The sequence below is a fragment of the Streptomyces sp. Y2F8-2 genome, assembly GCF_014905555.1.
GTDB classification, from domain to species: Bacteria; Actinomycetota; Actinomycetes; order Streptomycetales; family Streptomycetaceae; genus Streptomyces; species Streptomyces cynarae.
In genome coordinates, this window is the sequence record NZ_BNGS01000005.1 from 224,615 (window position 1) to 281,463 (window position 56,849).

Genomic DNA, 56,849 nt, shown 5'->3' on the forward strand with positions numbered 1-56,849 from the left:
GGCTTCCCGTACTCGCTGTTCCTGCTCTGCGCGAGCGGCCGACTGCTCGGCACCCGGGTCGCGCTGGTCGGCGTCGGCGCCGCCGAGATCGGCAACCGGCCCACCCGGGCCCTGGTGCGCTGGTCGGCGCGGCTGGCCGCGTACCGGTCGTACCGCGACGCCCAGTCCCGTGACGCGATGCGGGCGATGGGCGTGGACACCGCGCGCGACGAGGTCTACCCGGACCTCGCGTTCTCCCTGCCGACGCCGGAGCCGAGCGCGCCCTCGGGCTCGCCGGGCCCGGTCTGCGTCGGCGTCATGGACTTCCACGGCGGCAACGACGACCGTGCCCGGGCCGAGGAGATCCACCGGCGCTACCTCGACGGGACGATCCGGTTCGTCCGCGCGCTGGTCGAGGAGGGCAGGCCGGTCCGGCTGCTCACCGGCGACCAGTGCGATGCCGCGGTGGTCGACGCGATCCTCGACGCGGTGGACTCGCCGCTGGTCACCGCCGCCGAGCCGGCCTCCCTGGCCGACCTGATGAAGGAGATGACGGTTGCCGACACCGTGGTGGCGGTCCGGTACCACAACCTGATCTGCGCGCTGAAGACCGGCACGCCGGTGCTCGCACTCAGCTATGCGGCGAAGAGCGACGCGCTCATGGACCGGATGGGCCTTGGCGCGTACTGCCACCCGGCGCGCGAGGTCGACGCCGACCGGCTGCTCGAGCAGTTCCGGGCGCTGGAGAAGCGATCGGCCGAGCTGCGGCGGACGCTCGCCGAGCGGAACCTGGCCGCCGCCCGGCAACTCCAGGACCAGTTCACCGCGTTGACCGCCGCCCTGTTTCCGGCGCCCGGCCACGCTCACCCCCACACCCTGCGGAAGGCTTCATGAAAGCGACCGAAGTGCCGGAGATCGCCGGCGCGTACCTGTTCGAGCCGACCCCGTACGCCGACGAGCGCGGCTTCTTCTGCCGCACCTTCGACGCCGACGTGGTCCGCTCGGTGGGCCTCGACCCGCACGCCTTCGTCCAGGACAGCGTCTCCCGCTCGGTCCGGGGCGTGCTGCGCGGCCTGCACCTGCGCTCCGGCGCCGGCGAGGCCAAGCTGGTGCGGTGCTCGTACGGGAAGATCTTCGACGTCGTCGTGGACCTGCGCCCGGAGTCGGCGACGTACCTGGGCCGGGCCTTCTTCGAGCTGTCCGGCGAGACGCAGACGACCGTGTACATCCCGGCGGGGTGCGCGCACGGCTTCCAGGCGCTGACCGAAACCGCCGACACCTCGTACCGTATCGACCGCCCGCACGATCCGGCCGAGGACGTGACGATCGCCTTCGACGACCCGGAGCTCGCCATCCCCTGGCCACTGCCGGTCACATCGATGTCCCAGCGGGACCGGGAGGCGCCGAGCCTCGCCGAGGTCCTGAAGCACAAGGAAGGGTGAAGTCGGCTTGGACACCGAACAGTTCCGACTGCCCCGGTCGCGGGCGGCGAACGAGCGGCTGCACGCCCTCATCCCCGGAGGCGCGCACACCTACGCCAAAGGCGACGACCAGTACCCCGAGAACCTGGCCCCGGTCATCAGCCACGGACACGGTGCCCACGTGTGGGACATCGACGGCAACCGCTACGTCGAGTACGGCTCCGGCCTGCGGTCGGTCAGCCTCGGCCACGCCCACCCGCGCGTGCTCGAGGCGGTACGGAGGGAACTCGACCGCGGCAGCAACTTCGTCCGGCCGTCCATCGTGGAGGTGGAGGCCGCGGAACGCTTCCTGGCCACGGTGCCGACCGCGGAGATGGTGAAGTTCGCGAAGAACGGCTCCGATGCCACCACCGCCGCGGTGCGTCTCGCCCGCGCCGTCACCGGGCGTCCGCGGGTGGCCATCTGCGCCGACCATCCGTTCTTCTCCGTCGACGACTGGTTCATCGGCACCACGCCGATGTCCGCCGGCATTCCGGCGGCGACCACCGAACTGACCGTGGCGTTCCCGTACGGGGACCTTGCCGCCACGGAGGAGTTGCTCACCCGGTACGAGGGCGAGGTCGCCTGCCTGATCCTCGAACCCGCCTCCCACTCCGAGCCTTCCCCAAGCTCTCAACTTCGCTCGAGCAGGGGAGACCCCACTCCCGGATACCTCGCCGGCCTGCGCGAGCTGGCCGACCGGCACGGCTGCGTGCTGATCTTCGACGAGATGATCACCGGCTTCCGCTGGTCCGAGGCGGGCGCTCAGGGTCTGTACGGCGTCGTCCCCGACCTCTCCACGTTCGGCAAGGCGCTCGGCAACGGGTTCGCCGTCTCCGCGCTGGCCGGGCGCCGCGATCTGATGGAGCGGGGCGGGCTGCGTCACTCCGGCGACCGGGTGTTCCTGCTGTCCACCACGCACGGTGCGGAAACGCACTCCCTGGCAGCCGCGATGGCGGTGCAGGCCACCTACGTCGAGGAGGGCATCACGGCGCGGCTGCACGCCCTGGGCGAGCGGTTGGCCGCCGGTGTCCGCGACGCCGCGGCCGGCATGGGCGTCGGCGAGCACATCGTCGTCCGGGGCCGGGCCAGCAACCTGGTCTTCGCCACCCTCGACGAGAACCGGCAGCCGTCGCAGCAGTACCGCACCCTGTTCCTGCGCCGGCTCCTCGCGGGCGGGGTGCTGGCCCCGTCGTTCGTGGTGAGCAGCGCGCTCAGCGAGGCCGACATCGATCACACCGTCGACGTGGTGGCCCAGGCATGTGCGGTGTACCGGAAGGCACTGGACGCCGGTGACCCCACCCCCTGGCTGGCCGGGCGACCGGTGAAGCCGGTGTTCCGCCGCCTGGCGTGACGTCAGCGACGCTCCAGCCGACCGGCGTCGGCCGTGCGAACGGCCCGCCGGTCGGCCGCACGGTCGACCAGCCATGCGGTCGCCGGTACCACCGCCAGTGCGGTGCACCAGCCGCCGAGGACGTCGGTCGGATAGTGCGCGCCCAGCGCGACCTGCGCCCACCCCATCGCGGCGCCGGCGACCAGCGCCGCAGCGAGCACGAGTGACATGCCGGCCGCCTTGCCGAGGCCGAGCCGGCCGGTCGTGGGCAGCGCCGCCGTGAGCGCGAGCGCGGTGAAGAAGGCGGTGTGCCCGCTCGGGTAGGACAGATTGTCGGCGCCGTGGATGGTCCGTCCCACCACGTGCTTGAGCAGTGTCGCCGTCCCCACGCTCATGCCGACGCCGACAACGGCGAGCACCGCGGCACGAGGACGCCGAAGCAGCAGGCACCCCGCCACAGCGGCCACGATCACCATCGCCGATCCGGCAGGCTCCCCCAAGAAGTCCAGGGTCAGAGCGACATACCGCCACGGGGGCCGCACACTGTCCGCGGTCGGCCGGACGATCCACCGGTCCACCCTGCCGGGCTCGCTGTGGCCGGCGTACAGGACGCCGAGCACGCAGACCACCAGCGCGGCGAGGACCGCGATCGGCCCGAGCCACGTGCGCAGCGACCGGGGCAGCACCGCCGGCGCCGACCGGCCGGTCACACGCCCACCGCGTCCGGTCGACCTGCGGCGGTTTGCTCCGGGCCCTCTTGAAGACCGCCCGGCCCGCTTTCGGTGACCTTCCTCGCACCGAGGGCCAACCGGCCGCCCACCTGGTGGCCCGCGCCGCGTCCCCCTCCGTGGCGGCGGTCGAGCCGAACACCCCGCTCATGACCGAGACGGGGGAAACCCCGCACACCGTCGCAGACCATCCGGCAGATGCGATACACCTCCCCCTTCGATCGGCGCCGTTGACGCCATGTCACCCGCCGCTGCCGCGATGCCGCGCCCGGAATCAGTCGCTGCCTGCCACCCTGCCCAACACTGCGGTCACGGCAAACCGCCGTCGGACGGTCCGCGTGTCAACACTCTGGCACAGCGTCCGCCGTCCTGGCTTCGAGACGCCTCAACGCGGGGCTGCAGACGCCACCGGCCCGCCGGACCATCCGCTCCCCCACACGTCGGCGCACTGCAAGGCCCTGCGGGCCCGTCCCCGACTCCAGCTCCGGGTGGAGTTGCCGAGGGCCGTCCACAGCTGCACCTTCGAGCCGTTGGCCTCCGCGGCGTCCCGGTCGTTCAGGGCGAGGTCGGGGACGTTCCCGTGAGGTTCGCGTCCTGCAGATCGTCATCCGGCCTTGGCCGCGCGGCCGGCCGCGTCAGGTGCCGAGTGCGGCGCGGAGGGTGCCGGCCATCAGATCGATGGCCTGCTTCCCGGCCGCCACCGGGCCGGTGTGGGTGAAGTAGTGGTCGACGCCCTCGAAGACACGGTGGGTGACCGGTACGCCGGCGGCCTCCAGGGCCTTGGCGTAGGCGTCGCCCTCGTCGCCGCAGGCGGTCGTTCTCCGCGGTGATGACCAGATGATCTGGAGCCGAGGGGCGAAGGTGCCGCGATCCCGGGCCGTACGGCAGACCGCGACGGTCAGGGTGGCCCCGGCGCTGTGTCCGCCCACGGCGAGTCGCGAGCCGTCCCAGTGGTGGGCGGGGCCGTTCGCAGCGACCCATGCGGTGACGTCGTACGCCTGGGTGACGGGTACGGGGAACTGCCGCTGCGGGGCGACGGGCTCGCCCCTCGTCGCGCAACGGGCAGGCAGTCCGCCGCAGCCCGCCGCATGCGGATGGCACGCGGGAGCTGCGGCGGCCTGCCTGTCGCGTCCGGGCCGTGCGGAGCCCCAAGTCCCGAACCGCAGACGCCCGGTCCGGGCCGTGGCGGACGAGCCGGTCAGCAGCCGCCGCAGTTGTAGTAGAGGACGTCCCAGTGGCTGCCCTCGTCGGTGTAGACGTTCCCGGAACCGGACGTCCACATCGGGTAACCGTCGCCGCGCAGGCCGGAGTAGCTGAAGTAGGTCTTGATGTAGTTGCCGATGCAGGTGTACTTGCTGTAGTCGAGCTTGTAGCCGTTCCAGTGCGAGTACGTGCCGCTGGCGTGGCCGGTCTCGGTGCCGCCGGTGATGTTGAGCGCGCAGCCGCTGGCCTTCTTCAGGGTGACGGCGCCCTGAGCGGTGGCGAGGTTGAGCTGCTCGAACGACGTGCAGGTGGAGTTGTTGCGGTTCGTGCAGTTGCCGGAGGAGGACCAGGTGATACCGGCGCTGCGGAACATGCTCTCCGCCTGGGCCTGGGTCAGCTTGGTGACGGCGTACGCGTTGTCCGACGAGGCCAGGCCCACTCCGGGCGCGAAGAGCACCGTGAGGACGAGGGCCAGGATGCCGGCCACGACCCGGGCGCGCGGTCGCGGCCGAAGGCGGAACTGGGCGGCGGGACTGCTCATTCGGATTCCTCCTGCTGATGCCGACGAGGGTGTGCAGGTGGCGCAGAAGGGAGTGTGGCGGAGGCTACACGCGTCCACCAGTAGGCGTACGTGTACGCGTCAACAGGTGGGAGGTGTCCGGGGCCCCGGACCGCTGTCGCCGCCTCCCGTCGGGCGCGGTCCGTCATGGGCAGGACCGGGGTCCCCACGCCGGCCGAGGGATCAGGGCCGGTGCCGACGGCCCGGCCACGAGCCGCTTGGGAAGAGCCGAGCGGCCCGGTCTGCACGGACGGTCGAGGCCGTCCACTGCCGGGCCCCACGGGGGGGCTGACCGGGGACCTTCACCAAGGGCGGTCATTGTGACGGCCGAACCGAAGGTGCACCGAGCCGGCGGAGGGCACAGAGTGTCGGACAAGGGGTGGCTCGTCGCCGGCCGGTACCGGCTCACCGAGCGGATCGGGCGTGGCGGCATGGGCACCGTGTGGCGCGCCGAGGACGAGGTCCTGGGCCGCCAGGTCGCGCTCAAGCAGCTGCACGAGCCGCCCCACCTGTCGCCCGACGAGGTCGCGACCCTGTACGAGCGCACCCGCCGCGAGGCCCGCAGCGCGGCCCGGGTCGTTCATCCCAACGTGGTCGTCGTCCATGACGTCGCGGAGGAGGACGGGCGGCCCTGCATCGTCATGGAGTACGTTCCCGCGCTCACGCTCGGTGAGCTGCTCAGGGACGGCCGTACGGTCCCGGCCGAGGCGGCCGCCCGCATCGGCCTCGGCATGATCGCCGCCCTCAGGGCCGCGCACGCGGCCGGTGTGCTGCACCGTGACGTCAAGCCGGGCAATGTCCTGCTCGGTACCGAGGGTCGGGTGGTCCTCACCGACTTCGGGATCGCGACGACGGTCGGCACGTCGACGCTGACGAGGACCGGCGAGATGGTCGGGTCCATCGACTTCATGGCCCCGGAGCGGATCCGCGGGAAGAAGCCGGGCCCGGCGTCCGACCTGTGGTCGCTGGGCGCGACGCTGTACCAGGCGGTGGAGGGACGGCCGCCGTTCCGCCGGGACACCGCGGTGGAGACGGCGTACGCCATCGCCGCGGACCCCTTGGCGCCCATGAAGCACGCCGGGGCCCTGGAACCGCTGATCCAGGCCCTGCTGTACAAGGAGCCCGGCGAACGGCCGTCGGCGGAACAGACGGAGAGAGCGCTGCGCACCGCCTTGTCCGGGGCGCCGACCGAGGTGCTCGCGGCGGCGCCCAAGCAGAGGCACACGGGGAGCACGGCTGCCGTCGCCGCCTCATCCGGCGGCCACGAGCACGACGCGGACCCGGAGGCGGGGATGGCCTCCACCGGGGCGGCGGCGTCCACCCGGGCCGGCAGCCGTGAGCGGTCCGGGGGCCGGAGAGGCAAAGTTCTCGTGTCCGTGGCGGTGGCCGTCGCGGCGGTGGGTGCGGCCACGCTCTACGCGACCTCGCAGCAGTCGCAGCACGCTGCGCACGCGCCCGACGCCCGGAAGACCCGCCGCGCCACCACGGCAACCGATGCCCCGTCGCCCGTGCCTGCCGGCTACCACCAGGTCAGGGACGAACGGCTCGGCGTCTCCCTCCCCATTCCGGACGGCTGGAGGGCCGGTCCGCGCACCGGTGACGAGGTCACCTACACCGACCCGACGGGTCTGGCCGGCATCACGATCGGCACGGTGGACCCCGCGGGGGCCAACCCCGAAGCGCACTTCCTGGACATCGAGACGAACACGAAGGCCAACTGCCCGACGTACCGGAGGCTGCGTATGCAGCAGACGACGTTTTGCGGGGAACCTGCGGCCGTGTGGGAGTTCACCTTCAAAGGCCGCGTCCGCGCTTTCCGCGCCGTCGATCTGGGTTACGGCCGGGAGTACGACATCTACCTCTCGGCTCCGGACGCGAAGTGGGACGCCTATCGGCCCGTCTTCGACCACGCTCGAGACGGATTCACCGCGACCGGTTCCTGAATCCGCGGCCGGCCGGTGAGTGCGGGACGGCTCAGGGCGTCGCCGTGACCGATGCGGAAGGCGCGAACAACGCCAGCTGATCCATGATCCACGGATCGAGCACGGCCAGCTGGTCGGCGATCCACGGATCAAGGGGACGACCCTCCGTCCGGCGCTCGCCGACATGCCGGTGGCCTTCGCTGCGGTCCCCGGATCCGCCGTGGACGGCGACGGCCTGCGGATCCGCCTTCACATCCTGGACGGCAACCGTGCTGACGGTGGAGTGGCCGTCCGCCTGCGGGGTGGCCGCGGCAGCCGGTCCGCCGACGGCGAGGAGAGCGCTTCCGACGAATATCGCGGAAACACCTCCGGTCCCGATACGCCGCATGAGCTTTCCCATGGTCTTCTCTCCTTGCACAGTCCGCTGGTCTGCGACTGCGAACGATGAAATGCCGGGTTTCGGCGTCACCCAAGCTACGCACCCTGACGTAGTTGAACAATAAACGAGTCGGTGAAACGCGTCACCGGAATCACGGGGAATAGAAAGCGGGCCGGCCTTGCGGTCGCCGGCTTCGCGGCGCGAAAAGTGCCGGTCGGTACCGCACAGGCGGGTGAATCCGCGGGCTCGGGATACCCGACGGCTATGGCTCGGCTGCCGAGGTTGCGACACAGGGATCATGTCGATCGCGGCGAAGAGCGGTTCGGGCCGGGGCCCGAGGTGGAGCGGCGGGCGCCGGACACGCCGACGAAGCTGCCCAGGCGGTGGTGGGGCGCGGTGCTGAAGGGCTCGCTGCGGGAGTTCAAGAAGGACGAGCTGACCGACCGGGCGGCGGCCTTGACCTGTTACGGGGTGCTCTCTGCGGCTCATCACCGTCATCGCCACCTTCGGCGGCCTGCTCTTCGGTTACGACACCGGTGTCATCAACGGCGCCCTGCCCTACATGAGCGAGGACCTCGGTCTGACCCCGTTCACCGAGGGCATGGTCACCAGCTCGCTCCTGCTCGGTGCCGCACTCGGCGCGGTCGCCGGCGGCCGCCTGTCTGACGCCCGCGGCAGGCGCCGTACGATCCTCGCCCTCGCGGTGCTGTTCTTCGTCGGTGCGCTCGGGGCCACCCTCGCCCCGACCACGGCGGTCATGGTCGTGGCCCGCTTCGTGCTCGGCCTGGCGGTCGGCGGCGCTTCGGTGACCGTGCCGGTCTACCTCGCGGAGATCTCCCCCGCCGAGCGGCGCGGCGCACTGGTCACCCGCAACGAACTGATGATCGTCAGCGGGCAGTTGCTGGCCTTCACCTCGAACGCGATCAGCGCGAACGTCGGGAGCGAGTCCGGCGGCATCTGGCGCCGGATGCTGGTCATCGCCACGATCCCGGCCGTCGTGCTCTGGTTCGGCATGCTGGTCATGCCGGAGAGCCCCCGCTGGCTGGCCTCCAGGACCCGCTTCAACGATGCCCTGGAAGTCCTCAAGCAGGTGCGCTCCCAGCAGCGGGCCGAGGCCGAACTCGCCGAGGTCTCCGCGCTCGCCGTGAAGGAGGAGCAGGAGAAGCTCGGCGGCTGGCAGGACATGAGGTCCACCCCCTGGGTGCGCAAGCTGATGTTCGTCGGCTTCGGCATCGCGATCGTGCAGCAGATCACCGGCGTCAACACGATCATGTACTACGGCACCCAGATCCTCACCGACGCGGGATTCGCCGCCGACAGCGCCCTGACGGCGAACATCGCCAACGGCGTGATCTCGGTCCTCGCCACCTTCGTCGGCATCTGGCTGCTCGGCCGCGTCAACCGCCGCCCGATGCTGATGACCGGTCAGGTCGGCACCGCCGCCGCACTGTTGCTGATCGGTGTCTTCTCCCTGGTGCTGCCCTCCGGCGACGGCCGCGCCTACGCCGTCCTCGCCATGACCGTCACGTTCCTCGCCTTCCAGCAGGGCGCCATCTCGCCGGTGACCTGGCTGATGCTGTCGGAGATCTTCCCGATGCGCATGCGCGGGTTCGGCATGGGCGTGGCAGCGGTGGTGCTGTGGCTGACCAACTTCGTGATCGGTCTGGTCTTCCCGTCACTGGTCTCCGGGATCGGGATCTCCAACACCTTCTTCCTGTTCGTCGCGGCGGGCGTCTTCTCCCTCGCCTTCGTCAAGCTCTGCGTCCCCGAGACCAAGGGCCGCACCCTCGAGACGCTCGAGGCCGAACTGCGCACGCGCTTCTCCTGACCTCCCCCGCCCTCTTGTGAAGGAATCCACCATGACCGTACGTGTAGGCGTCATCGGCGCCGGAATGATCGGCCAGGACCACATACGGCGCCTGACCGAGGTCGTCACCGGGGCCGTCGTGACGGCCGTGACCGACATCGACGCCGCCCGTGCGGCGGAGGTCGCCGCCCGTGTCGGCGCCACCGCCCTGCCCACCGGCACCGATCTGATCGGCTCCCCCGACGTGGACGCCGTCCTCGTCACCTCCTGGGGCCCCACCCACGCAGAGCACGTCCTGAACGCGATCGCGGCCGGAAAGCCGGTGTTCTGCGAGAAGCCGCTCGCCACCACCGCCGAGGACTGCCTGCGCATCGTCGACGTCGAACGCGCCCACGGCCGCCGTCTCGTCCAGGTCGGGTTCATGCGCCGCTTCGACGCCGGCTACCGCCAGATGAAGGAGGTCATCGCCTCCGACTCCCTCGGCGCCCCGCTGATCGTGCACTGCGCCCACCGCCACCCGACCGTGCCTGATTCCTACACCTCGGCCATGGCCGCGCAGGACACGGCCGTGCACGAGATCGACGTGCTGCGCTGGCTGCTGGACGACGAGATCGTCTCCGCGCAGGTGATCACCCCGCGCGCCACGGGCAAGCGGTTCGACCACCTCAAGGACCCGCAGATCATGTACTTCGAGACGGCGAACGGGGTCCGCATCGACCTGGAGGTCTTCGTCAACTGCCAGTACGGCTACGACATCCAGTGCGAGACCGTCGGCGAGGAGGGCCTGGTCCGGCTGCCCGACCCCGCCGCCGTCGGCGTCCGCACCGCCGGGCGGCACGGCACGGCCGTCCTGCAGGACTGGAAGGGCCGCTTCGCCGAGGCGTTCGACACCGAGTTCCGCGAGTGGGTCGACGCCGTCGCGGCCGGCACCGAGCCCACCGGCCCGTCCGCCTGGGACGGCTACGCCGCCACCGTCATCAGCGACGCCGCCGTCCGGTCCCTGGAGGCGGGCGGCCAGATCGTCACCGTCGACATGAAGCCCCGCCCGGCCTTCTACGGAGGCACCGCATGAAAATCGCCCTCGACCCGTACATGTTCCGCGCCCTGCCGATGGACGACATGGTGCGCACGGTCGCCGAACTCGGCTACGAGTACATCGAGTTGTCCCCGCGCGACGACTTCATGCCGTTCTTCCTGCACCCGCGCGCGGACGACGAGCGTGTCGCACGGCTGAAGAACTCCCTGCGTACGCACGGCGTCCAGCTGTCCTCCGTGCTGCCGCTGTACAAGTGGTCCTCCCCCGACGAGACCGAGCGGCAGGCCGCCGTCCGCTACTGGAAGCGGATGATCGAGATCACCGCGGGCCTCGGATGTCCGCTGATGAACTCGGAGTTCAACGGCCGTCCGGAGCGCGCCGCCGAGAGCGAGGCGGCGTTCTGGCGCTCGATGGAGGAACTCCTCCCTGTCTTCGAACGCGAGGGCATCGCCCTCAACCTGGAGGCGCATCCGGACGACTTCTGCGAGGAGAACACCCCTGCGGTCGACCTCGTCCGCGCGATCAACAAGCCCTGGGTGAACTACCTGTACTGCGCCCCGCACTCCTTCCACCTGTCGGGGACCGACCCGAAGGCGGACATCGCGGCGATGCTGCGCCACGCCGGCGACAAGCTCCAGCACGTGCACATCGCCGACTCCTTCAACCACAAGGGGTCGTCGGGCCTGCGTTACATCCTCAACCCGCCCGGCACACCGGCCCGCATCCACCAGCACCTCGACATCGGTCAGGGCGAGGTGGACTGGGGCGCCTTCTTCGGCACCCTGCGCGAGCTGAACTTCGACGGTGTCGCCACGGCCTGCGTCTTCGCCTGGGAGGAACGCGCCCGCGAGTCCTCCGCCTTCATGCTGGACCGCATCCGCAAGGAACTCACCGTGTGAGCCTCGCGACCGGCTGCCGTGCCTTCCCCGGCACGGCCGCCGGGAGCCGAGCCCCGCTGCGGCATGCATACCTGCCGGTGTCCGGCACCGGGACCTCCCCGGTACTCCCCGCGCACATCGTGTCCGGCCACCGGCCGCATGCGCATTGCCGGTTGCCGGTTGCCGGCAACGCTCATCACAAGCTCACCCGCGCCGATCCGGTCGACCCGCCCTCCGCCACATGCTCCGGACGGCGGTCATCGGCGCCCGTCTGCCGGACTGGCCGGCGAAGCCCCTCTGATCCCGTCGTCGGTCAGGGCGATGACGATCTCCGGCGGTGCGGCCAGGGTGTTCCTGACCGTGCAGCGGGACACCGCCGCCCGCAGGGCGTCCCGCCGTCCGGCGGGGAGCGCAGGCGCACGCACCCGCAGGCGCACCGTGCTCACGCGGGGCGCCCGGCCCGACGCCGTACGGAAGTCCGTCTCGATCCGCAGTCCCTCGCGGCTGAGGCCGTGGCGCTCGAGGAACCGGCCGGCGCAGTGCGCGACGCACGCGGTCAGCGACGCCACGAGGAGCTCCACGGGAGTGGGGGCCGTGTCGGTACCGCCGTCCGGCACCGGCTGGTCCACGGCCAGTATGTGACCGCGCAGCCGTACTTCGTAGGCGTCCGCGGCGATCGGCACGGCGTCCGCGTGGCCCGGCGGCCCCGGGACCCGCGGGGCGAACGAGGCGGCCTGGTGGAGCAGCAGCCCGGCGACACGCCGGGCCTCCTCGGGCGTCAGCGAGGCCAGGGTCTCGCCCCGGTCGCGGGGTTCGCAGGTGATGCCGAGGACCACGCGCGCCATGTTCGGAGGCATTCCTTCGGGTGTGAAGCCGGAGACGGTGACCGTACGACCTCGACGGGTGCGCACGCCGTCCGCGAGCCGTTGCCTTGCGTTCACGATGTCACCGTCCAGACTCGGCGCGCGGCGCCGGCGGGCGATCACGCGCCGCGCTCCACCTCGATGTGCGGGGCCTCCGCCTTCCGTGTCTCCTCACGAGTGCGGTCGCTTGTGCCGACACCTCCAGTGCACCGCGCCCGCTGCCCCCGCCGCTGAGGCCGAACAGCCCATGCCGGGGGACCCGAACGTCCCGGCCCCGCCCTTCAGTGCGACTCCGGTACGACGGCCACCGGGCACTCGGCGTGGTGCAGCAGCGTGTGGGCCACCCGGCCCAGGTGGAGTGCCCGGCGGTCGTGGCCGCGCCGGACGCCGATGACCACGAGGTCCGCGGCGGCCGAGCGGTGCAGGAGAACCCTGCGGGCGGTTCCCTCGACCGTGGACCGGTGCACCCGGACGTCCGGATGGTCGGCCACCGCGTCCTGGAGCAGGGCGTCGATCAGGGTGGCCGCCCGCTCCTCGCAGCACCTGGCCGGGTCCCCGGCCAGCAGGGGGTGGTCGACGGGCCGGTGCGCGGGGCGGTGCCAGACACGGACGACGTCGAGGACGCAGTGCCGCGCCTGTGCCTCTCGGAGGGCGAACCGCACCGCGGCGCCGCTCGTGCCGGGCTCGCCGGCGCCGAGCAGGATCCGCTCGTGCGTGCCCTCGAGGCCGGCCCGGTCTCCGCGCACCACGATCACCGGCCCACGGGCACGGCCCGCGACGGTGAGGCTGACCGAGCCGAGGAGCAGCCCCGCCAGCCGGCCACGGCCACGGCTGCCCGTCACCACGGCCGAAGCGTGGTGCACCACGCGCAGCAGCGCCTCCACCGGGTCCTCGGGCAGGACGTCGGCGGTGACCTCCACCTCCGGATTGCGGCGCCGGGCGCGTTCCATGGCGGTGGCGACGACATCCGGGGGGACGTCGTCCTCGTCACGCTCACCCTCCGAGGCGTACAGCAGCCGCAGGGGCAGCCCGTGCCGGGCCGCCTCGTCGGTCGCCCAGTCCACCGCCACGAGGCTGCAGTCCGATCCGTCGACGCCCACGACCAGGGGCGGCTGCATGCTTCCCACCGCCTTTCGTCCGGCTCCGGAACCGCTCCGCAACCGGCTCAGGAACGGCTCTCCTTCACCGTCACACCGGTCGCGGAGCAGTGAGAGGGGCACTTCGGCCCCTCGTGGGAGACCTTCGGCCCCCTACCGTGCCGGGGCGGCCTTGCGGAGGGTCGCGATGCAGGTGCCGATCGCCGTCCGAAGCTCCTCCAGGCGCTGGAGCATGTCGTCCTCGTACAGGTCGTCCAGGTCGTCGGCGTCGTCCAGGGTGAGCTCCTCGAAGACCTTCGTCGCTCGCTGGAGGCTGCTGTAGAACTTCGTCCTCCGCTCCTGGCGGCGCAGTTCGGGATCGGACTCGACGGTGCGTGCGACGAGTTCCTTGACCGTGTCGTACGCCTCCGCCGCCCACTGTCCGGCCTCTTCCCCCTCGTCGAGTTCGTCGAGGAGGGACAGATGGCGCTCGGCTTCCGCACGGAGGTCGGCGGGCGCGTCGATCGTCTGCCCGGCCGGGGTCTTGACCTGGCCGTTCTCGACGATCTGCCGGACGTAGCCGATGCGGTCCGCCACCCGGCTCTCGCCGGCCACCGCCTTCTTCAGCTCATCGGTGCGGACGACGTCACGGGCCAGCTCGGTCTGCAGGGCCGGGTCCTCCTTGAGCCGGTCCAGCAGCGCGGCCCGCGCGGTCCGGGCGGTGGCGGGGTCGGCGAGGATCGCGGCACGCAGCGCGGTGGGGTTCTCGGCGACCTCCAGCGCCTTGGTGGGCCGGATGCCCTCGGCCTCGGCCGCCGCCGCGATGGCGGTACCGCGCTCGGAGGACGCGCTGGAGCGGGGGCTGTAGTAGGAGAGCCATGCGTCGGAGTCCGGCAGGTCGATCTCCTGGCCGGGGACGAGGATCTCGAAGTGCGGGACGAGCCCGTCGTCGGCCGCCTTGTCCCAGGCCTTGTAGTAGCGCATGACCCGCTCCGCGGAGCACCCCGCCAGCTCGGCGAACCGCTGGGCGGAGATCTTCGGGGTCTCGCCCAACGGCTGTCCGCCGGGCCGTACGCTGCGCGCCACCTTCAGCGCGAACGCCCAGCCTCCGGTCCGCGCGTACACCCCGAACTCACGGGCGTCACGCGCCACCGCCTCGGCGACCTCGGGTTCCGCGGGAGCCGGGACGGCTCCCGGCTCGACCCAGAAGTCGTCGCCTGCTGCGTCTGCCGCCACTGCCGCGTCTGCTGCGTCTGCTGTGTCTGCGGCCTCTGCTGCGGGCGGGACGATCGGTACGGTCACGGGGAACTCTCCCGGGCACTCGCGGACTGTGGGAACCGAAGCGAGCAGCCTATAGGAGCGCGTCGCCGCCGAGGTTTCGCGGCGTAGGCGGCGAGGTGCGCGCCACCTCTGGCCGGTCGGCCGGTCCGTCCGATCGGTCCGTGCGATCGGTCCGTCCGGGCGCCGCTCGTCGAGTGACACGGCGTGGAATACGCGGCGTGGGGCGGCGGTTGGGCTCTGCTGTGATCAAGTGGTGCGTGGGCAGCGCACCGTACCGGGTACGGAGGGTCGGGACCGATGGGCGATGTCACCAGCACGGACAGCGTGGGCTCCCTGAAGGAGAACGTGGGGCGGTACGGCATCTGGAGTGCCGGACTGCGTTCGGAGGATCCCGCCCGGCGCGGCGAACTAGCCGACGCCGCCGCCGAACTGCAGGAACTCGGTTTCGGTGCGGTCTGGCTGGGCGGCAGCAGCGCGGTGCGCCACGCGGTGCCGCTGATCGAGGCGACCTCGCGGCTCGTCGTGGCGACCGGCATCCAGAGCATCTGGCAGTACGAGGCCGGCGACACGGCGGCGAGCGTCGCGGAGCTGGAGCGGACCCACCCGGGGCGCTTCCTGCTCGGCCTCGGCGTGAGCCATGCGAAACTCGCGGACCAGTACCGCCGCCCGTACTCGGCCATGGTCGGCTATCTGGACGAACTCGACGCCGCCGGGGTACCGGCGGGGCACCGTGTGCTGGCCGCGCTCGGGCCGAAGATGCTGAAGCTGTCCCGCGACCGTGCCGCGGGCTCGCACCCGTACCTGGTGACCACCGACCATACGGCCGAGGCCCGCGCGATCCTCGGTGACGGCCCGCTGCTGGCTCCCGAGACGAAGGTGGTCCTGGAGACGGACCCGGACCGCGCCCGCGCGACGGCCCGCGGCGGCCTCGCCGTCTACCTCGGACTGCCCAACTACACCAAGGCGCTCGCCCGGTTCGGCTTCACCGAGGACGACTTCGCGGACGGCGGCAGCGACCGGCTGGTCGACGCGCTGTTCGCCTGGGGCGACGACGACCGGATCCGGGAACGCATCGAGGCCCATCTGGCGGCGGGCGCGGACCATGTGGCCCTCCAGGTGGTCGACGACCAGCCCCGCGACTCGCTCCCCCGGGAGGCCTGGCGCCGCCTGGCCGCACTGCTGAGCTGACGCCACGCGCGATCCGGGGTCCGTTGTCAGTGCCCCGTCCTACTGTGGTCGTCGGTAAAGGATCACAGACCCAAGGCGAGACAACGGAGTCCCCATGACCACCCTGCCCGACCGGCCGAACACCGCGCTGCTCGTCATCGACGTCCAGAAGGGGGTGATGGCGGGCACGCCCCGCCGCGACAGCGTGATCGCGAACATCGGCACGCTGGTCGACAGGGCCCGCGAGGAGGACGTGCCCGTGGTCTGGGTGCAGCACTCCGACGACCAGCTCAAGCGGGGCAGCGAGAGCTGGGAGTACGTGCCGGAGCTGGTGCGCCGAGATGACGAGCCCCTGGTCCACAAGCTCTACGGCGACTCGTTCGAGGACACGGAGCTGGAGACGGTGCTCGCCGAGCGCCGAGTGGGCCGGCTCGTCGTCGCCGGTGCCCAGTCCGACGGATGCATACGCTCCACCCTCCACGGCGCCTTCGTCCGCGGCTACGACGTGACGCTGGTCGGTGACGCGCACACGACGGAGGACCTGACGGAGTACGGCGCGCCGGCCCCGGAGCAGGTGATCGCGCACACCAACCTCTACTGGAACTGGCACAGCGCCCCCGGGCGCCGCGGCGGGACGGTCGGCACGGCGGAGGTGACGTTCGCACCGGCCGACGGGGGATGAACCTGACCGACGAGGGATGAAGCTGCCGTACTGGGTACAAGTGGTGCGACCCCCTGGCACGGTCGTAGCGTGGCACGGGAGTCCGGAGACACCCGAGACGGACGGGCGGGAGCGGACATGCGCAATCACACACTCACCAAGGCGGTCATGCTCGGTGCCGTCGCTTCCCTGGCAGCAGTCATGGGGACGGCGTCCGCCGCCCCGGCCACGGCGCCGTCGGCCCCGCACACCGTGCCACGGCAGTCCGGGCGCCCCGTCGTCGTCGACTGTTTCTGGCAACCGCAGGTACGCCCCGGCGCCTTCATGATCGCCTGCGGTGACGGCAACAGCCTCCTGTCCTCGGTCCACTGGTCGCAGTGGGGGTCGCGCTCGGCCGTGGCCGAGGCCGTCAACATGGTCAACGACTGCAAGCCGTACTGCGCGGCGGGCAGGTTCCACTCGTATCCGGTCACCGTGCGGCTCGACCACCCGCAGCCCTGGAAGAAGCGCCCGCAGCTGCAGCACTACACCCGGATGACCCTCACCTACACCGACGGCAGGCCGGACGGGTTCGGACGTGTGGTGACGTATCCCCTCTGGGACTGATCCCGCTCCTCCCCGGTCACGCGGGGCCGCGCAGCCCGACGCCGGTGACCCCGACCGGGTTGCCGGACGGGATCAGTCCGGAGGCCACCACCGTCCGGGTCAGCGGGGCGAGCAGTTCGGCCAGTCGCGTGGTGGCATCGTGACCGAGCGCCCGCCACGGCCCCTCCGCGGCGGCGTCGGTCGCCTCTTCGATCCCGTCGCGCTCGGCCGCTCCCGCCTCGGTCAGACGCCCGCCGCCGTCGATCCACCCGCGCTCTCGCAACAGCGCCTCTGTGCCCTGCCAGGTGGCGGCGTCCCATCTCCGGCCCTCCCGCAGCAACGCGCCGTCCGACTCGCCCGCGGCGGCCTTGAGCACCATCGCCTCGACCGGGCCGACGCCCCGGCTCACCAAGACGGCGACATGCCCGTCACCGCGGTGTTCGCGGAGCGTGGTCGCCGCCTGCCAGAGCCGTACGTGCGGCTGGGCAGGGCGTGCCAGCGCCTGGTTGGCGGCGCCGAGCACCCGTCCCGCGGTGTCGGCGGCCTGGGCCGCGTCCCAGGCGAGGTCCGCCGCCTCCGCCATCAGCGCGCCGTGCACGGCCTCGTCCCCGTACAGGCGCCGCATGGCGCGGTCCACGGCCCGCTCCCTGGCCGCCAGCAGGTCCGAAGGTGTCGCGTACCGCCACGCGTCGGGCAGCGCCCGCGCCACCCGCTCGGGGTGGAACACATAGAAGCTGCTGGTCACAACCGCCGCGGGAACGGGCCCGAGCGGCGCGGCGCGCAGACCGAAGTAGCCCATCCAGAAGCCGCGCATCCCGGCCTCGTCGGCGGCCTGCCGCGCCTCCGGGGCGAAGTACACAAGGTCGTGCAGCGGCTCCGAGAGCTCCCACATCAGCCGGGAAGAAACGTCCGTCACCCTGCCCCCTCGACTCGTCGTCCCCGTACCCGATCGGCCGGTTATGACAGTGGTCATAGCACACATCATGACGGCCGTCACAGGGGTGCGGCAGGAGACGCGCCGGCACCGGTGCCGATCGTCCCGGCATGTTTGGGTGCCGCACCACCGATCACTCGACGTGGTGAGTGACCCCCCAGTCGACATGCGACGTGGAGGAGCAACGGTGGCTGGAGAACAGAAGGCCAAGGCGAAGTACGAACAGGCCAAGGGCAAGATCAAGGAGACGTTCGGCCGCGCGCTCGGCAATGAGTCCGTGACGGCCGAAGGTCGAGGCAAGAAGTCGAAGGGCGACATGCGCCAGATGAAGGAGAAGGCCAAGGACATCTTCAAGCGCTGACACAGAACGCGCCCACAGGCGGGGCCCCCGGTCCGGACGACCGGGGGCCCCGCCGCGTGTCCCGCCGCTCAGCGTCCGTCGTCGCGGCGCAGGGGCCCCCAGGAGCCGGACTGGCGGTCGACCTCGGTCTGGGCCTCCCTGATGACCTTCTCGTCGACCCAGCCGACCGGCTCGACGTCCCGTACCAGCGGCTCGTTGTCGGGCCCGCGCCCCTCGACCCGGCCCCGCAGAACCCAGGGACGCACACCCTCCCCCTTCTCACGGGGCAGGTGCGAGTAGTCGTGCAGCCGCCGGGCCACCCACAGCTCGACGGGCCGGTCCCCCCACCAGGGCTCGACCCCGAGGGGGTTGGCCGACAGTCCCGGCATCGGGACGCCGGTGAGGTCGTCCCTGCTCTTCGCGTTCCCCAGATCGGCGGAGGGTCCGCGCGACCAGCGGACGTAGAGGTCGGAGTCGCGGTCCACCAGGGCCCCCAGCTCGCCGAGGGTCCGCACAACGGGAAGGTCGTCCGTGGCGTTCATACGGTCGCTCCTCCTCACGGTCGCCCATGCCCCGGTGGCCCCTGCGCCACCGGTTCCCCACCACGACGGCACGGATGCGCTCCCGCGCCGCGGTCACCACCGGGTACCCGTGTGCCCAGGGGCAATCCCTGAGGTGGTGGGGGAGATCCACGGCCGCCGTTCTAGAGGTCGACGGCCGCCATCCCGGCCTCGTCGTAGCGGTCGCCCGCCGGCGGCGGGAGTTCGGCGTCGATCCGGGCGAGGTCGTCCTTCGTCAGCTCGACGTCGACCGCGGCGGCGTTCTGTTCGAGGTAGGTGCGGCGCTTGGTGCCCGGGATCGGGACCAGGTCCTCACCCTGCGCGAGCACCCAGGCGAGAGCGAGCTGCGCCGGCGTCACGCCCTTCTCGGTGGCGATCTCCTTGACCTTCTCGGTCAGCCTGAGGTTCGCCTTCAGGTTCTCCCCGGTGAAGCGGGGGCCGTTGCGCCGGAAGTCTCCCTCGTCGAGTTCGTCCGGCGAGGTGAACCGGCCCGCGAGGAAGCCGCGCCCCAGGGGCGAGTAGGGGACGAACCCGATCCCCAGCTCACGGCAGGTGGGCAGCACCGCGGCCTCCGGGTCGCGCGACCACAGCGAGTACTCGGTCTGCACCGCGGTGATCGGGTGGACGGCGTTCGCGCGGCGCAGCGTCTCCGCCCCCGCCTCGCTGAGGCCGATGTGGCGTACCTTGCCCTCCGCGACCAGCTCAGCCATCGCCCCGACCGTCTCCTCGATCGGCACGTTCGGGTCGACGCGGTGCTGGTAGTACAGGTCGATGTAGTCGGTCCCGAGCCGCTTGAGCGAGCCATGGACGGAGCTGCGCACATGCTCGGCCGAGCCGTCCTGCCGCCCGATGGTGCCGATGTCCCCGGGGACGGCGTCGTCCATCCGGTAGTTGAACTTGGTCGCGATCACGTACTCGTCGCGGTGTCCCTTGATCGCGCGGCCGATCAGCGTCTCGTTGGTGAGCGGGCCGTAGAGCTGTGCGGTGTCCAGGAACGTGACGCCCAGCTCGAGGGCGCGCCGGATGGTCCTGATGCCCTCGTCCTCGTCGGCGGTGCCGTAGAAGGCGGACATCCCCATGCAGCCGAGACCGATGGCGGAAACCTCCAGGTCCCGAAGCCTGCGCTGCTTCATGTGCGTCTCAGCCCTTCCTTGCGATGCTGTCCTTCGCTCCGCGGGTGCGTGCGAAGCGTGAGGCTCACCGTGCCCGCGGCTCACCGTGCCCGCGGCCTCATGGCACACCGGCCTCCTCAACTCCATAGAGCGGCGAATCCGCCGCAGCGGCATCCCGGAGGTCCGCATACGGCGAGTCCGGCAGGCGGTACTCAGCCGGCACAGTCCGGCGTGCGCCGAGGTCCGGCACGCGACCATGTGGCGAGACGGCCGCCCGGCGCCCGCCGCCCACGGCACGTTCGCCGCACACGGCCCGTTCGCCGCACACGGCCCGTTCGCCGCCCACGACTGTTCCCGGTGAGCCATGGCGTGCACGCTAGATCTTCGAGTGGGCTCGAAGTCAAGGCGGCGGCCGGAGCGTGGCTCCCTCAGCGGCCCTTGCGGCCCACGCCCGCGTACACCCAGTACTCCCGCGGGTTGTCCGGAACCGGGTCCTCCGGATCCGGGCGCCACAGCGGTACGTGCACCAGGCCGGGCTCCACCAGGTCGAAGCCGTCGAAAAGGGCGAGGATCTCGTCGCGGGAGCGTGCGGTGACCGGCGACGTGGCCCGGGACCGGTACAGCTTGCCCACGGCGGCGGCCGTGTCCGGCCGGTCCTGGTTCGTGGCATGGCTCATCGCCAGCCAGCTGCCCTCGGGGACGGCGTCCCGGAAGGCGGCCACGAGGCCGGCCGGGTCCTCCTCGGGGGCGATGAAGTGCAGGATCGTGATCATCAGTACGGCGACCGGCTCCTCGAAGTCGATCAGTTTCCGCACCTGGGGCGAGGACAGGACGTCCTGCGGCCTTCGGATGTCGGCGTCGACGATGTCCGCGTGCGGGTTGTCGGCGAGCAGGGAAGCACTGTGCGCCACGGCCACCGGGTCGTTGTCCACGTAGATCACCCGCGCTCCGGGGCTGGCCTCCTGCGCCACCTCGTGGACGTTGCCCTGGGTGGGGATGCCCGAGCCGAGGTCGATGAACTGCCGCACTCCGGCTCCGATCAGGAAGCGCACGGCCCGCCGAAGAAAGGCGCGGTTGGCCCGCGCCAGGGTGCGGACCTGGGGGTCGATGGCGGTGAACGCCGCCAGCGCCTCCCGGTCGATCGCGAAGTTGTGCTGCCCGCCCAGCATGGCGTCGTACATCCGGGCGACGCTCGCCTTGTCGGGATCGACGCCCTGCGGGAGACCCTCGTGACCCGGCACTCCAACTCCCCCAATCGACAATGATCTTGATGTCCCATCATATAGTTGCCAGCGACCACGCGGCGGGGCGATCCCCTGCCGCCGGCAGCACCCGGCCCCCACCCGGAAAGGCACGACCCTGCGGAACGAAGCGCGCAGCCACTTCGGCGAAGCACCGGCGGCCGCAGGCTCGCCCCGTCGACTTCCCTTCTCCCCGGCGGCCGACGTCATCGGCTCCGAGCTCGACCTGCACCTGACCGGCAGCCATATCGTGCACGCGCTGACGCCCGGGTTCTGCGACGCGGCATCGGTGTACCTGCTGCAGCGCTGGCTCGTCGAGGAGAACGTCTACGCCGTCGCGGACCCGCCGCAGATCGAGGCCCGCCGGCTCGCGCTGCGCGTGGGAACGGACGCGGCGGAGGACTGGGAGGGCATACTGCCGGTCGGCGAGGTGATCGTCTTCCCACGGGAGACGCCCTACGCACGCGCCCTGGCCACCCGGCGCACGCAACTGCTCGACGCGGTGGACGCCCACACCACCGAACGCCTCACCGCCTCCGGCGGCGACGCGGCCCGGATCAACCGGCTCCTGCAGACGGTTTCCTTCCTTGTGGTGCCGCTGCATCTGCGCGGCACCGCCGTCGGTTTCATCGTCGGCAGTCGTGGCCCGCACCGGGCCCGCTTCCGCCTCGACGAGGCCGCGGCCGTCGAGTCGCTGGCCGCGCGGGCCTGCGTGGCCCTGGACAACGCACGCCGGTACGAGCGTGAGCGCCGCACGGCTCTGGCCATCCGGCGAAGCCTGCTCCCCGCAACAGCACAGGAGTTCGACGGCTGCCGCATCGCCCACGACTATCTTCCCGCCGGACAGGACAACATCATCGGGGGCGACTGGTTCGACGTTCTGTCCCGGCCGGGCGGCCGAATCGGTCTGGTCGTCGGGGACGCCATGGGGCACGGCCCGGAGTCGGCGGTCGCGATGATCCAGCTGCGTACCGCCGTGCGTACTCTGGCGGGCCTCGACATCGCCCCCGCGGAACTGATGCGCCGGCTCGACGCACTCGCCTGCGACACCCCCGGCGCCTCCTTCGCCACCTGTATGTACGCCGAGTGGGACGCGCAACGGCGTACCTGCACGTTCGTCGGCGCCGGTCACCCTCCGCCGCTGATCCGGGGCCCGGACGGACGGGCCGCACCGGTCTCGCTCACCAGCGCCGGCCTGCCGCTCGGCCTCGGCACGGGCACCTATGAGCCGACCGTGCTGCACGTTCCCGAACCCGCGCTGCTGCTGCTCTACAGCGACGGCCTGGTGGAGTCCCGCCACACCGACATCGACCAGGGCATCGCCGCCCTCGCCGGTCTCCTGGACTCGTACGCCGCAGCGTCCGCGGACTCGACCGACCCGGGCGCCCTGCAAGCGCTGGGCCGGCGGCTGCTGCACGACACACCGGCCACGGACGGCACGGACGACCGGACCGTCCTCCTCGCCGAACTGACGCCTGTGCGGGACTGAACGACCTGGGCTCATCACCGTCTTGTGGGCGGGACGGAGCGATGGAACGCTTCCCCTCCGCCGGTACCGTCCGGGAGCGGTGACGCGGAGGGGAGAGGGCCGATGGAGTTGGAGCTCCGGCACCTGCGCGTGCTCTGCGCGATCGCCGACGCGGGGAGCGTGGGGCGGGCCGCGGCGGACCTGGGGTACTCGCAACCGGCCATGAGCACCCAACTGCGGCGCATCGAGCGCCACTTCGGTGAGCCGTTGTTCGAGCGCGGCGCATCGGGCGTGCGGCTCACCAGGTACGGCGTGGAGGTCGTGGCCCGGGCGCGGGATGTCCTCGCCCGCGTGGAGGCGATCGGGCGCCGTCCGTGCGGGAGCACTGCGAGAACGCGTAGGGCCCTGCGCGTGGCTGCCACCAACTCCCCGATTCTGCCGGGCATGGTGATGCGGGTCCGGCGCCGGCTGCCGGACGTGTCGCTCACGGTGAGCAGCGTGTACGCGTCCTCCCGGATCGTCGAGCTCCTTCAGGAGGGCGTGGTGGAGGCGGCGATCGCCGCGGACTACCCGGGCAGGGAGTTGCGCCATTCGGCCACGGTGGCACACCGGGGGATCGTCACCGAGCCGACGTTCGTGGCTCTGCCGACGTGTCACCGGCTCAGACACCACTCCCAGGTCTCGCTCGCCGACCTGGCGGAGGAGGCGTGGTTCGTGACACCCGACGACGGAGCGGGCTGGCCGGGAGTGTTCTACGCGGCCTGCGAGGCGGCCGGCTTCTCACCCGCGGTGGTGCACGAATTCCTCGGCGACCAGGCGCAGTTGCAGCACATGATCGCCGACGGCCTCGGCGTGTCGCTGGTGCAGGCGACACTCCGGCCGACGCCGGGCGTGCTGGTCAAACCACTGACGGGCACACCGCTGTGGTGCCGCTATGTGCTGGCCTGGCGGCGCGACAGGGTTCCCGAGGAACTGGCCGAGACGCTTTACGTCTCCGCCACCACGGCCTACCAGGATCTCGTCGCCCGCTCTCCGCACCTGCGGACATGGGCTTCGCGGACGTGGCGCGTGACCGTGACATAGCTCCGGCGAGCATCCGGGCGGATGCCGTGCCAGGTGTCATGTCCCGCCAGGTGCCATGCCCCGCCAAGTGTTATGCCCCGCCGCGCAATGTGCTATGTCACACCCCATTGTGAGGACCACCGGCCCTTGAGAAGGTGCCTCTCACGCCTCATCACCGCCTCCGAGGCGCATCTATCCGTGAAGGAGCCCAGATGCGCTACCGCTTCGCCCTGCCCAGACGCGTGGTCGGCGCCCTCGCCGTCTGTGCCGCCGCCGTCGGCCTCCTGACGACACCGGCGCCAGCCGCCCCACCCCCGGCCCGCACCGCCGCCGTCGCCGCATCCCGGACCACGACTCCTCCCGTGCCTCCGACCGGCTCGGACTTCGGCGTCTGGGACCGGGCGGTGCAGGGCCGACGGGCCGCTCCGGACCGGCTTCCGCCCTTACGGGCGGAGTCGCCCGCGCGTGAACCGTCCGCCGCCACCGGCGCGAAGACCGTCTCCGTTGCGAAGCCCTGCGTCCCCTCCGACTTCGGCGGCCGGAGTGGGTCCGCGCTCGTGGCCTTCGTCGCAGCCTCGACCGTGGAGTGCGTCAACAGCCTGTTCGCCGTCACCGGTACCGACGCGCACGCGATCTTCCGTGAGCCGCAGATGGTCACCGTCGCCCACGCCTTCACGCACGCGGCGCGGCGATACGGCGGCGACAACTCGGCCGGCATATGGCAGCTGGTCCTGTTCCTGCGTGCCGGCTACTACGTGCAGTTCAACAACCCGTCCGACGTCGGTCCCTACGGCACGGCCCTGACCACGGCCACGGCCCGGGGCCTGGACGCCTTCTTCGCCCGCCCGCATGCGCGGGACGTCACCTCCGCGAACGGCGACGTCCTGGGCGACGTCATCGTCCTCACCGACAGTGCCGGCCTTCAGGGGCGTTACCTGAGCGTCTATCGCAGGGTGCTGAGCGGGTACAACAGCTCCTACGACGCCGTCGCCGGCATGGTGGCGGCCGTCAACGACGTCTACACGCCCCTGTGGCGCGGAAACTGGAACACCGCCTACGTCGACGCGGTCACCGCCGACCCCCGCATCCTCGACACGCTCCACACGTTCGCACTCGACCACCGGAGCCTGCTGCGGACCGACCGTGCCCACCTGGACTCCAACGCGGGCATGGTCCTGGCCCGCCACATCGAGCATCCCGGCCTCCGGACCACGGTCCGCCCGCTGGTCAAGGGCCTGTTGAAGGCATCGCGGATCACCGGGCCCACAGCCGGGCTGTGGGTCGCCGTCGCGACCCAGGTGGACTCCTACGACAAGGCCCACTGCTCGTACTACGGCGTCTGCGACCTCGCCGGCAGACTGGCGAAGGCGGCGCTGCCCGTCACCCACAGCTGCGACGCGACCCACACCATCCGGGCGCAGGCACTGACCTCCGCAGACCTCGACGCCACGTGCGCGAGCCTGGCCGGCCAGGACCCGTACTTCCACGCCCTCGTCAAGGACGAGGGACCGATACCCGGCCAGTACGAATCGACCGTCCAGCTCGTCGTGTTCGCCGACCGCGCCGACTACCGGACCTACGCGGGAGCCATCTTCGGCGTCAGCACGGACAACGGCGGCATCACCCTGGTGGGCGATCCCGCCGACCCCCGCAACCAACCAATTTCGATCATGTACCAAAAGGGATTCGACGACGGCTTCACGGCCCGGATCTGGAACCTCAACCACGAGTACACGCACTACCTGGACGCCCGCGACGACATGAAGGGCGACTTCTCCCAGCAGACGGCGGTGCCGGACGTCTGGTGGATCGAGGGCCTGGCCGAATACGTCTCCTACAGCTACCGCGGCACGACCGACGACCAGGCGGTCGCCGAGGCGGGCAGGCACACCTACACACTGAGCACGCTGTTCCAGAACACCTATGCCAACAGCGACGTGACCCGCACCTACCCGTGGGGCTACCTCGCGGTCCGCTACATGTTCGAAAAGCACCCGGATGACATCCGGCGGATGCTCGCCCGCTTCCGGGTCGGGGACTACCCGGCCGGCTACGCCGTGTACGACGGCATCGGCGCCCGCTACGACGCCGACTTCGACACCTGGCTCACCGCGTGCGCCGCGGGCGCCTGCGCCGGCCCGGGCCCGGGCGGCCTCCGGCACGGCGACGCGCCTCCGCGGCGGTAGTCCGCCCGACAGGCCGACCGGCCGCACGGCAGCCGGCCGGCCTCCTCGATTCGGTCGGACGGAACCCCGGGCGGCGACATCGCCGGTTCAGCGGTGGAGTGCGGCGAGGTTCGGCCCCGGCAGGTGGATCCAGCCCTCCCGTGCCGCTGCGGCGCGCTCGTCCGCGGTACGCGGTCCCACGGTGTCCCCGATCAGGACGGCGCGGGCGACCAGGGCGCAGACCAGGGCGTCGAGGTGGTCGTGGCTGTCGGCGCACCGCTCCCGGACGGTCCCGGGCAGGGGCGCCCCCAACCCGGCCTCCACCGAGCCGATGATGTGCTCGCGAACGGCCCGCGCCTCCAGCACCGCTCTCTTGTAGCTGCCGGCGGGGCGGATCCCCCAGCGCCGGAGCGCGGCAGCCGGGTAGACCTCGGCGACCGGTCCCGAGCCGTCCCGGGGCACCTCCACCCCCGTCGCCGCGAGGGCGTCCAGCAGCCGCGCCGCCCGCAGCGCCACGACACCCAGCAGATCGGTGGACACCGACAGCGGGGGCCGCATGGCGGTCGCCTTCCAGGTGATGTCGTCGGTCAGCCGGAACCGCAGCGGGTCAAGACCCGGCCTTCCATCCGCGTGTTCCCCGTACCCGGCGGGAAGCGGAAGGCGCTCACCCCGGTGATGCGCCTCGACCGTCGCCACGAAGCTCGACGGCCAGCCGAGAGGACAGTCCAGGCCGGTCTTGTCGGCCGACCGGATCACGGCCAGCAGGCCGTCGTCCCCCTCGGGCTCGAGGAACTCCGCCGTCACCCCTGGCCCGCCGCCCCACGTCATCCGGCACACGGCGGTACGCCGGGCGCTCGCGGCGAGATCTACACCGACCGTCACCGCCTGTCGTCGCATCACGCCCGGAATGCTCCCGCAGCACGTCGGCCGGGTCCAACCGCTACTCGTCCTCGGTCACCGTCAGCTCGACGCCGCCCACGAGGCCTGCCGACATGTTGTAGATGAAGGCGGCGAGCGTCGCCAGGGCCGTGGTCAGCGCGACTTCCAGCACCGCGATGCCGGCGGTGAGGGTGAGCGCCCAGCCCAGCGACCGCCAGGTCACCGCTCCGACCGCGGTCAGCAGCACCCACAACAGAGCGACGGTCACGATCGAGCAGACCCCCAGAGTGAGCGATATCAGGAAGCTGGTCGTCATGACCGACCAGGGATCGGCCCCCGACAGCCGCAGTCGTGCGCGAGGCGTGCGCGGCGCGGGGCGACCCCCGTCCCGCAGCCCGCCGGAGCCTCGGCCGTCCGTAGCGCCGGGGGTCGCGCTCATGGGGTCCTCCTCACGCCTCACCAAGCCGCTCAGACGGCCGCCGACACGCCGCGCTCGGCCGCCGTGGCGATGTGGTGGCGTGTGATCCGGCCGACCTCGTGCCAGAAGGGTTTGGCGGTCAGGTACGTGCCGAGCGCGGACAGGAAGCCGATGGAGGCGTCGACGCTGATCCGGCCCTGCTTGGCCCAGTAGACGTCCTGCAGGTCCAGCAGCAGCGCGAACTCGTCGAGGATCAGTGCGTTCCCGCACCCGTAGGCGACCGCGACGACGGGGTGCCCGATGGCCCGCTCGTCACCGCGTACGGCGATCAGGCCCACACCGGCGAGGGTGGCGATGCCGAAGTTGTAGTGGTGCAGGTGCTCGCCGCCCGCTGAGATGTTCCCCCAGGGCAGCCATCCGCCCCGGATGCCGTGGGTGATGATCCGCACCGTGCCGAAGGTCACTCCGAAGGAGATCCATGTCACGAGCAACGACCGCTGGAGCGGTGTGAGATGCCGCTCCGCCGCCTGACGCCACCGCCGCACGAGCAGCGGTCCCTGCGGACGGCTGTGCCGCTCGGCGACAGATCCCATGACCGACCGACCTCCCACACCGAACGGGCACCCGCTGTGCGATGCCGACGCTATGTTCGGCTATGTCCCTCTGCATCCCGAACTGCCGCCGAGAGCAGCCCTTCGACGCCGGCGACAGTGCGGGAAGACCGTGCGGACGGGGCCGATACGGCGGGGCGGGGGCGGGCGGCGCCGCAGAGGCTGTTCGGGTGACGACGCACGGACCGGCAGCAGTACCCGTCCGGTGGCGGTACGGGAGTGCGTTCAGTGCGACCTGTCAGGACCCCAGGAGCAGGCGAGTCGGGCTGTACGCCGGGTTCTCCAGAAGCACCCTCCTGACCTGCGGCTTTGCGGGCCGAACCGGCTGTGGCCTGCTAGGACGGGTTGCAGAGGCGATCGGAGGCAGTCAGAGGAAATCGCTCTGATTCGACCCCGGATCGACCCGGGTCGCTCAGAGGCAGCCAGAGGCAACCCCTCTGCTCCTGCCGCCTGAGCGGCCCGGGAGTCCGGAGTCGGACAGGCCGACGACTCCGACTCCTTCACGGTCTCCCCGGTCGAGCCGCGATGGGGATGCCTGCCTCCGCCGGAGCCAGGCACACGAAAGCCTCCAGGACGGCCATCCTGGAGGCTCTTCGCTGGCACCGATTGGAGGTCGGTTCCGGACACCACCCGTGGTTTTAGCGGGCCCCGGTGGCGTCCATGTCTTTCGCGAGACGACCCCACGTGCCACAGCAGACCCATCACGCAGACGCATCCCGACGACCAGCAGACCAGAGCCGATGGCTGGGCCTTCACATGCTGACGCCGGCCGCGGCTGATCTCATCCTCCACGGTGACCTCACCGGCCGCTACGCGACCGGCAGCTACAGCAAGCTCGCTTCCGACGGCCGCACCGTGGCCCTGCGCGGGGCGCGTCAGGGCGCGGCGGAGCACGGGCACCGGATCACGGCGGCCATCGCCTGCCACGTGGCCCGTGCCGGCGGAACCGTCGACGACCTGACCCGATTGCTGCTGCACCCCGACCACGAGGGCGGACGGCACGCCCGGCACATCGCGGTGCGGTCGGGGCAGGCCCGTGCCCTGGACTACATCCACCGTGTGTGGGCCAGCGCCTCGGTGGCGGTCGCCAGCACGGCGCCTCTGGAGTCACGCCAGCACGCGCGCGAGGTGCTCGCCGCGTTGCGCGACCGGATCGAGACGACGCCTTGGCCCGGAGAGCGGGGACGCACCGCGTTGCGGGTGCTGCGGGCGCATCTGACCTTCGCCGAGATCGCCGGTGGACCCCTGCACCACGCCAGCGAGCGGCAGACCGCGGAGGAAGCGGGCATCTCCCGCACGACGCTCCGGGCTGTATACGAGACCGTCCTCAAGCCCGGCGGCTGGCTGCGGCGCCTGCGGGTCGGCCACGGCCGGGAGGGCTCCACCTGGTACATCAGCGACGGCACTACCAGCCGTCACGACGTTCCCGCTGCGCTGTCTCGTTTCCGGACCACTCAGTACCCCCCCGACCCGGCACTTGAGGAGTGGCACACCCCTGAGACAGACACAGGGGCCGACATCGACTCCACCGTCATCGGCCGCCTGATGGGCCACGACGCCTTCGCCCACCACGGCCTCGGCAGCACCGCCCTCATGATCCTCGGCGCCCTGCGCGCCCGCCCATCCCAGACCATCGGGGAGCTGGTCCGCTCCGCGTCGGTCTCCCGGGCCACCGCCTACCGGACCCTGCGCCGCCTGGCCGACCACGGCCTGGTCCACCACCACGGCGAGACCTGGTCCCTCGCGCCGCGCGCCCTGGAAGGCCTCGGGGAAACCCGGCCGGGCGCCGTTCCCGACCCGTCCGCGCAGCTCGCACAAGGCTGGGTCGCCGTGGCCCAGCAGTACGGCACGTTGGGCGTCGGGGCCCACCGCAGGGCACGGCACGCCGCGGAACGCGCGGCATACCGGGCGCTGCTGGACCGGGTTGCCGAGCACCGCAGCAAAGCCGTGGTGCTCGTCCGTGACGGCCGCCAGGTCCTGGTGCCCCCTCCCCGCCCCGATGAGGTACCGCTCTCGTGGTGCGCCCCGGGCGGACGCGTACTGGACCCAGTCACGGGCCGCCCCGCCCCCGACTGGCGTGTGGCCACCGACGGTCGGCTGATCCTCATCACGCCCGCTGACCAGCGCAGTTACGACGAGCTGGCAGCCGCCCATGCCGAAGCCCTCAACGAATGGGAGACCGCTGCATGACCTCACCACCCCCCGCCGACCCTGACGCCAACAAGGCGGTGACGCCCCAAGCCCTGCGTGAGCAGTACGAGTCCGGTGCCACCGTCCAGGAACTGGCCGCCGCCAGCGGACTCTCCTACGGCACCGTCCTCAACCGGCTGCGCAGTGCCGGAACCGTGATGCGGACCTCGTGGCAGACCCGCCGAATGCGCCAGGACCCGCAAGCACGCCGCCGACTCGCCACGCAGCTCCGCGCCCTGTACGAGCAGCACGGCGCCACGCTCGCCGAACTTGCCGCAGCGGCATCCGTGACGAAGCGCGCCGCCCGGCACCTGCTGATCGAGGCCGGCGGCACCCCGCGCACGGCGCAGGAAACCCTGCGGCTGCGCGCCGCACAGCGGGCAGCCGAGCGGCACCGGCTCGCGCTGTCACTGCGGGAGCGGTACGAGGCCGGTGCCTCGGTCCCGGAACTGGCGACCGACTGCGGCTACTCCAAAGCAACCGTCTACCGGCTCCTGCGCCAGGCAGGGACCCGGATGCGGCCCGGGCAAGACCGCGGACGGTCCCACGGCGTGCGGAGGCGGTCGTGAGCGCCCCCACACCACGGGCGCCGCCCATCACCGGCCCCCGGCGAACAACCAAAGCATCAGCAACCCACTGGAGATCACGCACACATGAACGAGAACACACGGTCCGAGACCCTGGCGGCGGCAACAGCTGGTGCTTGGGACGCCTTCGTCATCGTCGTCGGCATGCTCAAGGGCGGCACCGGCAAGACCACCTCGGCCTGGTTCATCGCCCTCTACTACGCCGTCGTCCTGAACCTGCCGACGCTGCTGCTGGACGCCGACGCCACCAGCCAGTCCGCCTACGACTGGTTCAAGATCGCCCAGGCCGGAGGCTTCGCCATCCCGGACAACCTGGTGGTCGAGCGGTACCCGTTCGACGACATCGCCGAGTACATCCGCGCCAAGCGCGCTGAATATGGCGCGATCGTGGTCGACGCCGGCGGCGGCAGCGCCCGCATCTTCTACGAGGCGGTCACCGAGGCGAACCGGCTGATCGTGCCCGTCGCCCCCACCAAGATCGAGCGCCGCAAGCTCGTGGCCACCTTCGACGAGGCCGAACGCGCCGCCGCCCGCAACGAGCGCGACGTCACCGCCCACGTGGTCCTCGTGAAGGCCGATGACCGCACCAGCCTGCCCCGCACCGCCAAGGACCAGCTGCTCCACCCCACCGTGGGAGAGGGGATCGGCCCGGACCGCGACGAGCCGTTCCCGCTCGCCGAGACCACCATCCACTCCTGGGTGCACTACATGGAGGCCTTCGGCGAGATCCCCACCGAGCTGAGCGAGTACGCCGAGCTGATGAAGGAGCTGACGGCATGAGCGAGCGTATGAAGCCCCCCACCCGCCGCACTGGTCGCACCCTCGGCGGTGGGGCCAAGAAGGCGGCCCCGCCGCCCCCTCCCCCGGCCGCCGAGCTCACCCCCGAGCAGTACGCCGCCGAACAGGCCACCGCCCAGGGCGAAGGGCACCCCGCAGCGAGCGAGCCGCAGATTCAGCCCACTCCTTCCGCAGTTCCCGCCGAGGCATCGGCGCACGGCCGGACCGAGGCAGTGCCCGAAGTGGCGCAGACCTCAGCCCAGCCGACTGCCGCGCCGCGCGACCCGGTGCCGGAGCCAGCTGCCAGTCAGCTGGCTCACCCGGCCGTCGACGCGCCCGTGGCGGGGACAGAGTCCGCCGGGATGCCGGTGGAGCGGCAGGTGCCGCCTGTGGCCCCGGCTGCCGAGCCTGCAGCACCTGCGGTCCAGGCCACGCAGCTGGCCGAACCTGTTGCGCAGCACGGTCTGCCTACTGTCACGTCCGCGGCTGCTGGTGCGGCTCCGGCTGTTGAGGTGGCCATTCGCCCGGCCGTTCCTCCGGTGGCAGGCGGTACGTTCCCGGTGAAGACCGATGGTCCGGGGGCTCACCAGGAACAGGACACTCGATCGCAGGAGGCGCCCAGCGAGGGGACACCGTACGCGCACGGTCCCGGCCGTCCCAACGACGTTCCCGAGGTCGCCGTCGTTCTCAACCAGCGCATCATCGCGCGAGAGAGCCTCGACTCGTCGGTACCCGCTGCCCTGAAGCTGAAGAAGCGGATCAAGCGCTTCGCGCTCGACAACGAACTCGATCACCTGCCCATCGGCGATATCGTCTCGGTCGCGCTGGACGAGTGGCTCAGCGCCCGCGGCTTCTGAATCTCACCGGTGTGCACGAGGGGCGGCCGTCCCCACGCCAGGGTGTGGCCGCCTCTCCTACCGACTATTCCAATAGCCTGCTAGGCGAATAGCTATCCGCCTAGCAGGGCCGACCGGAGCAGCTCTCGTGCCTGATCACTCCCCCTACGCCCGCCGACTGCGTGAGATCGCCGACGCGCTCGACGCCGAGCCCCATTCAACCGACGACGCTCTTACGCCGCACCCGGACACTCTGGAAGTCGTCAGCAACCGGCACACCAAGCGCGGCCAGCTCAACTACGCCGTCCCAGAAGTTCTCCAGCTTCAGCGTCGGATTCGCCGCTACAACGCCGACACGGATGTGCCGCACGGGGACATCGTGGCTCTTGCCCTCGACACATGGCTCCGTGCTAAGGGCTATCCACCCGACCTTCGGCCGCCAGAGACTGAAGCGATCTGAACCGTTGGGCTCGAAAACTGCCTGGGAGCTTCCGAAGGGACTGCCAGGCCCCACTCTTCGTTTCGGCCTGTTGTGCTCGAAGGTCAGGCCGGCTCCAGCCCGCCAAGGATCTGATGGATGAACAGTTGATCCCTCTTGCTCCTTCTGCTTATTTGGCTTCGTCATGGGGGTCTTCGGCAAGATGCCCGTGGTGGCGGTACACCATTTCGTCGGGGTGACGTGTCACCCTGGCCAGCCGCCAGGCCGCGTCGTACGACATGCATCCGCGTTCCTGAGCGCGTAGACGCAGGGCCAGGAGGCTGGTTGCCGGGTCTAGCAGCCAGCGCAGGGCGGATATCTTCATAGGCCCACGCCCGTCTCGGCGGCCTGGTCTCGCTTGTCCTCTTTGGCGCCGCTTTCTGCTGGCTGAGCAGCGGCAGCCGACTCCTCCGCTGGCAGCCAGGGAACAGCGTCGGCCCACCCCATCTGTTCAAAGACGGTGCGCACGGTGGCGGTGAAGCGTGCATGCTGTCCCGGGTCGGCCCCCAGCTTCTCCCAGACGTAAAGGAGTAGCCGGGCGATTCGTTCGGCCTTCGTGTGTGTGTCGTCAGCCGCTCCGACCAGCGGGAGCACTTTCTCCCGGAACGCGTCCCAGTCAAGACCGTTCAGGTCGTCAAGGTGCCGTTCGAGCCACCAGGTGCGCGCGGCATCTGGCTTGGTCAGAACGGTTGCTGTGAACCGCTCTCGTCGTTCCTGCTCCTGTCTGAGTTCAAGCGTTACCTGCCGCACGGCATCCTGGAACGTCTGGGCCCGGGCTGCATCCGGCTCGCTGAGCCTTAGGGTGATGCGTGCCCTCAGCCAGAGGCCAGGGCGGTCGTGGACGGCGTGCCACTGAGCCACTGCCAGGGTGAGTTTGCCTTGAGCGGTGTCGAGCTGTTCGGGCAGATGAGCCGTGGTGATGCCGCGCCCGGCAGCGTCCAAGGCCAGCCGGGCGGCGGCTCGGACGGCGGCGGCGCCGCTCGCCTTGATGGGGGCCGCCGCCCGGTAGGCGAGCGTGCCGCTGGCGTTGAATCGGATGCCGGGCAGAGATGTGGGCCATTGGCACCGGATCCGGCTGTACCGCCGGCTCCACCACGGGCCGGGTCCTGGCTTCACTGAGCCGATGCCTCCCGGGACGCAAGGTCTCGGTGGGCGGCCTGTTCGAGTACCTGCTGCCAGAACGGGTGGAGGGTGGACGTTTCGGCCACCATGAGCCGTCCGAGGCCGGAGCGAAGGCGCGGCGGAGTGAAGATGTCCGCAAGAAGGTCCAGGACCGCTTCCCTGCGATCCGCGTCTTCTTCGAAGCGCTCCCGCCAGCGCGCGAGGTGCGCTTCGGTCGCGTTAGTAGCGTCGTCCGTGGCCAGCAGTGCCTGCCATGCCCAGACGAATCGCTGCCTGGCCTCTGGCTTCTGGGCATCATCGAGGATCAGGTCTGTTCCCACGTCGCTTGAGACGAGTGCCAGGAAAGCTCCCAGGGTCTGCCGGCGCAGCCTGTCCTCGCTTTCGAGTCCTGTGTGGCTGAGCCATTGGTCGACGGCTTTGCGGACCTCGTTCGGTCGCTGGCGGGCAAGCTCTTCGAAGGCGTGGATCAACGCAGGTGTACCGAAGGCCTTGTGGCCTGCCGCTTTGCCCAGCCGTGTCAGGGCAAGGGCCGGTTGTTCGACTCCCCACCTGCCGGCGCAGATCTCGACGACCAGATCGACCCGGTCTGTCGACGGCTTGGTCGTGTCCACCCATTGACGCAGGCGGTCCCTGACGTAGCGGCCGAGTTCGGCGTCGCCGGCAGCGGTGGTGAGGGTTTCTACCGCCAGAGTGCGGCGAGTACCGGCGAGGCCGTTGGCCAAGCCGTCCAGGATGGCCCTGTCGTGGCGGTGCACCGCCAGCCGGAGCAGTGCGCGAGTGACCAGCCGCGCATCTTCTTCGGGGATGCCGCGGTCCGCGGCAACGTCGGTGGCCCACTTGCGTAGCAGCTCGTGCTGCGTGGGGAACTCATCCCACAGGTGTCGCAGGAGAGCCTCCGGCAGTCCCTGTTTGGTCTTGTCGTGGTAGGCCCGGTCGCCGTCTCGGGAGATCTGTGCGGCCTCCAGTCTGCGCGATGTGGTGGCGTCGGTGAGGACGTGGGCGGCATCGCGCGAGACATTGAGTCGGGTGAGCAGATCGTCGGCTGCCTTGATGACGGAGCTGCGCTGCCCACCGTGCAGCAGGGCGCCCGCCCACACCGTGACCCGGGTGGACAGCAGTGTCGGGTCGCTGTCCTTTTTCGGGTCTTTGCTGAGCAGATCCTCGACCGTGGTGTGCCAGTCGCCGAACTCATCGACGAGGGCTGAGACGGCATCCTCATCGGGTGCGCTATTGACAAGGCGCGCCAGGCGGCGTGCCTCGCGTGCAGACGGGTTGGCGGACCAGATGGCGGTGAACTCCGCGCGGTTCAGCCAAGCCAGGCGCTCCATGCGCTGAAGTGCCTTCAGCTCGGATTCCACCAGGCGGCGCGCGTCGGGAGACTCCAGCGGGATGGTGAAGGCGAGGGTGGGCTCCGCCCAATGGCCGTACCAATCCGCTGGCGTGGCCAGTACGACGAGGAAGGAGCCGCGTTCCCGCAGCTGCGCTCCCAGCGTGGCCAGGTCCTCGCCGAACCGGTCGGCCGGCGGCTCGGGGATGTCGGAGAGGTCGAGGATGTACCCGGCGTGCCAGCCCTTCGGCAGCGGATTGGTCGACGGCTTGGACCACTCAGGTTCAAGGTCGAAGAGAGTCAGCCGGGCGTCCCCCGCGGCGCGTAGCAGCTTCACAGCAGCTGTTCGCCGACCGCTTCCCGGCGGGGCGCAGAGTACGACAATGCCGCATTCGTCCAAACGCTTGGTGGCGTGTGCCCACTGGGGTGCGTTTCGCGGCGGGATGAACCTGCCGTCTTCGCTCGCCGCGAGGGCAGGGTCGGTGCCGGTGATGGGAACTGGGAGGACTTGGTCGCCGTTCAGGTGCACGTTGAACGCCTGGATGCCGCCCTCACCGTACTGGTTGAAGTTGACGGGCTCCGATTGTGCGGCGCCGTTCGGCTGGCCGGTGGCTACCGGTGGTGTTGCCGGATGAGCTTGCGACTCGGTCGGCTCGGTCTGTGCCGGGCCTGGCTGCGTGCCGAGGTGTGGTGCGTGCTCCGGGTCAGTCATCCCTGTCCCCTTCCGGCGCCGTAGTGGTTGTAGGCCTGGACGCCGTCGGGGCCGTACTGGCTGAAAGTCACCGCGCCAGGTGCCGCAGGCGCCGACTGAGGTGAACACGCGGATGTGGGAACCTTCGTCGGCTTTCGGTCCGGTTCGGTGGTACCGGGCCGCTCGAAGATGTCTGGGTCCGCGAGCCCCCAGTCGAATCCGGGAATGTGCACCCAGGCCGACTGCTGGAACTTCTTCACCTTCACCAGGTGTCGGACGAACTGGTCAGGCAGGACGTCGCCGTTGACGCAGCCGCTTTCGAAGACGTCCTCGTACACTCGCTGCGAGATGATCACTGCGGTGTTGGTGATTTCCGGGTTCGCGCGGTTGAGCAGGCCCCGCAGCGCGTCGTCGTCCAAGAGCCGGTGGGTGTGCACCATCGGCACGCCAAGTCCGCTGGGCGGCAGGGGGCCCACGTGAATGCTGACCCTCAATTGCAGAGGCACACCCGCGGGGGCCTCGGCACGTCGGCGTGAAAGCGCGTGCCGGAGCGCGTCGGGGAAGCAGCCCACCAGTGCAGGCAGAACCTCCGGGTCCATGCCGGCGACGTAGCCGTCGCCGGTGTGCTGGCCGAACATCCGCCGCTCCCAGTGAGCGCTCACGTTGCTGACGCTGAGCGCCTGCGCCAGCAACGGCGGGATATCGGCGTTCACCTGCTGCATGCCCTTGCTGTCCAGCGCACTGAAGTTCCGGGCGTCGACGGCCAGGACAGCCCGGTAGGGCCACAACGGCTCCCAAGACGGCAACACGTACCGCTCCTCTCGTCGCGTGTGTTTCACCGCGAATGACGGCGAAGGCCACCCTCGTGGAGAGGCAGGGACGAAAGGGTCCAGCATTGGACGGTACGGGCGTGCGATGAGTCACATAGCGGGCACGGCGTCCTCTCTGCCTTTCACACCACAAAGCTCTTCGCCCCGGGCGACTGCCCTGAGGCGGGCCACGTCTGTGATGATCAGACGCCGACGACCGAGGGTGAGGATGCCGGCTGACTGGAGTTGGCCCAGGGCTGCGAGTGCGGACGAACGGCGCATGGCCGCCATGGTGGCTAGCTCGGTGCGAGGCATGCCTAGTTCCACGAGCAGACCCGCCTCTCCCTGGGGGTGGCCGACTTCTTCCGCGAGGTGACTCACAACTCGTGCCACGCGTCCCGTAGGGGGCAGGTGCACCAGGTCTGCCCGTAGGCGTTCGTGGCTGTTGAGCCGTTCCACGGTCAGCTGGTAAACGACCGTCTCCAGACGATGCCGCTCCATGTAGCCCCGGAAGGCGTGAGCGGGCAGCACGACTCCGGTGCAGCGGCGCGCCGCGGTAACGGTGGCTGAGCGTGGACGGCCGAGTAAGGCGCCCATTTCCCCGAGGACTTCGCCCGGTCCGCGCAACGTCAGTGTCAGTTCGTCGCCGCTTTCGTTGCTCTGCACGACCTTCACCAGACCGTCGACCAATGCGATCACGCAGTCGGGCGACTCGCCTTGCGCGAGGAGCACGGAGTTGGATGGATAGGTCCGCCAACGTCCGCGGTCGACCAGGTCACGCCAGACGTTGACAGATACCAGTGAGCGGAAGTTCATCGCGGTGCCCTCCTAGTGCCTCATCCGACGACGGTCGCCAGGCCGAAGGCGGCACAGCCCGCCACCCCCAACATCAGCGACCACTGCACCCGGCGGTGCTTGGTCCAAGCGATCTCGCTCATCACCACCACCTGCCGGGACAACGACGGCAGCGGGTCCTTGTCCCGAAGCGCCGCTTCCAGCACTTCCGGGTCCAGGTGCCGTACATGTCCGAAGTACAGAAAGTCGTCGTCGACCTCCGGACCTCGCCGCTCCTTGCGGAGGTTGGGCGAGATTGCCCAGGCCGCACAGCTGACTCCGCCCACCATGAGCAGGACACCAATCCACAACAACAGCCCTGGCACGGTGGAGTCGAGATCGCCAGCCACTCGCTTAGAACTCGCCAGCAGACCCAAGACAGCCAGCGCCGTGGACTGCATCGTCAGAGCAAACGACGCCTTCGAATCAGCCTTGGCTGTCCAATCCGCAACAGCTGCCTGAATACGCCACGCGGTCTCCGTCGGCTCAACTGCCATCAAGCCATCCCCCTAACTGCCACCCAGGCGTCCACTCACCGGTCCCGGGCTGAAGCCTGAACACAGCAACCAGGCGGAAAACCTACTTATGGCACTTTGACCGAGAACGGGCACCCATCGGCCTGGACCGCGAGACTCAGGTCCCCGTCTCAACTCGTCACACTTCAGCCGCCACCCGCTCCCGGCGGGGTGACAGCACGCTAGGAGCCTGCCGAGCACTCCCGGCTCAAGCCTTCTGGACGCCAAGACTTCAAGACGAGAACTGCAGGGCGGCAGACCCAAAGGAGCTCGGAAGCAAAGAGAAGGGAACCGCTGCGCCAGATGACAGCGTGTCGCGTTCGTCGACCGCGCCTCTACCCCGCACCGCACCGACCTGAGGTGCCGATCGACTTCAGCTCCCGTCCTCCGCACGCTCCTTCTCCCGCAGGTACTCCTCCACGACGTCCGGATGGCGCCGCATGGCAGCTTTCAGTTGGCTTCTCCGATACCGGGCTCGTCCTTCTTCGACTCTCTGTTCCCAGCCAACGTGTGCATCGACGAGCCGCTCATTGATCAGAAATTCGATGACGTCCTCAATGCACGGTCGGAAACGCTTACCTCCGACTGGGATATGCAGTTTGTCGAGAGTGCGCTTCTGGTCATCCTTGCCGTTCAACGCCTCCAGAGCTGGCGACGTACCGTAGACCTGAACGTGCGCGCTGGTGTATCTGTCCTTTTCGCGCTCGTAGTCAAAGTGACAGAGACACGACTCCAAGCCCTGGTCAGCAAAAATGGCACAATACGACGAATGTACTGTCAGAAACGATCCCTCATCGTCGAGACGCAACTGAAAAGACAGACTCATCCAAGCGCGAGGGTTCTTGTTGTCGACACGCAGCGGAAAGGCTTGAGGTTGGGTCGGGTTACTGCGGGACAGGCCGTGGCCAAGAGTGAAAACGGGGCCAACCCCGGACCGAGGACGGAGCACGGCCGCAATGCGTACGTGCTGACACACAGTCCCGTTGAGTGTCTTCTGTAACTCCTGAGCAAATGCACGAGCCTGTCGCTCAAGCTCAGAGGTCAACCGTGCCGCCGATCGACACCCAGAGCGCGTGGGCCTGTGCGGACGTGAAGTAACCGCTGCGCGCCTGCTCCTCGAGCTGAGCGTACGTCATGCCAAGCTCATCTAACGCGCGCTGCGCCGCAGCCTGGTACTCCTCATCAGAAACCACGATCACAACGTCGTCATCATGATCTGTTTGCCACTGCTCGTTGATCGTCACACTCATCGCGTACCCCCCAAGGCTGCGTCTGGCTCTGCCAGTGTGCTCCAAGGCACTGACAGCATCCCGTATTCAAGACCTCGCCGACAGTGACATACCCCGATTGGTGGAACTGTTACCAGCCATCTCGACAACCGAAGGTGAACCATGCCCCCTCCCCCTTACGCGCAGCATATGAGCCCGGTTCACAGCGCGCCCGCATCAGTTGGCGGTGGATGACTCCAGCCTGCGGCCGCCAGCGGTCGCGGCGATGGCCGATCCGACCATCCGCCGCTCCAGCGGCATGGCCGCCAGCGCGCTACTGGTAGACGGTGGTGATCGGCGTGGAGACGCTGGCTCCGCTGCCGGGAGCGGCGTAGGAGATGGTCCACACGGCGGCTGTCTTGTTCGGGTAGCCGTACAGGTATCCGCCGTTGTCGCAGCCGTAGTTCAGGCGCTGTCCCGCCAGCGTCGCGGTGCCGCCACCGGCGAACGAGCAGCGGGCGCCGTTGGTCAGGACGAGGATGATCGGTTCGATGTCGGGTCCACCCGGCATGTGGTTGTTGTTGCCGGGAAAGCCCTCGGGGACCGACAGTTCGACCATCCGGTCGGGGGCTCCGTCCAGGCACAGCGCGCTGTTCTCCGAGGGATCGGAGTCCGGGGAGAAACACGGGTCGAGGATCCGATCGCCGGCGGTGCAGCGCCAGGCATCCGTGCGCATCGTGGATTCGGCGGAGCCGAAGCAAGAGCCGCTGGTCCGGTCGGTGATGGTGATGCCGGTTGCTGGGGTGCCGCCTGGGGACCATGGGCTGAGGGTGACCACCTGGGTCTGCGTCAGCGCGGACGACGCCGCGGCGGTCGGGGTCTGTGACTCAGCGACGGCAGTGCGGGCGAGGGATGACGTGGTCGCAGCCGGTGTGGCGGCAGGAGTGGAGCGAACCACGGCCGGCTGCTGGGAGTGAGTGGCGCGCGCTGGGGCGTCGCCGGGCGCCAGTGCGAACCAGGTGCCTGTGGCGGCCGCGACGAACACGGCGGCCGCGGCGACGATGAGCCGGGCGCGGCTGTAGGGAGGGCGTATCACGGCAGCCGGCCAGGAGGGGTTTTCGACGGTCGGGGGGTGCCACTGCTCTGCGATCAAGTTCGGGACCTCGGTAGGCCGGTCGTGGACATCCCCGAGGACCTGGGTCGCCTGCTCGCCGAGCAGCTCGGCGGTCTTCTGCGCCACGACGGCGGACGACGGCCGGTGGCCCGGGTCTTTGGCAAGGCACGACGCCACCAGGCTGAGCATGTCGTTCGGGACGCCGCCGAGGTCCGGCTCCGCATTCAGGACGCGGAAAGCGACGGCCTCGGCGTTGCCGGTGCCGAAGGGGTGGCGGCCGGTGGCCGCGAAGGCGAGCAGCGCACCCCAGGCGAAGACATCCCCTGGCGGCCCGGCGGTGCCGTCCCGGTAATACTCGGGGCTCAGCCAGCCCGGGGTCCCGGTCAGCATGCCGGTGCGGGTGACCGCGGTACCGTCGACGACGTGGGCAATGCCGAAGTCCAGCACCCGCGGTCCGTCCGGAGTCAGGATCACATTCGCGGGCTTCAGATCGCGGTGGACCACCCCAGCGGCGTGCACGGCCGCGAGCGCCCCGGCCGTCCCTGCGGCGAACAGGTGCAGCTGGATCCCGGCCAGCGGCCCGTGAACGGCCGTGTGCTCTCCGAGCGTCAAGCCGGGTGCGTAGGCCGTCGCCAGCCACGGGATGTCCGCCTCGGGATCGGCCTCCAGCAGCGGCACCAGGCACGGACCCACAACCCGCCGCAGCACCTGCACCTCGCGCCGGAACCGGGCCCGGAACTGGCCATCCGCCGCCTGTCCAGCGTGCACGGCTTTCACCGCTACCCGCTCGCCCAGCTCCCCTACCGCGGCGTACACGGTGCCCATCCCACCCGCGCCCAGCACCCCAACCACCCGGAAGCGCCCGATCCGAGCCGGGTCCGAAGCACGACGAGCAGCAATCCGCGACACGAAGAAGACCCCCACCGAGAGCAAGTGTGGACGAGGTGTGAACCCTAGCGGGGATCGGCAGCGCCACAAGCCAGTTGGCATCAGACGGGATCCGCCCATGCCTTGCTCCCCAGGTCAGCCGCACGGCATCCGGCACGCTCCCCACCACACTTGCTAGACGCCCGCCCAGCGGTGAACCCTGTTGCTTCCCCAGCACACGGCCAACCACGCGCTCTCCACGGCGCGGACACCAGTCAAACAGGCCATGACCTACCTGAGTTCTGACAGATCATCCGTCGAAGCCAGGTGTAGGCCAAACCCAACGGTATGCACCGCTGCGGCTGACTTCATCCCGGAGCGCAAACTCTCCAAGACTTCAGTGGTAGCCGACCTCTCACCGTCTCGATCAACTGGGCACCACCGCAATGCGGATACCGCAAGAGTGAGTCGTGACTGCTGATAAAATTGCTAACGCCTGATCTTGATTAGCTTCTTGAGTCACCTACCTTGTGCGAGGCATCATGGGAGTGGATCCCTCCGGCCGGCTCAGGCATTGTGATATTGAAGGCAACATAGCCTGGCGCCTCGTGGCTCCGAATGGTGCTGCCGACCGCGTCGAGCCAGCCCAGGTGCATGCCTCGTTCGAAGAAGCCTTCCGGTTCCGCCAAGAGGACTTGCAGCGGGGCCTGGCTGGCTTGCGTGAGCCGCAACTTGGAGCCGTACACGCAGTTCTTGGGCACTGGGCGTCAAGGCGGCCTGAGCCCGCTACGGTCGTCATGCCCACGGGGACGGGAAAGACCGAGACCATGGTGGCCTTGTTGGTGGCCGGAAGCGTTGAGCGCCTGCTGGTGATCGTTCCTTCTGACGCCTTGCGGGACCAGGTCGCGAACAAGTTCGAAAGACTAGGGCTGCTGCAGGACTTCGGCACCGTCACCGGGTCGGCGCTCAAGCCGATCGTCGGGCGGGTCAAACGCGGGATCCAAGATCCCGCCCTGGCTCACGAGTTCGCGACGCACTGCAATGTGATCGTGGCGACACCGTCCGTCATGCAGCACTTCTCCCCAGAAGCACGGGACCTCCTGATCGAGGCATGCACCCATTTGTTCGTGGATGAGGCCCACCATGTGACCGCGCAGACTTGGCGTGAGATTCGCGATCAATTTGGCGGGAAGCGCGTTGTCCAGTTCACAGCCACCCCGTTCCGCAGCGACGGCGCCGACCTCGGCGGCCGATTCGTGTTCGGCTTCTCACTGAAGGACGCATACCAGCAGGGCTACTTCTCAAAGATCACATACGCTCCTGTGGTCGACCTGTTTGACCCGGACCGCGCCATCGCACAGCGGGCCGTCGAACTTCTCCGCGAGGATCTGGCTGCCGGTTATGACCACCTGCTCATGGCACGAGTCAAACGGATCGGCCGCGCCGAGGATGTCCTGCCGCTCTACCAGGAGCTCGCTTCCGACCTGAACCCTGTCATCCTGCACAGTAAAGGCCGTAGGGCAGACCTCAAAGCCGCGCTGGAAGCGTTGCACGACCGGAGCAGCAAAATCGTCGTCTGTGTCGACATGCTCGGTGAAGGCTTCGATCTGCCCTCGCTCAAGATCGCGGCAATCCATGACCAGCACAAGAGCTTGGGCATCACGCTGCAGTTCATCGGCAGGTTCGCACGAGTGGCCGGCACCTCGATCGGGCCAGCGACCGTTGTCGTCAACCGCACCGAGACTCAGTTCGATGAGAACTTGAAGAAGCTGTATGCCGAGGACTCCGACTGGAACGACGTCATCGAGATCCTCTCCGCGCACGCGGTCGGCGAGCAAGAAGAACTTAGCGAATTCGAGGATGCCTTCTCCAGCCTGCCCGAAGAGGTCTCACTCCGGAACATCACACCGCGGATGAGCACCGTCGTCTATCGCACCAGCACTCTTCGGTGGAAGCCCGAAGCACTCGCGCCGTTCTTCAGCGACCGGCTGCTCACCTACCCGGTTGCGATCAACGAACGAGACCGGGTCGCCTGGCTCGTGGCGCGCGAGCGAAAGCCCGTCGCCTGGGGCGCGGTGAAGAGCCTTGAAGACATCTCACACGACCTCTACATCCTGTACTGGGACAAAACACACGGACTGCTCTACATCAACAGCTCCAACACCAGCAGTGTTCACGAAGATCTTGCCCAAGCGGTGGCCGGCCCGGACGCCATCCGGATCAAGGGGCCGGTCGTCTACCGGATCATGTCGAAGATCCGGCGGTGCGTGCCGACCAACGTAGGAACCCTCGACGCTCGCAACCGCAGCCGTCGCTTCCAACTTGCGGTCGGCGCCGATGTCCTACTCGATTATCCCGAGGCCGAAAGACGCAACAAGAGCCAGACCAACATTTTCGTCAGTGGCTACGAGGGCGGCGAGCGCGTCAACGTGGGCGCCTCGTTGAAGGGACGTGTCTGGAACTACGGCGTCGCACACACCCTCAAACGCTGGGTCGACTGGTGCGACGAAGTCGGCACCAAACTCACCGATGAGACCATCGATCCTGCAGACGTCCTCAAGGGGTTCATCGTCCCCACCGAAGTCGACGAACGTCCCGAGCTCGTCCCGCTAGCCCTGGAGTGGCCGATCCAGTTCTTCCTCGACACCAACGAGAGCGTCGAAATAAAGCGCGACAACTTCAGCTGGCCAGTGATCGACACCGACCTCACCATCACCACCTTCACCCGTGAAGGCCCGATCGGCTTCACCCTGCACACACCGCACTGGAGCGTCGACTACCAGATCACCATCGCGAACGGACGCATCAATTTCACGTGCGACGGTCCCGAACCAACAGTCGCGACGAGCCGCCAAGCCCAGCCATTCAGCGAATACTTGAATCAGCACGGTCTACGGATCCTCTTCGAGGACGAAGCGATCCTGGAACCGGACATGCTTTTCATTCGCCCAGCAGGAACCGTGGCGCCATTCAGCCCCGAACGGCTGCTGACCATCGACTGGACGGGCATCAACCTGCGCAAGGAGTCCCAGGGCGCCGACCGTGACCCCACCTCGATCCAGGCACGGACCATCCAGCACCTCCTCGGCGAGGCCGACTGGGACGTCGTCATCGACGACGACGGCGCCGGCGAAGTCGCAGACATCGTCGCCGCCCGTATCGAAGGCAACCAGCTCCATGTGAACCTCGTCCACTGCAAGTACGCGCACGGCGACGTCCCCGGTGCCCGAGTCGCCGATCTGTACGAAGTGTGCGGCCAGGTCCATAAATCCACCAAATGGAGGCACCGCCCGGGTCGTCTCTTCAATAACCTGATCCGCCGCGAAGGTCACCGCCGTAACCAAGGCCAGTCTGGACTGGAAAAGGGGTCGGACCAGACACTCTACGAACTCGCCCAGCGCGCTCCGCTCCTGGAACCGAAGTTCACCATCACCATCGTTCAGCCCGGCGTCTCCAAGGCCCGCGTTTCTGAAGACCAACTTCATCTGCTCGCCTGCGCCGAGGTCTACGCTATGGATACTGCCAACAGCGTCCTCCAAGTGATCGTCCACCCCTAAAGCCAATGCCGTGACTCTGCTGGTAATGTTGTCGGGATCATGTGGCGACTGCGCATAGCGCGTTAAAGTGCGTGGTGCGGCGGCGGGTTCTGGTGGTGCTGGATATCCAGTCGGACCCTCGGTGGCGTCGCAGGCCAAGGCAGTGAGGACGTGCTGCTCGACGGCACGCTCGCCGAGTGCGACCGGGTCGGCGACAGCCGGGCCGACTTCCCCCGAAGCGCCGCCGCCACGGCGTGAATGTGCAGGTCGTGACCAATCCCCGCGGGCAGGCTGCTGCGGATCTCTCCCACGCTGCCCGGCCGCACCCACGACCTCACCGCGGCCCGCATCACCGGATCGTACGGATCTGCGAACGCCAGGCCGTCCCCGTCCGTGCCGCGCACAAGCACCCAGGCCCATTCGCGGCAGCCTTCACCGTCGAACGGTGGTTCAGTCCGGCGCGTCCCTCGACACCCGCGAGGGCGCCATTGACGGCTGCCTCGACACTCGCAAGCAATGTCACCTATCCCGGCCGGGGCACGGCTCGCTCGAGCAGCGTCATCGGTGCTTAGGTTCAGTCGGAGCAGGCCGGCAAGAAGACACCTCGTACATGTACTTCCGAGAGCATCAGAATCCGAGATGTCTCCTCAAGAACGGCACCGGACCACATTCGACACCCAGAATGCCCGGATATGCCGCATGGACAGCAGACAGAAACGACGATACCCACAGCTCAGATTCGACCCGGATTCGACCCCGAGGGTTTGTTTAGCCAGTAGATATTGCCCCTGACCTGCGGAAACAAAGAGCGGCAGACGAGTCGGGCTGTACGCCGGGTACAGCCCGACCGGGCCGCGGCGGCGTGCGCCGGTCATCAGGAGGCCGTTGTCATGTCCGGATTGCCGTAGTAGGCGTCGGGGCCGTGCTTGCGGGTGTAGTGGCGATCGAGCAGGTGGCTGGGCGGAGGGGCGGTGGGGGCGAGGCTGAGGGTGTGGAGGGCGATGTCGGCGACCGCCTCGCAGATGATCGCGTGTTCCAGGGACTTGCGGGCGGTGGCGCCCCAGGCGAAGGGACCGTGGTTGGCGACGAGGGCGGCAGGGACCTCGACGGCCTTCTGGTCGTCCTTCTCGAGCATGTCCACGATGACGCGGCCGGTGTTGTACTCGTAGTCCTTCGCGCATTCCTCCGGGGTGAGGTCGCGGGTGACGGGGATGGGGCCGTTGAACGTGTCGGCGTGGGTGGTGCCGAGGACGGGTATGTCGCGGCGGGCCTGGGCGAAGGCGACCGCGTGGGTGGAGTGGGTGTGGGTGACACCTCCGATGGAGGGGAACGCCAGGTACAGGCAGCGGTGGGTCTCGGTGTCGGTGGAGGGGCGCAGGTCGCCGTCGACGACGGCGCCGTCGGACAGGCGTACCGTCACCAGGTGGTCGATGGCGAGGTCCTCGTAGGGGACTCCGGAGGGCTTGATGACGAAGACACCCGCCTCCCGGTCGACTCCGCTGACGTTGCCCCAGGTCAGGGTCGCCAGGCCGACCTGGGGGATGGCGAGGTTCGCTTCCAGGACGTCCTGCCGCAGGCCGTCGCGCACAGTTACGGTCATCGCTCGTCTCCTTCGGTGCGGTCGTGGGTCACAGGGCCTGGGCGAGTCGGTGGTAGGCGGCGTTCCAGCGGATCTCCTTGGCGAGCTGGTCGACGGTGGTGTCCGCGCCGATGGTGAGCAGTTCGACGCCGGTCATGGCGGCGAAGTCGGTCAGTGTCTCGGCGTCGACGGCGGAGCTGAGCACGGTGTGGTGCGGGGCGCCGGCGAGCAGCCAGCTCTCGGCGGACTCGGCCAGTGAGGGGCGCGGCTTCCACACGGCCCGGGCCACGGGGAGGTGGGGCAGGGGCTCGCTGGGGCCGACGACGTCGACCTCGTTCGCGGTCAGCCGGAAGCGGTCGCCGAGGTCCGCCAGGCCGACGACGACGGCCGGACCGGGGGCGGCGTCGAAGACGAGGCGGACGGGGTCCTCGCGGCCGCCGATGGACAGCGGGTGGATCTCACAGCGGGGGCGGTCGGCGGCCACCGAGGGGCAGACCTCCAGCATGTGCGCACCGAGGATGCGGGGTGTGCCGGGCCCGAGGTGGTAGGTGTAGTCCTCCATGAAGGTGGTGCCACCGGGCTGCCCCTGTCCCATGACCTTCATCACGCGCAGCAGGGCGGAGGTCTTCCAGTCGCCCTCGCCGCCGAAGCCGTAGCCGTCCGCCATCAGGCGCTGGACGGCCAGGCCGGGAAGCTGGCGCAGCCCGCCCAGGTCCTCGAAGTTGGTGGTGAACGCGGTGAAGCCGCCCTCGGTGAGGAAGGTGCGCAGACCGAGTTCCTGGCGGGCGGCGTACAGCAGCGAGTCGTGGCGGATGCCGCCTGGGCGCAGGGCCGGGACGACGTTGTAGGACTCGACGTACTCGTCGGCGAGTTCGGCGGCCGCCTTGTCCTCGACGGCGTCGACGACGGCGACGAGGTCGTTGACCGCGTAGGTGTTCACGGAGAACCCGAACCGCATCTGTGCCTCGACCTTGTCGCCCTCGGTCACGGCCACGTCCCGCATGTTGTCGCCGAAACGCGCCAGGCGCAGGGTGCGTGCCGCGTGGCGCCCGGCGGCGGCCCGCGCCCAGGCGGCGATCCGGCGGATCACGCGCGGGTCGGTGGCGTGGCCGGCGACGATCTTGCGTTCGATACCGAGCCGGGCCTCGATGTGGGCGAACTCCCGGTCGCCGTGGGCGGCCTGATTGAGGTTCATGAAGTCCATGTCGATGCTCGACCAGGGCAGCGACAGGTTGTACTGGGTGTGCAGGTGCAGCACCGGCAGGTCCAGCGCGCTCAGCCCGCCGATCCACATCTTGGCCGGGGAGAAGGTGTGCATCCACACGATCACGCCCACGCAGTCGGCGGAGGTGGTTGCCTCCTGGCACAGTCGGCGGATCGCCTCCGCGTCGGTGAGGACGGGCTTCCACACGATCCGCAGCGGGATCGGGTCGGCCGAGTCGAGTCTTTCGGCGATCTTCCGGGACTGATAGGCGACCTGGTGCAGCACCTCCTCGCCGTACAGGCCCTGACTACCGGTGAGAAACCAGATCTCCTGGCCGGCGGACGGCTTTTCGGGTGCGGTCATGACGGGATTCCTCTCGGGTGGAGCGCGACGTGGGGGCGGGGGTGGTGGGGCGGCTCAGGCGGACGCCTCGGCGCGGATGCGGCGCAGGCGGTGCATGACGTCGTTGGTGCCGCGGCCGAAGTAGTCGTGCAGGAGCCGGTACTCCTCGTACAAGCGGTCGTAGGCGGCGGCGCGGTCCGGGTCCGGCTGATACACGCCCCGGTCGGCCTTGCCCATGGAACGGGAGGCGGCCTGGATGTCGGGGTACGCCCCCGCGGCCACTGCCGCGTGCATCGCCGCGCCGAGAGCGGGGCCCTGTGCGGAGCCGATGACGCCGAGGGGACGGCGGGTGACGTCCGCGTAGATCTGCATCAGCAGTGCGTTCTTCGTCAGTCCGCCCGCGATGATCAGCTCGTCGACCGGCACGCCGGACGACTCGAAGGCCTCGATGATGGTCCGGGTGCCGAACGCGGTGGCCTCCAGCAGCGCCCGGTAGACGTCCTCCGGCTGGGTCGACAGCGTCAGCCCCACGACCACACCGCTCAGTTCGTGATCGACCAGCACCGAGCGGTTGCCGCTGTGCCAGTCCAGCGCGACCAGACCGTGTTCACCGACCTGCTGTCGGGCCGCGAGCGCCGTCAGATGCTCGTGCGCGTTGCGGCCCAGTGCGGCGGCCTGTTCGGCGTACTCGACGGGCAGGCCGGTGCGCACGAACCAGCCGAAGATGTCACCGACGCCGCTCTGCCCGGCCTCATAGCCCCACAGTCCGGGCAGGATGCCCCCGTCGACGACACCGCACATGCCCGGCACCGTGCCGTGCTGGTCGGAGCTCATCACGTGGCAGGTGGACGTGCCCATGATGGCCACCATCTGGCCCGGCTCCACCGCGCCGGCGGCGGGCGCCGTCACATGGGCGTCGACGTTGCCCACGCACACCGCGATGCCCTCCGGCAGACCTGTCCACGCCGCCGCCTCGGCCGTCAGCTGCCCGGCCCTCGCTCCCAACGCACCGATCGGGTGCTCGAGTTTCTCCGTCACGAAGTCGGCGAAGCCGGGGTTGAGTGCTTCCAGATAGGCACGGGAGGGGTAGGCGCCGTCCTGGTACTGGCCCTTGTAACCGGCGGTGCAGGCGTTGCGGACGTACGTCCCGCACAGCTGCCAGACGATCCAGTCCGCCGCCTCCAGCCACCGCCCGGTGCGGCGGTAGACCTCCGGGTCCTCCTCCAGCACCTGCAGCGCCTTGGCGAACTCCCACTCCGAAGAGATCTTCCCGCCGTACCGCTCCAGCCACGGCTCCTTGCGCTCGGCGGCCAGCGCCGTGATCCGGTCGGCCTGAGCCTGGGCGGCGTGGTGCTTCCACAGCTTGACGTAGGCGTGCGGACGGCCGGTGTACTCGGGCAGCTCGCACAGCGGCGTGCCGTCCGCGAGCACCGGCAGCACCGTGCACGCGGTGAAGTCCGTGCCGATGCCGATGACCTGCTCCGGCCGCACACCGGCGGCTGCGAGCGCCGCCGGCACCGCGTGGCGCAGCACGTCGACGTAGTCCGACGGCACCTGCAGGGCCCAGTCGGGAGGCAGCCGGGTACCGTCCGGCAGCTCCCGGTCAAGGACCGCGTGCCGGTACTCGTGCTCGGCCGTTCCCAATTCCTCGCCGTCGCGCACCTGGACCACCACGGCCCGTCCGGACAGCGTCCCGAAGTCGACTCCTACGACGCAGGGTTCCAGGTTCCCCGCCGTCTCGTCTCCGGCGTTCATGATCAGCCTCCCTCACACAGAGATATTCGATATATCGATCACTGTTCGATCTCCTGAAGACACCAAGGCGGCACCTGCGTCCGGATCGGCGGAGTCGACCGACATGCTGAGCGGGTCCGTGGAAGTCCGCGGGGGCGCCGGCGTCCCGAACAGACGCGGGGAACTGCGCGGCCGGCCACGGACGGCCCCGGTTTTCGCACTGCGCTCCAGCGGAGCGCTCAGCCCCGGCTCCTGCCGAAGTAGCGTGCGCGCACCCGGTCGAGAAGGATGGCCACGCCTAGGACCGCTCCCTGCACCACCTGCTGGTCGTACGGGCTGACCTTGAGCGCGAGCAGGCCGTTGGTGATGAACTCCAGCAGGATCGCGCCGGCCGCGATGCCGGCGATACGGCCCTCGCCACCGGAGAGCGACATCCCGCCGACCACCGCGGCGGCGATCGCCGTCAGTTCCCAGCCCGCGCCGACCGAGGGGTCGGCCACATTCATGCGGCCGATCACCAGGATGCCGACCACACCGGCCAACGCGGCGCTGGCGACGTAGGTGGACGTGATCCGGCGGGCGGTGGGGATGCCGGCCAGCCGGGCGGCTTCCTTGTTGCCGCCGACCGCGTAGATCTGCCGGCCCACGTAGGTGCGCTCCAGCACGAACCACGCGATGGCGGCCGCTCCCACGAAGAACAGTGCGGGGACCGGTACTTCACCGATGTAGTACTGGCTCAGGTTGCTGAACAGCGGGTCGAGGTTGTTGATGGGCGAGCCGCTGGTGATGGCGAGCGCCAGGCCCTGCGCGACGGTGTAGGTGACCAGGGTGATCACGAAGGGCGGCACATTGAGGCGGGTGACCATGATGCCGTGCCAGAGGCCGACGCCGGCGGTGATCACCAGGGTGAGCAGGATGGCGAGGGGCGCGGGCATGCCCTCGCTCACGTTCATCCAGGCGGCGAGGATGCCGGCCAGGCCGGCCAGCGCGCCCACCGACAGGTCGATGCCACCGGTCAGGATGACCAGCGACTCGCCGATCGCCAGGATGCCGACCTGCGCCAGGTCGCGGCCCATCACCTGGAGGTTGCCCACCGCGGTGTAGGTGTCCGCGTTGGCCGCGATCCCGACGAACACCAGCACGCAGGCGATGATGACGCCCGCCTCCGGGGAGGCGGCGAGCTTGCGGGCGAGGCTCGATATGGCCGGGCGCGACTGCGGCGCGGCCTCCTCGGGGGCGAGCGTGCTCTGCGCGCTCATGCTGTGGCTCCGTTCGTGAGGTGTTCCTGGTCGGGCAGTTCCGGGGTGAGGGCGGACGTTCCGGCCGCGGCCGTCATGATCCGTTCCTTGGTGGCGTCGACCCGGTCGATGACGGTGGCGACCCGCCCGTGGTTCATCACCGCGATGCGGTGGCAGATCCACAGCAGTTCCTCCAGTTCGGAGGAGGCGACCACCACGCCCATGCCCTCCTGGGCCGCCCGGTCGATCAGTTGGTAGATCTCCGCCTTCGCGCCGACGTCCACGCCGCGGGTCGGCTCGTCGAGCAGCAGCAGGCGCGGCTGCGCGGCGAAGGCGCGGCCGAAGATGGCGCGCTGCTGGTTGCCGCCGGACAGCGAGCCGATCGGCTGCTCCACCGACTGCATCCGCACGTTGACGTTCTCGGTGATCCTCCGCGCCTCGGCGCGTTCCCGGCCCGGCCCGAGCAGGCCACGAGTACTGATCCGCTTGAGCACCGAGACGACGACGTTGGACCGGATCGACGCGAACAGCACCAGCGACTGTTCCTTGCGGTCCTCGGGGATCAGCGCGATCCCGGCCGCCACGCCGTCACCCGCGCCCCGCGGGTGGTAGGCCTCGCCGCCCAGCAGCATCCGGCCGCCCGTCGAGGGCTGCGCGCCCGCGATCGTGTGGACCAGACGGCTGCGGCCCGAGCCCATCAGCCCGGCCACGCCGAGGATCTCGCCCTCGCGCACCTCCAGGTCGACCGGTCCGAGACCGTCCGCGGTCAGGCCCTCGACCTGCAGCAGGATCGGGCTCGACGCCGGCGGCGCCTTCGGCTCGCCCTGCGCGACCTCTCCGCCGACCATCTCCCGGATCAGCCGCTCCTCGCTGGCCTCCGCGGGTTCGAGGTCGGCCACCAGCCGCCCGTTGCGCAGCACCAGGACGCGGTCACTGATGTCCCGCACCTCGTCCAGGCGGTGCCCGATGAACAGCACCGTGCCGCCGCGTTCGGCCAGTTGCCGGGCCAGGCCCAGCACCATCTCGGCCTCGACGGGGCCCAGTGAGGAGGTCGGCTCGTCCAGGATCAGCAGCTTGGGCTCACGGCCCCAGGCCTTGGCGATCTCGATCATCTGCCGGGTCGGCACCGGAAGGGTGCGCACCTCCCGGCTGACCGGGATCGTCTCGGCGGACAGGCCGATCTCCGCCAGCATCGCCTCAGCCTCGGCCCGCTGCGCCGCACGGTCCACCAGAAGCCGCCGCTTCGACTGCCGCGGGCGGCGGCCCAGCAGCAGGTTCTCCGCCACCGAGAGCTGGCCGACCAGGGGGAACTCCTGGGAGACCATGGCGATGCCGAGTTGTCCCGCCGCCTCGGTTGACCCCGGGACGAGGGGTTCGCCGTCGATCAGGATCTCGCCGCCGTCCCGGTGGACCGAGCCGGCGAGTGTGCCCATCAGCGTGGACTTCCCGGCGCCGTTCTCGCCGACCACGCCGATCACCTGCCCGGCGTAGAGGTCGAGCTCCGGCAGGTCGAGGACGCGCACCGGCCCGTAGGACTTGTGCACCCCCCGCAGCCGCGCGGTGATCGCGCGGCCCTGGGCGTTCTTCGTGGCCGTCATGCTCAGCCGATCCCGAGCTGCGACTCGAGGGACTGGTACGCGCTCAGGTCGGACTTGGTGACCAGACCCACGCCGGAGCTCAGCGTCGAGCCGTCCTTCTCCAGGTAGGGCTTGACGATCGCCATCGTCTGGTCCTTGCCCAGCACCTTCTCCGCGGCCAGGATGTACGCCCCGGTGTAGCCCTGCTGGTAGGGCATCTGCACCACGGTGCCGGAGATGACGCCGGACTGGATGAACTTCAGCGTCTGCGCGTCGGAGTCGTCCGACACGATGTGCACCGAAGAAGTCTTGCCGGCCGAGGTCACCGCCTGCGCCAGCGCGGGACCGTCGTAGGAGTAAACCCCGTACAGGCCGTTGACGTCGGGGTTGTTGGCGAGGATGGTCTCCGCGTCGGAGGTGGCGGTGCTGGCCTGCAGGTTGTCGTTGACCTTCTGCGCGACCGTGATCTGGGTGCCCTTGAGCGCGTCCTCGAAGCCCTGGATGCGCTGAGTGGCGTTCGACGCGGTGAGCGAGCCGACCAGGATCGCCACCTTGCCCTTGCCGCCCAGCACCTGCTTCATCGCGGTGCCCGCCTGGAATCCGGCGGTGTAGTTCGGTGTGCCCAGGTAGAGCGAGGCGGCGTCGGTGCCCGGCAGCGGCGAGTCGATCGCGAGGACGTCGATGCCCTTCTGGACGTCGGTGTGGATGGTCCCCGCGGCCGAGGTCGGGTCGATCGCCGAGATCGAGTAGCCGGTCACGCCCTGCGAGCGAAGGGTCTCCAGCTCCGAGTTCTGTTCCGTCAACTTGCCGTTGGGCGGGGCGAAGTAGGTGCACTTGCTCTTCGCGAGGCCGAGGTCGGAGCAACCCTTGAGGAAGCCGACCTGACCGGCCTTCCAGTAGTCGGCGGCCACGTTCACGACCATCGCGATGTCGACCTTGGACAGGTCCTTGCCGGCCAGCGCGGACTTCAGCGCCGCGTCGAGCTTGGCGAGGTTCGCCTGGTTGAAGGTGACCGAACCGGCGAGCGCGACCGGGGCCGCGGCGCCTGCCGAGCCGGAGGCGGCCGGGGTGGAGGCGTCGGAGCCGCCGGCGTTCTTGGAGCAGGCGGCGGCGGTGAGCGAGATGAGCACCGCGGTCGCGGCGGCAACGGTGCGGGACCTTCTGGTACGGAACATCGTTGATCGGCGCCCTTCTAGGCGTGTCGGGGTCGGAGATCCCACGGCCGGGAGCGGCTGTGGGCAGGTCGGGGATGGCTGGGTCACGGCCCGTCCGCGGACCGGCCGAGGCATGCCGGTGCCTGGGATGCGGGGTGATGCGGGGGGATGCGGGGGTGCGTGCTGGTCCCTCCGGAGCGGTAGGTGCCGGAGGGGGCGGTTGTCGCCGAGTCGGGCGCCCGGCCGTGATGATCGCGGCGGGGCGGGCGGACGGCGGTGCGGGAATGCCTGACGGTAAGTCAGGTCTTGGGGGCCGACCGCTCGGGGCGGTGGCCTGGGTGAAGCTGCCGCGACCGGCAGGTCACGCGCAACGGGCCCTGTTGATCGGGGAGTTGATGACGTGGCGTGTGGCCACAGCCGGATCGCCGGCGGTCACGCTAACGGGGAGCAGCCCATGTCGGACTTCCTTTTTCAGTGTCGGGGGCGGGTCGCCGAGGTGCGCACCACAAGAGTGGGCGGGATGACGATGTGCGGTGTCCCGGCGGCTGCCGGGAGCCCCGCGTCGGGGTCGCCGACGATCTCGATCAGCGCACGCAGGGCGCGTCTGCCGAGTTCGTCGAAGTCCTGGCGGACGCTGGTCAGTGACGGGCCGAAGTACTCGGTCTCCGGCATGTCGTCGAAGCCGACGACGCTGATGTCCTCGGGCACCCGGCGCCCGGCCTGTTGCAGGGCCCGCAGCAGGCCGAGGGCCATGTGGTCGTTGGCGCAGAACACCGCGGTGACATCCGGGTCGGCGGCGATTCGATGACCGAGCTCGTATCCGGTGCGGGCCGTCCAGTCGGCACCGGCCAGTGGTTCGGTCACCGGAGCACCCCGCTTCTCCAGGGCGCTGCGCCAACCGGCCTCGCGCTCCTGCGCGTCGAGCCAGGAACGCGGCCCGAGCAGGTGGTGCACCGTGCGATGGCCGAGGTCGAGCAGGTAGTTGGTGGCGAGTTCGGCACCCGTCTCGTTGTCCACGGCGACCGAGGCCAGCTCGGTGTGGGTGCCACAGCCGACCGCGACCAGGGGCACGTCCGGCGGTACGTTCGCCAGTGCGCCGACCGCTGCGGTCTGCGGCGCGATGACGATGATTCCCTCGACGCCCTGAGCGCGGAGCCGGTCGACGGCGTCCAGCACCGAACGCCGATCGAGCGTGCCGACCGCGGCCACGGTGACGAAGTACTCGTGCTGTCTGGCCGCCTGCTCGATGCCGTAGAGCATGCAAGCCGGCCCGTACAGCGTGGTGTTGAAGCTGATCACACCCAGGGTGTGGGTGCGGCGCGTCGCCAGGGTGCGGGCGGCGGCGTTGGGGCGGTAGCCGAGTTCCCGGACGGCGGCAAGTACCCGCTCCCGGGTGGCGGGTCGCACATTCGGGTGGTCGTTGAGGACCCGCGAGACGGTCTGGTGCGAGACACCCGCGATCCGGGCCACGTCCGCCATCACCGGTGCACGATCCCCGTCCATGCCTCCACCTCCTCACGTGCCATGAATGTTTCCGATCGGGTGCTTCTCCGGTGGGAGCCAGCGCGCCGTGGGGAATTGTTAGCGCACACAATTCGGCGGGGTCAAGGCTCCCCAACTGGTCACTCCCGGACTTGTCCGACAGCGTTGTCAAACCCTTCAGGACCCACCTGAGCTGCGAAGTCAAACTCCGCAGCAGCCCCACTGGGCACGTGGTCGCACGCCGAAGCGAACCAAGTTCACAGCTTCTGTTTCCACACTCTTGACTGTTCAACAGTGTTGACCGCCTGTTCATCCGAGCGTAAAAAGACGGAGTCGCGAGACCGGTCGATCACCCCCCGACTGCGCGAGAACGGCACATGTACGGCCCCCAGCTCCCGACCGGTCTGCCGTTCCGACCTGCTGCGTCACCCCGGCACGTGGGCTCTCGAACAGAGCAGCACGTACTCCGGCCGTATCCCCCTGCCCCCCTTCCCTTAGAGCTCGGATGAGTGACGGCATCCGACAGCCTCGATTGTTAGCGCCCACAATCCCCTGCTGAACGGGTGGCGAGGCCGCGTTCAGCGCCGACGCCGTACCCCCGGCGGCAGTCCCCGGATGTGCACATCACCGCATACCGGATCCCCCCCTTGCTCCCTGCGCACCTGGCGCCGGGCCAGAGAAGAACGCAAGACGGAAGAGGTTCACAGTGATCGTCAGACACCTGAGAGGTCTCCGGCTGAGGGTGGTGGGCGCGGTTCTCGCACTCGTCGCCGGCATCCTGGGCGGGGTCATCGCCACCACGGGCACAGCCCAGGCCGCCTCGTCCCTGCCGTGCGACATCTACGCATCCGCGGGCACGCCCTGTGTCGCCGCGCACAGCACCACGCGGGCGCTGTTCGCCTCGTACAGCGGCAGGCTTTACCAGGTCAAACGCCTCTCCGACAACACGATGATGAACATCAACACACTCAGTGCCGGTGGCTACGCCAATGCCGCGGCCCAGGACTCCTTCTGCGCCGGAACCGAGTGCATCATCACCCAGATCTTCGACCAGAGCGGCAAGGGCAACAACCTCACCGTCGAGGGCCCGGGCGGCAACGGCGGGCAGGACGTCGGCGCCATCGCCAACGCCCTGCCGGTGACGGCCGGCGGGCAGCACGTCTACGGCGTCTCCATCCAGGCCGGCGTCGGCTACCGCGACAACAGCACCAACGGCGTCCCCACCGGCAGCCAGGCACAGGGCGCCTACATGGTCGCCGGTGGCCACCACGTCGACGGCAACTGCTGCTTCGACTACGGCAACGCCGAAACGAGCAGCACCGACACCGGCAACGGTCACATGGACGCCATCAACTTCGGCACCGAGTGCTGGTTCTCACCCTGCTCCGGCTCCGGCCCGTGGGTGATGGCGGACCTGGAGAACGGCCTGTTCGCCGGCGGCAACGGCACCAACGGCAACAACACGGGCAACTCCAGCACGTTCGTCACGGCGATGCTGAAGAACAACGGCACCAGCACCTACGCGATCAAGGACGGCAACGCCCAGTCCGGCACTCTCAAGACCGACTACAGCGGCAGCCTGCCGACCACCGCCGGCTACATGCCGATGCACCAGGAGGGCGCCATCGTCCTCGGTACCGGTGGTGACGACAGCAACTGGTCCGACGGGTCGTTCTTCGAGGGCGTCATGACCGCGGGCTACCCGACCGACGCGGCCGACAACGCCGTGCAGGCCAACGTCGTCTCGGTCGGCTACACCCAGGCCGCCCAGACCTTCCCGGTCACCGGCACCGCCTACCGGCTGACCAACACCAACAGCGGCAAGGTGCTGGACGCCGTGAACTGCGGCACCGCCAACGGCACCTCCATCGACATCTGGTCCTCGCTCGGCAACACCTGCCAGCAGTGGAAGTTCGCGAACGCCGGCAACGGCCACTACAC

At 69.7% G+C, this 56,849-nt stretch carries 50 protein-coding genes and 2 pseudogenes (2 of these 52 running past the window's edge); 23 read left to right on the plus strand and 29 right to left on the minus strand.

The annotated features are described in order from the left end of the window. The 3 genes in view from SY2F82_RS18695 to SY2F82_RS18705 are tightly spaced (at most 7 nt apart) and all read left to right on the plus strand, a layout consistent with a single transcriptional unit that may run on beyond the window. On the plus strand, positions 1–873 hold the 3' portion of the coding sequence (locus tag SY2F82_RS18695) for a polysaccharide pyruvyl transferase family protein (RefSeq protein WP_200420242.1). The gene continues 354 nt to the left of window position 1, outside the view; the window shows 873 of its 1,227 coding nt (coding positions 355–1,227); its start codon lies beyond the left edge, outside the window; it ends in the stop codon at positions 871–873. Further along, a complete protein-coding gene (locus SY2F82_RS18700; protein ID WP_200420243.1) occupies positions 870–1,421 on the plus strand; it encodes a dTDP-4-dehydrorhamnose 3,5-epimerase family protein in 552 nt (183 codons plus the stop codon). Before SY2F82_RS18695 ends, SY2F82_RS18700 begins: the two co-directional genes overlap by 4 nt. A gap of 7 nt (positions 1,422–1,428) precedes the next feature. Then, a complete protein-coding gene (locus SY2F82_RS18705; RefSeq protein WP_200420244.1) occupies positions 1,429–2,793 on the plus strand; it encodes a glutamate-1-semialdehyde 2,1-aminomutase in 1,365 nt (454 codons plus the stop codon). 2 nt (positions 2,794–2,795) lie between these two features. On the opposite strand, the gene SY2F82_RS18710 is transcribed toward SY2F82_RS18705, so the two are convergent. The 3 genes from SY2F82_RS18710 to SY2F82_RS18720 all read right to left on the minus strand — a co-directional run bounded on the left by SY2F82_RS18710 (position 2,796) and on the right by SY2F82_RS18720 (position 5,244). Continuing rightward, complete coding sequence (locus SY2F82_RS18710) at positions 2,796–3,482, minus strand: phosphatase PAP2 family protein (RefSeq protein WP_200420245.1); 687 nt, start codon at positions 3,480–3,482, stop codon at positions 2,796–2,798. A 653-nt stretch (positions 3,483–4,135) separates the two neighbouring features. Next, a complete protein-coding gene (locus SY2F82_RS39925; RefSeq protein WP_374707179.1) occupies positions 4,136–4,780 on the minus strand; it encodes an alpha/beta hydrolase in 645 nt (214 codons plus the stop codon). Beyond that, positions 4,699–5,244, minus strand: a complete 546-nt coding sequence (locus tag SY2F82_RS18720) for a hypothetical protein (protein ID WP_236041610.1) — start codon at positions 5,242–5,244, stop codon at positions 4,699–4,701. Before SY2F82_RS18720 ends, SY2F82_RS39925 begins: the two co-directional genes overlap by 82 nt. A gap of 383 nt (positions 5,245–5,627) precedes the next feature. On the opposite strand from SY2F82_RS18720, the gene SY2F82_RS18725 reads away from it, so the two are divergent. After that, positions 5,628–7,205, plus strand: a complete 1,578-nt coding sequence (locus SY2F82_RS18725; RefSeq protein WP_236041612.1) for a serine/threonine-protein kinase — start codon at positions 5,628–5,630, stop codon at positions 7,203–7,205. Between the two features lie 31 nt (positions 7,206–7,236). Here SY2F82_RS18725 and SY2F82_RS18730 read toward each other — a convergent pair whose 3' ends face one another. Then, complete coding sequence (locus tag SY2F82_RS18730) at positions 7,237–7,584, minus strand: hypothetical protein (RefSeq protein ID WP_200420247.1); 348 nt, start codon at positions 7,582–7,584, stop codon at positions 7,237–7,239. A gap of 243 nt (positions 7,585–7,827) precedes the next feature. Between SY2F82_RS18730 and SY2F82_RS38990 the strand changes: the two are divergent. From SY2F82_RS38990 to SY2F82_RS18745, 4 genes and pseudogenes are all read left to right on the plus strand, one after another. Next, positions 7,828–8,043 (plus strand): annotated as a pseudogene (locus SY2F82_RS38990) (ribonuclease BN); the annotation flags it as partial. Continuing rightward, positions 8,042–9,391 carry a sugar porter family MFS transporter gene (locus SY2F82_RS18735; protein ID WP_200420577.1) on the plus strand — a complete coding sequence of 450 codons (1,350 nt, stop codon included), beginning with the start codon at positions 8,042–8,044 and terminating at the stop codon, positions 9,389–9,391. The pseudogene SY2F82_RS38990 and the gene SY2F82_RS18735, both read left to right, overlap by 2 nt. A gap of 31 nt (positions 9,392–9,422) precedes the next feature. Continuing rightward, positions 9,423–10,442, plus strand: coding sequence for a Gfo/Idh/MocA family protein (locus tag SY2F82_RS18740; RefSeq protein ID WP_200420248.1), 1,020 nt, complete (start codon positions 9,423–9,425; stop codon positions 10,440–10,442). Beyond that, on the plus strand, positions 10,439–11,305 hold the full coding sequence (locus SY2F82_RS18745) for a sugar phosphate isomerase/epimerase (RefSeq protein WP_200420249.1): 867 nt from the start codon (positions 10,439–10,441) through the stop codon (positions 11,303–11,305). The genes SY2F82_RS18740 and SY2F82_RS18745 overlap by 4 nt, the downstream gene beginning before the upstream one ends. Positions 11,306–11,541: 236 nt before the next feature. On the opposite strand, the gene SY2F82_RS18750 is transcribed toward SY2F82_RS18745, so the two are convergent. The 3 genes from SY2F82_RS18750 to SY2F82_RS18760 all read right to left on the minus strand — a co-directional run bounded on the left by SY2F82_RS18750 (position 11,542) and on the right by SY2F82_RS18760 (position 14,525). Then, complete coding sequence (locus tag SY2F82_RS18750; protein WP_236041614.1) at positions 11,542–12,225, minus strand: OsmC family protein; 684 nt, start codon at positions 12,223–12,225, stop codon at positions 11,542–11,544. Positions 12,226–12,428: 203 nt separating this feature from the next. Beyond that, a complete protein-coding gene (locus SY2F82_RS18755; RefSeq protein ID WP_200420250.1) occupies positions 12,429–13,265 on the minus strand; it encodes a universal stress protein in 837 nt (278 codons plus the stop codon). A gap of 132 nt (positions 13,266–13,397) precedes the next feature. Next, a complete protein-coding gene (locus SY2F82_RS18760) occupies positions 13,398–14,525 on the minus strand; it encodes a hypothetical protein (protein ID WP_200420251.1) in 1,128 nt (375 codons plus the stop codon). Between the two features lie 276 nt (positions 14,526–14,801). Here SY2F82_RS18760 and SY2F82_RS18765 point away from each other — a divergent pair, with 276 nt between their 5' ends. The 3 genes from SY2F82_RS18765 to SY2F82_RS18775 all read left to right on the plus strand — a co-directional run bounded on the left by SY2F82_RS18765 (position 14,802) and on the right by SY2F82_RS18775 (position 16,938). Then, the gene (locus SY2F82_RS18765; RefSeq protein WP_200420252.1) at positions 14,802–15,692 is read left to right on the plus strand and encodes an LLM class F420-dependent oxidoreductase; all 891 of its coding nucleotides are present in this window, start codon (positions 14,802–14,804) and stop codon (positions 15,690–15,692) included. Between the two features lie 94 nt (positions 15,693–15,786). Continuing rightward, on the plus strand, positions 15,787–16,353 hold the full coding sequence (locus SY2F82_RS18770) for a cysteine hydrolase family protein (RefSeq protein ID WP_200420253.1): 567 nt from the start codon (positions 15,787–15,789) through the stop codon (positions 16,351–16,353). A 117-nt stretch (positions 16,354–16,470) separates the two neighbouring features. Then, the gene (locus tag SY2F82_RS18775; RefSeq protein ID WP_200420254.1) at positions 16,471–16,938 is read left to right on the plus strand and encodes a hypothetical protein; all 468 of its coding nucleotides are present in this window, start codon (positions 16,471–16,473) and stop codon (positions 16,936–16,938) included. A gap of 16 nt (positions 16,939–16,954) precedes the next feature. Here SY2F82_RS18775 and SY2F82_RS18780 read toward each other — a convergent pair whose 3' ends face one another. After that, positions 16,955–17,833 carry a hypothetical protein gene (locus SY2F82_RS18780; RefSeq protein ID WP_200420255.1) on the minus strand — a complete coding sequence of 293 codons (879 nt, stop codon included), beginning with the start codon at positions 17,831–17,833 and terminating at the stop codon, positions 16,955–16,957. A 205-nt stretch (positions 17,834–18,038) separates the two neighbouring features. Here SY2F82_RS18780 and SY2F82_RS18785 point away from each other — a divergent pair, with 205 nt between their 5' ends. Further along, positions 18,039–18,212 carry a CsbD family protein gene (locus SY2F82_RS18785; RefSeq protein ID WP_200420256.1) on the plus strand — a complete coding sequence of 58 codons (174 nt, stop codon included), beginning with the start codon at positions 18,039–18,041 and terminating at the stop codon, positions 18,210–18,212. A gap of 68 nt (positions 18,213–18,280) precedes the next feature. Here SY2F82_RS18785 and SY2F82_RS18790 read toward each other — a convergent pair whose 3' ends face one another. The 3 genes from SY2F82_RS18790 to SY2F82_RS18800 form a co-directional block, all read right to left on the minus strand. Beyond that, positions 18,281–18,733, minus strand: coding sequence for a DUF6098 family protein (locus SY2F82_RS18790; RefSeq protein ID WP_200420257.1), 453 nt, complete (start codon positions 18,731–18,733; stop codon positions 18,281–18,283). Between the two features lie 161 nt (positions 18,734–18,894). After that, on the minus strand, positions 18,895–19,884 hold the full coding sequence (locus SY2F82_RS18795; protein WP_200420258.1) for an aldo/keto reductase: 990 nt from the start codon (positions 19,882–19,884) through the stop codon (positions 18,895–18,897). Between the two features lie 407 nt (positions 19,885–20,291). Further along, entirely contained in the window at positions 20,292–21,104 is an 813-nt protein-coding gene (locus SY2F82_RS18800) for an SAM-dependent methyltransferase (protein ID WP_200420259.1), read from the minus strand. A gap of 250 nt (positions 21,105–21,354) precedes the next feature. Between SY2F82_RS18800 and SY2F82_RS18805 the strand changes: the two genes are divergently transcribed. The 3 genes from SY2F82_RS18805 to SY2F82_RS18815 all read left to right on the plus strand — a co-directional run bounded on the left by SY2F82_RS18805 (position 21,355) and on the right by SY2F82_RS18815 (position 25,820). After that, positions 21,355–22,593 carry a PP2C family protein-serine/threonine phosphatase gene (locus tag SY2F82_RS18805; protein ID WP_308437774.1) on the plus strand — a complete coding sequence of 413 codons (1,239 nt, stop codon included), beginning with the start codon at positions 21,355–21,357 and terminating at the stop codon, positions 22,591–22,593. A 102-nt stretch (positions 22,594–22,695) separates the two neighbouring features. Next, positions 22,696–23,655, plus strand: coding sequence for a LysR family transcriptional regulator (locus tag SY2F82_RS18810; protein WP_200420260.1), 960 nt, complete (start codon positions 22,696–22,698; stop codon positions 23,653–23,655). 191 nt (positions 23,656–23,846) lie between these two features. Continuing rightward, positions 23,847–25,820: a collagenase gene (locus SY2F82_RS18815; protein ID WP_200420261.1), complete on the plus strand. Its 1,974-nt coding sequence runs from the start codon at positions 23,847–23,849 to the stop codon at positions 25,818–25,820. 87 nt (positions 25,821–25,907) lie between these two features. Here the strand turns inward: SY2F82_RS18815 and SY2F82_RS18820 are convergent, their stop codons facing one another. Genes SY2F82_RS18820 through SY2F82_RS18830 form a run of 3 tightly spaced genes read right to left on the minus strand, consistent with a single transcriptional unit; the run spans position 25,908 to position 27,689 of the window. Further along, on the minus strand, positions 25,908–26,696 hold the full coding sequence (locus tag SY2F82_RS18820) for a DUF429 domain-containing protein (RefSeq protein ID WP_200420580.1): 789 nt from the start codon (positions 26,694–26,696) through the stop codon (positions 25,908–25,910). A 43-nt stretch (positions 26,697–26,739) separates the two neighbouring features. Beyond that, complete coding sequence (locus SY2F82_RS18825) at positions 26,740–27,117, minus strand: DUF3566 domain-containing protein (protein ID WP_200420262.1); 378 nt, start codon at positions 27,115–27,117, stop codon at positions 26,740–26,742. A 29-nt stretch (positions 27,118–27,146) separates the two neighbouring features. Beyond that, positions 27,147–27,689: a hypothetical protein gene (locus SY2F82_RS18830; RefSeq protein ID WP_200420263.1), complete on the minus strand. Its 543-nt coding sequence runs from the start codon at positions 27,687–27,689 to the stop codon at positions 27,147–27,149. A 774-nt stretch (positions 27,690–28,463) separates the two neighbouring features. Here SY2F82_RS18830 and SY2F82_RS18835 point away from each other — a divergent pair. The 5 genes from SY2F82_RS18835 to SY2F82_RS18855 all read left to right on the plus strand — a co-directional run bounded on the left by SY2F82_RS18835 (position 28,464) and on the right by SY2F82_RS18855 (position 32,557). Then, on the plus strand, positions 28,464–29,897 hold the full coding sequence (locus tag SY2F82_RS18835; RefSeq protein WP_236041618.1) for a helix-turn-helix domain-containing protein: 1,434 nt from the start codon (positions 28,464–28,466) through the stop codon (positions 29,895–29,897). Continuing rightward, the gene (locus SY2F82_RS18840) at positions 29,894–30,466 is read left to right on the plus strand and encodes a helix-turn-helix domain-containing protein (RefSeq protein ID WP_200420264.1); all 573 of its coding nucleotides are present in this window, start codon (positions 29,894–29,896) and stop codon (positions 30,464–30,466) included. Before SY2F82_RS18835 ends, SY2F82_RS18840 begins: the two co-directional genes overlap by 4 nt. Positions 30,467–30,550: 84 nt before the next feature. Continuing rightward, positions 30,551–31,264 carry a ParA family protein gene (locus SY2F82_RS18845; RefSeq protein ID WP_200420265.1) on the plus strand — a complete coding sequence of 238 codons (714 nt, stop codon included), beginning with the start codon at positions 30,551–30,553 and terminating at the stop codon, positions 31,262–31,264. Next, positions 31,261–32,118 (plus strand): hypothetical protein, encoded by an 858-nt coding sequence (locus SY2F82_RS18850; RefSeq protein WP_200420266.1) that lies wholly within the window; start codon positions 31,261–31,263, stop codon positions 32,116–32,118. Before SY2F82_RS18845 ends, SY2F82_RS18850 begins: the two co-directional genes overlap by 4 nt. A 127-nt stretch (positions 32,119–32,245) precedes the next feature. Further along, a complete protein-coding gene (locus SY2F82_RS18855) occupies positions 32,246–32,557 on the plus strand; it encodes a hypothetical protein (protein WP_094057466.1) in 312 nt (103 codons plus the stop codon). A gap of 339 nt (positions 32,558–32,896) precedes the next feature. Here the strand turns inward: SY2F82_RS18855 and SY2F82_RS18860 are convergent, their stop codons facing one another. The 8 genes from SY2F82_RS18860 to SY2F82_RS18895 all read right to left on the minus strand — a co-directional run bounded on the left by SY2F82_RS18860 (position 32,897) and on the right by SY2F82_RS18895 (position 41,203). After that, a complete protein-coding gene (locus SY2F82_RS18860) occupies positions 32,897–33,691 on the minus strand; it encodes a hypothetical protein (RefSeq protein WP_094057464.1) in 795 nt (264 codons plus the stop codon). Then, the gene (locus tag SY2F82_RS18865; protein ID WP_200420267.1) at positions 33,688–35,736 is read right to left on the minus strand and encodes a hypothetical protein; all 2,049 of its coding nucleotides are present in this window, start codon (positions 35,734–35,736) and stop codon (positions 33,688–33,690) included. Before SY2F82_RS18865 ends, SY2F82_RS18860 begins: the two co-directional genes overlap by 4 nt. After that, on the minus strand, positions 35,733–36,437 hold the full coding sequence (locus SY2F82_RS18870) for a hypothetical protein (RefSeq protein ID WP_200420268.1): 705 nt from the start codon (positions 36,435–36,437) through the stop codon (positions 35,733–35,735). The genes SY2F82_RS18865 and SY2F82_RS18870 overlap by 4 nt, the downstream gene beginning before the upstream one ends. A 198-nt stretch (positions 36,438–36,635) precedes the next feature. Continuing rightward, on the minus strand, positions 36,636–37,340 hold the full coding sequence (locus SY2F82_RS18875) for a Crp/Fnr family transcriptional regulator (protein ID WP_200420269.1): 705 nt from the start codon (positions 37,338–37,340) through the stop codon (positions 36,636–36,638). A 20-nt stretch (positions 37,341–37,360) separates the two neighbouring features. Continuing rightward, the gene (locus SY2F82_RS18880; protein WP_200420270.1) at positions 37,361–37,855 is read right to left on the minus strand and encodes a Pycsar system effector family protein; all 495 of its coding nucleotides are present in this window, start codon (positions 37,853–37,855) and stop codon (positions 37,361–37,363) included. 391 nt (positions 37,856–38,246) lie between these two features. Then, on the minus strand, positions 38,247–38,699 hold the full coding sequence (locus SY2F82_RS18885) for a hypothetical protein (protein WP_200420271.1): 453 nt from the start codon (positions 38,697–38,699) through the stop codon (positions 38,247–38,249). A gap of 208 nt (positions 38,700–38,907) precedes the next feature. Beyond that, positions 38,908–39,117, minus strand: a complete 210-nt coding sequence (locus tag SY2F82_RS18890; RefSeq protein ID WP_200420272.1) for a hypothetical protein — start codon at positions 39,115–39,117, stop codon at positions 38,908–38,910. Between the two features lie 298 nt (positions 39,118–39,415). Continuing rightward, positions 39,416–41,203 (minus strand): serine/threonine-protein kinase, encoded by a 1,788-nt coding sequence (locus tag SY2F82_RS18895; RefSeq protein ID WP_308437775.1) that lies wholly within the window; start codon positions 41,201–41,203, stop codon positions 39,416–39,418. A 401-nt stretch (positions 41,204–41,604) separates the two neighbouring features. On the opposite strand from SY2F82_RS18895, the gene SY2F82_RS18900 reads away from it, so the two are divergent. Beyond that, complete coding sequence (locus SY2F82_RS18900) at positions 41,605–44,619, plus strand: DEAD/DEAH box helicase (protein WP_236041620.1); 3,015 nt, start codon at positions 41,605–41,607, stop codon at positions 44,617–44,619. A gap of 150 nt (positions 44,620–44,769) precedes the next feature. Beyond that, positions 44,770–44,996 (plus strand): annotated as a pseudogene (locus SY2F82_RS18905) (transposase family protein); the annotation flags it as partial. 476 nt (positions 44,997–45,472) lie between these two features. On the opposite strand, the gene araD reads toward SY2F82_RS18905, so the two are convergent. From araD to SY2F82_RS18940, 7 genes are all read right to left on the minus strand, one after another. Then, positions 45,473–46,198 carry an L-ribulose-5-phosphate 4-epimerase AraD gene (gene araD / locus SY2F82_RS18910; RefSeq protein WP_200420275.1) on the minus strand — a complete coding sequence of 242 codons (726 nt, stop codon included), beginning with the start codon at positions 46,196–46,198 and terminating at the stop codon, positions 45,473–45,475. A gap of 28 nt (positions 46,199–46,226) precedes the next feature. Next, complete coding sequence (gene araA, locus SY2F82_RS18915; protein WP_200420276.1) at positions 46,227–47,744, minus strand: L-arabinose isomerase; 1,518 nt, start codon at positions 47,742–47,744, stop codon at positions 46,227–46,229. Between the two features lie 54 nt (positions 47,745–47,798). Further along, positions 47,799–49,478: a ribulokinase gene (gene araB, locus SY2F82_RS18920; protein ID WP_200420277.1), complete on the minus strand. Its 1,680-nt coding sequence runs from the start codon at positions 49,476–49,478 to the stop codon at positions 47,799–47,801. A 218-nt stretch (positions 49,479–49,696) separates the two neighbouring features. Beyond that, on the minus strand, positions 49,697–50,716 hold the full coding sequence (locus tag SY2F82_RS18925) for an ABC transporter permease (protein WP_200420278.1): 1,020 nt from the start codon (positions 50,714–50,716) through the stop codon (positions 49,697–49,699). Next, positions 50,713–52,293 (minus strand): sugar ABC transporter ATP-binding protein, encoded by a 1,581-nt coding sequence (locus SY2F82_RS18930; protein WP_200420279.1) that lies wholly within the window; start codon positions 52,291–52,293, stop codon positions 50,713–50,715. The genes SY2F82_RS18925 and SY2F82_RS18930 overlap by 4 nt, the downstream gene beginning before the upstream one ends. Before the next feature lie 2 nt (positions 52,294–52,295). Then, positions 52,296–53,447 carry a substrate-binding domain-containing protein gene (locus SY2F82_RS18935; RefSeq protein WP_200420280.1) on the minus strand — a complete coding sequence of 384 codons (1,152 nt, stop codon included), beginning with the start codon at positions 53,445–53,447 and terminating at the stop codon, positions 52,296–52,298. A 450-nt stretch (positions 53,448–53,897) separates the two neighbouring features. Continuing rightward, positions 53,898–54,929 carry a LacI family DNA-binding transcriptional regulator gene (locus tag SY2F82_RS18940; RefSeq protein ID WP_236041621.1) on the minus strand — a complete coding sequence of 344 codons (1,032 nt, stop codon included), beginning with the start codon at positions 54,927–54,929 and terminating at the stop codon, positions 53,898–53,900. A 685-nt stretch (positions 54,930–55,614) separates the two neighbouring features. On the opposite strand from SY2F82_RS18940, the gene SY2F82_RS18945 reads away from it, so the two are divergent. Further along, positions 55,615–56,849 carry the 5' portion of an arabinofuranosidase catalytic domain-containing protein gene (locus tag SY2F82_RS18945; RefSeq protein ID WP_236041622.1) on the plus strand. Its footprint extends 262 nt past the window's final position, so 1,235 of the gene's 1,497 nt are visible here — the first part of the coding sequence; it begins with the start codon at positions 55,615–55,617; its stop codon lies off the right edge, out of view.

Coding starts and splice junctions, on each gene's coding strand:
- SY2F82_RS18935 (WP_200420280.1), bottom strand. CDS start 53,447: ATGTTCCGTACCAGAAGGTCCCGCACCGTTGCCGCCGCGACCGCGGTG.
- SY2F82_RS18895 (WP_308437775.1), bottom strand. CDS start 41,203: ATGGGCGGATCCCGTCTGATGCCAACTGGCTTGTGGCGCTGCCGATCC.
- SY2F82_RS18880 (WP_200420270.1), bottom strand. CDS start 37,855: ATGGCAGTTGAGCCGACGGAGACCGCGTGGCGTATTCAGGCAGCTGTT.
- SY2F82_RS18870 (WP_200420268.1), bottom strand. CDS start 36,437: ATGCAGCAGGTGAACGCCGATATCCCGCCGTTGCTGGCGCAGGCGCTC.
- SY2F82_RS18730 (WP_200420247.1), bottom strand. CDS start 7,584: ATGGGAAAGCTCATGCGGCGTATCGGGACCGGAGGTGTTTCCGCGATA.
- SY2F82_RS18930 (WP_200420279.1), bottom strand. CDS start 52,293: ATGACGGCCACGAAGAACGCCCAGGGCCGCGCGATCACCGCGCGGCTG.
- SY2F82_RS18775 (WP_200420254.1), top strand. CDS start 16,471: ATGCGCAATCACACACTCACCAAGGCGGTCATGCTCGGTGCCGTCGCT.
- araB (WP_200420277.1), bottom strand. CDS start 49,478: ATGAACGCCGGAGACGAGACGGCGGGGAACCTGGAACCCTGCGTCGTA.
- SY2F82_RS18790 (WP_200420257.1), bottom strand. CDS start 18,733: ATGAACGCCACGGACGACCTTCCCGTTGTGCGGACCCTCGGCGAGCTG.
- SY2F82_RS18875 (WP_200420269.1), bottom strand. CDS start 37,340: ATGAACTTCCGCTCACTGGTATCTGTCAACGTCTGGCGTGACCTGGTC.
- SY2F82_RS18700 (WP_200420243.1), top strand. CDS start 870: ATGAAAGCGACCGAAGTGCCGGAGATCGCCGGCGCGTACCTGTTCGAG.
- SY2F82_RS18885 (WP_200420271.1), bottom strand. CDS start 38,699: ATGAGTCTGTCTTTTCAGTTGCGTCTCGACGATGAGGGATCGTTTCTG.
- SY2F82_RS18755 (WP_200420250.1), bottom strand. CDS start 13,265: ATGCAGCCGCCCCTGGTCGTGGGCGTCGACGGATCGGACTGCAGCCTC.
- SY2F82_RS18765 (WP_200420252.1), top strand. CDS start 14,802: ATGGGCGATGTCACCAGCACGGACAGCGTGGGCTCCCTGAAGGAGAAC.
- SY2F82_RS18815 (WP_200420261.1), top strand. CDS start 23,847: ATGCGCTACCGCTTCGCCCTGCCCAGACGCGTGGTCGGCGCCCTCGCC.
- SY2F82_RS18795 (WP_200420258.1), bottom strand. CDS start 19,884: ATGAAGCAGCGCAGGCTTCGGGACCTGGAGGTTTCCGCCATCGGTCTC.
- SY2F82_RS18810 (WP_200420260.1), top strand. CDS start 22,696: ATGGAGTTGGAGCTCCGGCACCTGCGCGTGCTCTGCGCGATCGCCGAC.
- SY2F82_RS18840 (WP_200420264.1), top strand. CDS start 29,894: ATGACCTCACCACCCCCCGCCGACCCTGACGCCAACAAGGCGGTGACG.
- araD (WP_200420275.1), bottom strand. CDS start 46,198: ATGACCGTAACTGTGCGCGACGGCCTGCGGCAGGACGTCCTGGAAGCG.
- SY2F82_RS18865 (WP_200420267.1), bottom strand. CDS start 35,736: ATGACTGACCCGGAGCACGCACCACACCTCGGCACGCAGCCAGGCCCG.
- SY2F82_RS18825 (WP_200420262.1), bottom strand. CDS start 27,117: ATGAGCGCGACCCCCGGCGCTACGGACGGCCGAGGCTCCGGCGGGCTG.
- SY2F82_RS18845 (WP_200420265.1), top strand. CDS start 30,551: ATGAACGAGAACACACGGTCCGAGACCCTGGCGGCGGCAACAGCTGGT.
- SY2F82_RS18745 (WP_200420249.1), top strand. CDS start 10,439: ATGAAAATCGCCCTCGACCCGTACATGTTCCGCGCCCTGCCGATGGAC.
- SY2F82_RS18835 (WP_236041618.1), top strand. CDS start 28,464: ATGCTGACGCCGGCCGCGGCTGATCTCATCCTCCACGGTGACCTCACC.
- SY2F82_RS18770 (WP_200420253.1), top strand. CDS start 15,787: ATGACCACCCTGCCCGACCGGCCGAACACCGCGCTGCTCGTCATCGAC.
- araA (WP_200420276.1), bottom strand. CDS start 47,744: ATGACCGCACCCGAAAAGCCGTCCGCCGGCCAGGAGATCTGGTTTCTC.
- SY2F82_RS18740 (WP_200420248.1), top strand. CDS start 9,423: ATGACCGTACGTGTAGGCGTCATCGGCGCCGGAATGATCGGCCAGGAC.
- SY2F82_RS18820 (WP_200420580.1), bottom strand. CDS start 26,696: ATGCGACGACAGGCGGTGACGGTCGGTGTAGATCTCGCCGCGAGCGCC.
- SY2F82_RS18850 (WP_200420266.1), top strand. CDS start 31,261: ATGAGCGAGCGTATGAAGCCCCCCACCCGCCGCACTGGTCGCACCCTC.
- SY2F82_RS18900 (WP_236041620.1), top strand. CDS start 41,605: ATGGGAGTGGATCCCTCCGGCCGGCTCAGGCATTGTGATATTGAAGGC.
- SY2F82_RS18940 (WP_236041621.1), bottom strand. CDS start 54,929: ATGGACGGGGATCGTGCACCGGTGATGGCGGACGTGGCCCGGATCGCG.
- SY2F82_RS18720 (WP_236041610.1), bottom strand. CDS start 5,244: ATGAGCAGTCCCGCCGCCCAGTTCCGCCTTCGGCCGCGACCGCGCGCC.
- SY2F82_RS18925 (WP_200420278.1), bottom strand. CDS start 50,716: ATGAGCGCGCAGAGCACGCTCGCCCCCGAGGAGGCCGCGCCGCAGTCG.
- SY2F82_RS18830 (WP_200420263.1), bottom strand. CDS start 27,689: ATGGGATCTGTCGCCGAGCGGCACAGCCGTCCGCAGGGACCGCTGCTC.